This is a genomic window from Winogradskyella sp. MH6 (assembly GCF_022810765.1).
GTDB lineage: Bacteria > Bacteroidota > Bacteroidia > Flavobacteriales > Flavobacteriaceae > Winogradskyella.
The window spans coordinates 1,326,444-1,384,114 of record NZ_CP094494.1 but is presented as its reverse complement, the minus strand read 5'-3'; the positions used below and the strand labels follow the sequence as shown (position 1 = coordinate 1,384,114).

Sequence of the window (57,671 nt, the reverse complement as noted above, 5' to 3'; positions counted from 1 at the left end):
TGGTGCTTATGGCAATGCCACTTTAATGAACAATGAGATTAACACTAAGTACCATGAAGGTTTAGTTTCTTTCACACCAGATGGTAAAACAATGTATTTTTCTAGAGAGAGCTACTTTGAAAAAGATTTTCAAAAAGATTCTTTAAGTAAAGTGCGTTATAGCCAACTATACTTATTTAAAGCTACTAAATTAGGAGACGATTGGGATTCTGTTGAAAGCTTAGGTGTAAATAGCGAAAATTATTCTGTTAAAAACCCTTCTGTGAGTGCAGATGGTTCAACATTATACTTTTCTTCTAACATGGCTGGAGGTTATGGTAATTTTGACCTATACAAAGCTGCGATCAATGAAGATGGTACTTTAGGTGAGCCTGAAAACTTAGGACAAAAAGTTAATACCGAAGGTCAAGAAATGTTCCCTTACATAAGTAGTAATAACACGCTTTATTTCTCTTCTAATGGCCACTTAGGTTTGGGTGGTATGGATGTGTTTTACACCAAAGTTATTGACGGTAAGATGGCACCTGTAAGAAATGTTGGTATTCCTATTAACAGTAATGGTGATGATTTTGCTTTTACAATTAATGAAGAAACCGAAGAAGGATTTGTGTCTTCTAACAGAGAAGGTGGACAAGGAAGTGATGATGTTTATGCATTTAAAAAACTTCAGCCACTTTGTGATGTTTTAATTACGGCAACGGTATTAGATGATAAAACGAGAGAGCCATTAAATGGTGCTTCTGTTTCATTATACGATGCAGAAGGAAATAAAGTAGTTACAAAAACCACTAATGAAGAAGGTGTTGCAGAATTTATAGTTGAGTGTGAGCAAGACACTGAGCTAGAAGTTGTGATGGAAGATTTTGAAAGCAAAAAAGTACCTGTAAAAGGTACTAGCGAAGAAGAATTAGCTGTTCAGATTTCTTTAGATCCTATCGAGAAAATTATAACTCCAGAAGAAATCGTTCTAAATCCAATTTACTTTGATTTTGACAAATCTAATATCACTGCACAAGCTGCTTTTGAATTAGATAAATTAGTTCAAATCATGAACAAGTATCCAGATTTAGTAATCAACGCTACATCTCATACCGATAATAGAGGATCTGATTCTTATAACCAAAGACTTTCTCAGCGTAGAGCTAAGAGCACACAACAGTACGTAATCTCTAAAGGTATTGATGCATCTCGTATTTCTGCTGAAGGTAAAGGTGAATCTGAGCCTAAGGTTGATTGTGGTTCTAACTGTACTGATGAAGAACATTCTCAAAACAGACGTTCTGAGTTTAAAATTGTAAGTGGTGGACCAGAAGTGCAACAGTAAACAATTCAACCTTATAAAAGTAAAAAACGCTCTGAGAAATCAGAGCGTTTTTATTTTATCGTAACGGAAAACCTTTAGCAGCCCACCATGGATGAATTTCTATAATCAAACGCCCAGCTTTTACCATAGGATCGGCATTAGCTAAACTATCAGCCATTTTTAATGTTGGTACGTTGTAAATAGTAATTCCTCTTATATCTCCATCGTCTCCAAAAGGACCAGAAATATCGGCATAACCTAACTTGTACATTTTGCCTAGGTGTGCTAAATGTGCTTTTTGTAACTCAGCAGCCTCTTCTTTGTTCTGGCTTCGTGTTGGCCCTTTTTTTAAAAATGCAATATAATATTGTTGCATTAATATAGTGTCTTGGGTTTTTTCATCTACATAATCAAAAATTTGAAAACCTTTTTTTATAAGTTCTGCTTTTAGTTTAGCTATAGACTCTGGCTTCACTTCATTGCTATTTGCATCAGAAGATTTACATGATACTACAAGGCATAGCATTAAAAATAGTAATAATATTTTTTTCATTATTTCCAGTTTTTATAAGGTTGTTTACTCAATTGAGAATTATAATATTTAATATCTCCTGTAACTTCTATTCCTAACCATTCAGGTTTATTAAAATCTTCGTTTGTAGATCGTAATTCTACCTCAGCAATGACTAAACCATCATTTTCTCCAAAAAATTCATCAATCTCAAAAGTGTGGTTTCCAAAGTTTACTTCGTAGCGTATTTTATCAATTATACCATCTTCACACAACGCTAAGAGTTGTTCTGCTTCTTGCTTCGTAATTTCAGTTTCCCATTCAAAACGCACCAATCCATCTTCCGAAGATTTTCCTTTTATGGTTAAGTACCCTTTATCGTTTTTTAATCTTACTCTTACTGTGCGCTCTTCATGGCTATTCAAAAAGCCCTGTTTTATGCTATAACTTTTCGATGCTTCTTTTTTAAAATCATTAGAATTCACTAAAAATTTACGCTCTATTTCTACGGTCATTAAACGGTATTTAATGTCTAAATTTACACTATGCTAAACGATTTACCAATAAGAAAGATAATTCACGTAGATATGGATGCATTTTATGCTTCTGTTGAGCAAATGGATGATCCTGAACTTAAAGGTAAACCTATTGCTGTTGGTGGTGGCGGAAAACGTGGAGTTATTAGTGCTGCAAGTTACGAAGCACGACAATTTGGAGTAAAAAGCGCCATGTCTGGTCGTTTGGCAGAAAAACTCTGTCCTGAACTTATATTTGTAAGACCTCGATTTGATAGATACAAGGAAATTTCTAACCGAATACGTAAAATATTTTTTGACTACACTGATTTGGTCGAACCTTTATCTTTAGATGAAGCCTATTTAGATGTTACTGAAAACAAAATAGGGCTTCCTAGCGCTACTTTAATTGCTAAGAAGATAAGACAACGTATTTATGACGAAGTGGGCTTAACAGCTTCCGCAGGCATCTCTATCAATAAATTTATTGCTAAAGTGGCGAGTGATTATAATAAACCTAACGGACAAAAAACTGTAAATCCCGAAGATGTACTTCAATTTTTAGAAGATTTAGACATCAGAAAATTTTATGGTGTTGGTAAGGTTACTGCCGAAAAAATGTATCAAAAAGGCATATTTACCGGTAAAGATTTAAAATCTAAAAGCCTCGAATACCTAGATAAAAACTTTGGTAAATCTGGTCGTTACTACTACTATGTGGTTAGAGGAATTCATCATAGTGAAGTTAAACCAAACCGCATAAGAAAGTCCTTAGCAGCAGAGCGTACCTTTAGCGAAAACCTATCTTCGGAAATTTTTATGCTCGAAAAGTTAGATCACATTGCAGAAGAAGTTTCAAAACGTTTAGAAAAAAGCAAAGTAGCGGGAAAAACGATAACATTAAAAATTAAATACAGCGACTTTACTTTGCAAACTCGTAGTAAAACACTTCCTTATTTTATCAGCGATAAATCTATTATTCTAGAAACCGCAAAAGAGTTATTATATCAAGAAAAATTAAACAACTCTGTTCGGCTTTTGGGAATATCACTATCTAATCTAAATACTGACAAGGACAAACAATCAAAACCAATTGATGAGGATAAAAAATCTGTTAGTGTACAACTAAAGTTTGATTTTTAAACTATTATCAAATCATAATTCTTAAATTGCTTATGTGGTTTTGTAATAAAAGTTACATCAACAAAAATAAACTAACGTATCTTCCGTTTAACTATGTTGTTATATTTTAAAAAAATGAAGATAATACTCACTACACTATCATTGTTGTTTAGCATTGCAATAGTAAATGCACAAGAATGGCACACAGACTTTTCTGAAGCACAAGAAATTGCTACTAGCAGCAACAAGCCAATTATTTTAGTTTTTCAAGGTTCTGATTGGTGTGCTCCTTGTATAAAACTAGATAAAGAAATTTGGAGTACAGAAGAATTTAAATCCTATGCTAAAGAACATTATGTGATGCTAAAGGCAGATTTTCCAAGAAAAAAAAGCAACAAACTCTCAGAAGAACAAACAGAAGCCAACAAAAAACTTGCTGAAAAATATAATAAGCAAGGTTACTTTCCTTTTGTAGTTGTTTTAAACTCAAAAGGAGAAGTTCTTGGTGAGACGAGCTATAAAAAAGCGACACCAAAAAAGTATATCGAAGAAATAAATGCTTTTTTAAAATAAATTTAAGCAAATGAAATACCTTCTCACATTAGTCCTATTTATAACTACTGTTCATATAAGTTCGGCCCAACAAACTTTCAAGGAAACTCTCAAGTTAATGGGTAGCCGTTTTGACATTACTGTTGTTGCAAAAGATTCTATAGAAGGAAAAAAATTTATTAAACTAGCTGTTGATGAAATTGAAAGAATTGAGAATCTTATTTCATCTTGGGATGAAAATTCGCAAACATCCAAAATTAATAGAAACTCAGGTATAAAAGCAGTAGAAGTCGACCTAGAATTATTTCAGCTTATAGAGCGAGCAATTGCTATTTCTCATCTTACAGATGGTGCTTTTGATATCAGTTATGCCTCAATGGATAAAATCTGGAAATTTGATGGCAGCATGAAAGAGATGCCAAGTGAAGATGAAATTAAAGCCTCTGTAGAAAAGGTAGGCTTTAAAAATATTATACTAGACAAATCTAAAAACACAGTCTTTTTAAAGCTTAAGGGTATGAAGATTGGTTTTGGAGCTATTGGTAAAGGTTATGCGGCAGATAAAGCTAAAGAGTTGCTTATGTCTAAAGGAGTTACTGCTGGGATTATCAATGCATCTGGAGATATGAATACCTGGGGAAAACAACCTAATGGAAGTGAATGGAAAGTTGCTATTACAAACCCTTTAAACAAGAATAAGGCGTTTGCGCTATTACCTATTAATAATAGTGCTGTGGTAACTTCAGGAAACTATGAGAAGTTTGTGAATTTTAACGGAATAAGGTATTCACACATTATTGATCCTCGAACAGGTTATCCGTCGAGTGGTATAATAAGCGTTACCGTTTTTGCACCAAAAGCTGAACTGGCAGACGCTTTGGCAACTTCTGTTTTTGTTATGGGAAAAGATACAGGTCTTGACCGCATTAATCAACTCCCAAATATTGAATGCATTATTATAGACGATAAGGGAAATATTATAAAGTCAAAAAACATCGAAATAGAAAATCATCATGATTAAACAAATAATAATACTCGCTATATTTTCATGCTCATTGAGCAGCTGTGTGGTTGTAAAAGAATATGAAAAAGTAAATATTAATGACCCAGACATGGTATTAGCAGACAAAAAATGTGATAGAAATGTAAGCACAATGCATTCTTACAGGGAAGCTGCTACTGGAGCAAACGGAGGAAAAACAGGTGGTGGCTGTGGTTGTAATTAAAAATCAATAAGATTGAAAAAGTTCGTAATTATATTAGCCCTTTTTGGTTTTTTAAAACTAAGCGCGCAAACGAGTCAAGACTCAACAAGTGTTTATAAAAAAAGAGTCTTGGAAACAACAGAGATCGATTTTTTATCGAGTTATTATACCCAAGATGGTGATAATGCTGCTGTAAGTGGCGGAACTGGTACTGAGGAGTTAACAGACGTTACAGCTACATTTGTTGTTTCTATTCCTCTAAATGAGGATGATATATTAACTATTGATGCTGGTGTTTCTGCTTATACTTCTGCTTCTTCAAGTAATATTAATCCTTTTGATGATGGCACTGCTAGTCCATTTCAAGCATCTTCTGGTGCTTCTAGTGGTGATGTGTGGTCTAATCTTACTGCAAGTTATAGCCACAGTTCTGATGACAGGAATGATATATGGTCTGCTAAATTATCGGTATCTACTGAATATGATTACTTTTCTTTGGGTTTTGGAGGTAGTTATACTAAACTTTTTAATGAAAAGAATACTGAATTTAGTATTAGTGCCAATGTATATTTAGATACTTGGAATGCTATATATCCCATAGAATTAAGGCCCTTTGGTGAAAATGGCAGTGGGATAAATAATTCATTATTCACACAGAATACCATTACAGGAAACCAAAATTACAGCCCTTTATTTACAGAATTTAAGGATGAAAGTAGAAATTCTTATTCTGTTGGTTTTGGACTTTCTCAAATACTACATAAAAACGTACAGGGATCATTATCTGTAGATTTAGTAAAGCAAGATGGCCTATTGTCTACTCCTTTTCAGCGTGTGTATTTTTCTGACATTGCCGATTCTTTTATTGAAGATTTTCAGCTTGCGGACGCGATTGAACAACTACCAGACTCAAGATTTAAAGTGGCAATTGGAGGTCGATTGAATTGGTATCTAAGCGAATCCTTTACTGTAAGAACTTTTTATCGTTATTATTTTGATGATTGGGGCATTAATTCGCACACAGCTAGTATTGAAATACCTTTTAAAATATCTGATAAATTTACATTATATCCATCTTATAGATTTTATAATCAAACTGCGGCAGACTATTTTTATCCTTATGAAACGGCTTTGTCTAGCTACGAATTTTATACGTCAGATTATGATTTGTCTAAATATTCATCCAACCAGTTTGGCTTTGGTATTTCCTATACAGACATATTTACAAAAGCTCATATATGGAAATTTGGATTAAAAAGCGTTGATTTAAAGTATTACAAATACGATAGAAATACCACATTTAGCTCTAGTATCATTACAGCAGGACTTAAGTTTATAATGGATTAAGAGATTAAACTTTTATATAGTTGATGTCCCTAAATTATTAATACATTTTAAGGATCTGTTAGCATACAACTAAAGTTTGGTATTTACACAAAAAGGCTCAATAAAATTATTGAGCCTTTTATATTTAATACTAATATCTTACTTAAAAACTACAGCTTTCAATCTCGGTGACACGTAACGTATTTACCATACCTCTATCTTTAATTGGCATTGCTGCTAAACTAATTAACATATCTCCGACTTCTAGATATCCTTTTTTACATGCAATAGCGTTAACGTCTTCTATGGTTTCGTCAGTACTTACAAATCTATCATAGTAGAAAGCTTTTACACCCCAAAGTAAACTCAATTGAGATAAAATACGCTTGTTAGATGTAAATACTAAAATATGTGCTTGTGGTCTCCATGCTGAAATTTGAAATGCTGTATACCCACTATTTGTAAGTGTCGAAATGGCTTTTGCATTAATCTCATTCGCCATGTTGGCAGCATGATAACAAATAGACTTTGTGATATAACGCTTAGTACGAATATGAGGAGGTGATTGGGGCACTTCAATTAAAGGAGAATCCTCTACACTTCTAATAATATTTGCCATCTGACGAATAACCTGTACAGGATACTGACCAACAGACGTCTCTCCTGAAAGCATTACAGCATCAGCACCATCCATTACAGAGTTGGCAACATCATTTACCTCAGCACGTGTTGGTGTTAAACTAGTAATCATAGTTTCCATCATTTGCGTTGCAATAATTACCGGAATTCTGGCACGCTTGGCTCTTAATACTAGTTGCTTTTGTATTAAAGGTACTTCCTCCGCTGGGATTTCTACTCCCAAATCACCACGAGCTACCATTAAGCCATCACAATAGGCAACAATCTTGTCGATATTTTCAACAGCTTCTGGCTTTTCAATCTTGGCTATAATAGGAATTTTATAATTTCCGTGTTCTTTAATAAGCTCTTCTAATTCCATTAAATCTTCGGCATGACGCACAAAGGACAATGCAATCCAATCTACTTCCTGACCAATAGCAAAAATGGCATCTTCGATATCTTTTTCGGTTAAAGCTGGTTGAGAAATATTGGTATTAGGAAGATTCACTCCTTTTTTAGATTTTAAAGGACCTCCTTGGATAACCTTAGCTTTTACTTCTTTTTTCCCATCAGTAGAAACAACTTCAAAAATCAATTTTCCGTCATCTAATAAAATACGTTCACCTGGTTTTGCGTCTTGAGGAAACTTTTCATAAGTCATGTAGACACGCTCTTTAGTACCTTCAAATCGTTTTCCTGTGGCAAAAATTATTTCGTCTCCTTCATCTACAATAACTTCACCCTTCATAGTACCTACTCTAAGCTTAGGACCTTGTAAATCTGCTAATATTGCAGCATTGAACCCAAACTCTTCATTGAGTTCGCGAATCATGTTTATGCGCTCTTTTACGTCATCGTAATTAGCATGAGAGAAGTTAATTCTAAACACATTAGCTCCCTCTTCTAGCATTGCTTTTAAGGTTTCCTTATTACTCGTTGCTGGGCCTAATGTGGCTACTATTTTGGTTTTTTTATTTGGCATCAATTCAAAAAATTAAATGATCTTTAGATTTTAGTTCAGACGGATTAACCGAATAGCTAGTTATAATCTGTGGTATATTTTGAAGCTTATTTAATATAAGTTTTTCGTTGACATTCTGTATTTCATCAGAAATCTTTATAAAATAATCTACTTTTTTATACTCTGGAACAAGATTGAATGTTTTAATTACTTTTTCGTTAGTTTGAAATAAACCTGTACTGTACAAACTATCTTCTTCTTTTTTACAAACATTAGACACTAAGTTCCAAGTAACGTATTGGGAAGCATTATCCCACTCAAAAATACTGTAAGAAGATTTTAAATATTCCATATCTAAATCTTCCGTTTTTCGTTGTAGTCTAAGGTCTAAACTTTGGTTAAGCAGATAGGCTAAACGATAGTCTTCTAACCCACAATGTATAGCAATGAGTTTGTAGGTATCGTCATAAAAATCATCAACCATAAGTTTATGCAACGCCATACCGTTATAACTTTAATTGGTAAATATAGCACAATAATGGGTTGGTAATGTCAACTTTTGGTTAATCTTAACCCTTAAAAACTACGAAAACGTTGTAGATTTTAGCTTTAAGATTCAATCTCGATAAACTCTATATTATATAAGCTTTGTAATTTGCTTTTGGAAGGCAAAAAAAGCACGCTTTGATGCCTTTTCTTCTGCCTTTTTCTTAGAAGTTGCTCTGGCTTTAGAAACGACTTTATCGTTAATACTTAGTCTTACCGAGAAATGTTTTAACTCATCATTACCTGTATCTTCATACACTTCATAATCAAAAGTGTTTTTCTCTTTTTGGCACCACTCTATCAATAAACTTTTATAGCTAATAACTTTGCCTTCTAAGGTTTCAATATCTACATGCGGATTTATAATCCGCTTATATAAAAACTTTTCGCATGCTTTGTAGCCTCTATCTAAATAAATAGCACCAACTAAAGCTTCAAAAAGATTACCGTGAATATTATTTCCAAAATTAGATTTTGGTATTCTACTCTGCACTAAACCTATGAGATTTAGCTCCTTACCCAATTCATTAAGATGCTCTCTACTCACTACTTTTGAGCGCATTTTGGTAAGATAACCTTCATCTCCGTGAGGAACTTGTTCATAGAGATAAGCCGCAATAACTGAACTTATCATAGCATCTCCAACAAATTCTAGTCGTTCGTAGTTAATAGGATTTCCTTTTTTATCCTTAATGTTCATCGAACGATGCGTAAAAGCCTTAATGTATAAATTTTGCGATCTTGGCTTGAATCCAAGAATCTCTTTGAGTTTTAAAAAAAAATTCCCGTCATCGAATGAACGGGAATTTTTTAATATGTTACGAATGAAACTCATTCGGGATTTAGTCTAATTTTTTAAATAATACACAAGCGTTGTGACCGCCAAATCCAAATGTATTACTCATTGCTATTTTAATATCTCGTTTCTGAGCTTTATTGAGCGTTAAATTTAATTCTGGATCTATATTTTCGTCTGCTGTTTCATGGTTAATTGTTGGTGGTATAATACCGTACTCTAATGCTAAAATAGACGCAATAGCCTCAATAGCACCTGCAGCACCCAACAAGTGACCAGTCATAGACTTAGTAGAATTAATATTAATCTTCTTTGCATGGTCTCCAAACACTTCTGATATAGCTTTTAATTCGGCAACGTCTCCTAATGGAGTTGATGTTCCGTGTGTATTAATATGATCTACATCTTCGGGTTTTAAACCAGCATTTTCTAAACAGTTTTTCATTACCGCAACAACTCCAATACCATCAGGATGTGGTGCTGTCATATGATATGCATCTGAAGACAAACCTCCACCTACAACTTCTGCGTAGATTTTAGCTCCTCTTGCTTTAGCGTGCTCATACTCTTCTAAAACAATAGAACCTGCTCCTTCACCTAATACAAAACCATCTCGATTTGCATCGAAAGGTCTTGAGGCAGTTTCAGGACTATCGTTTCTGGTACTCATAGCATGCATAGCGTTAAATCCTCCCATACCAGCAATAGTTACCGCTGCTTCACTTCCACCAGTAATTACAACATCACAATGGCCTAAACGTATAGTGTTTAGAGCATCAATCATTGAATTGGCAGAAGATGCACAAGCTGATACTGTTGTGTAGTTAGGACCCATGAAACCATATTTAATAGATATGTTTCCTGGTGCTATATCTGCTATCATTTTTGGAATGAAACGAGGACTAAAACGAGGTGTACCGTCACCAGCAGCATAGTTAAGCACTTCTTCTTGAAATGTTTCTAAACCACCAATACCAGCTCCCCAAATTACTCCTACTCTGTATTTGTTAATTGCGTCTAGATCTAATTTCGAATCTGCGATTGCCTCATCCGAAGCTACCATTGCATATTGCGAAAATTTATCCATTTGACGCGCTAACTTTCTGTCAATAAAGTCAGTAACTTCAAAGTTTTTTATTTCACAAGCGAATTGCGTCTTGAACTTCTCAGCATCAAAATGCGTGATTGGGGCAGCACCGCTTTTTCCATTAACAAGACCATTCCAATATTCATCTTTGGTATTGCCAATAGGTGTAAGTGCACCTAGACCAGTAACTACTACTCGCTTTAATTCCATAAAAATAAAGTCTTATTTTGCTTCTTCTATATAAGAGATAGCTTGACCAACTGTTGCAATGTTTTCAGCTTGATCGTCTGGGATTTGAATATCAAATTCTTTTTCAAATTCCATGATTAATTCTACAGTATCTAATGAATCTGCACCTAAGTCGTTAGTGAAGCTTGCTTCAGTTACAACTTCGTTTTCATCAACACCTAATTTGTCTACGATAATCGCTTTTACTCTTGATGCAATGTCTGACATAATCTTTTAATTTTAAGTTTTAATTAGACCGCAAAAATAAAAAACTTTATTTTAAAAATCACCTTTACCGATAAAATGTGCATATCAATGCTAAAAATTCGGTATAAGAATTTAAGTTTTGCGCCTAATTGTTAATTATTATTCTTTTTTTTGTTTCTGAATAATAACCCAATATAACTGTAAATGAAGCGTATTGTAATTTTTGCGTCCGGTAGTGGATCTAATGCTGAAAATTTAATTAAGTTTTTTCAAAACAGCGATAATGCGTCTGTTATTCAAGTACTGACTAACAATCCTCATGCCAAAGTTATAGATCGTTGTAAAAGACTAAATGTTAGCGCTTTGTCATTTAACAGAATAGCATTCAGTAAGTCTGAAGATGTTTTAAATATTTTAAGATCTTCAAAACCAGATTTAATTGTGCTTGCAGGTTTTCTCTGGAAATTTCCTGAATTTATTCTCAAGGAGTTTGAAAACAAAGTCATAAATATTCATCCTGCTTTGCTGCCAAAATATGGTGGAAAAGGCATGTATGGTATGCACGTACACAATGCAGTTGTAGAAAATAAAGAAACTGAAACTGGCATAACGATTCATTATGTAAATGAAAATTATGACGAAGGAGCAATTATTTTTCAAGCAAAATGTGAAGTAAAAGCGTTAGATACAGCTGATGATGTTGCTGCTAAAATCCATGAATTGGAAATGGAGCATTTTCCGAGAGTTGTTGAAAAGTTATTAAATGGCTAAAAAGAAAAAGAAATACTACACCGTTTGGAAAGGCCACAAAACCGGAGTCTTTGAGTCTTGGGATGACTGTAAAGCTCAAATCAAAGATTTCAAAGGTGCTCAGTATAAATCGTTTTCAACTTTTGAAGCTGCAAAAAAAGCATACAAAGATGGCTCAAAAGATTACATTGGTAAATCAAAAAGTTTTAAAAGCGAACTATCTGACGAACAACTCAAAAAAATAGGACAACCCAATTATAATTCAATTTCAGTAGATGCTGCATCTTCTGGTAATCCAGGCAAAATGGAATATCGCGGTGTAGATACCAAAACAAAAAAACAACTCTTTATACAAGGTCCTTTTGAAGAAGGCACCAACAATATTGGCGAATTTTTAGCTATCGTTCACGGATTAGCATTTTTAAAACAGCATAATAGCGACCGAATCATTTATACCGACTCTAAAACCGCAATGAGTTGGGTACGAAAAAAAATGTGCAATTCTAAATTAGAACGCAACGCTAAAAACAAACCTGTTTTTGATTTGGTAGACAGAGCTGTAAAATGGCTGAAAGAAAACAACTACACTACTACCATCGTTAAATGGGAGACCAAAGCTTGGGGAGAAATTCCTGCAGATTTTGGAAGAAAATAATTAAATGCAGATGTTACTCTGTATGTTTCATCAGCAATATATTTTATGTACTTTTGCACCTTAATTCAAACTTACTTTAATGGGTAAATTAGTAATTGTTGGTACTGTAGCCTTTGATGCCATTGAAACACCTTTTGGTAAAACTGACAAAATTCTTGGTGGTGCTGGCACTTTTATTGGCTTAGCTGCTTCTAATTTTAATGTAGATTCTGCTGTAGTTTCAGTGGTTGGTGGAGATTTTCCGCAAGAATATTTAGACCTTATGTCTAATAAAAATATTGACGTGTCTGGTATAGAAATCGTAAAAGATGGCAAAACCTTCTTTTGGAGTGGTAAATACCATAACGACATGAATTCTAGAGACACCTTAGCAACAGAACTTAATGTTTTAGCAGATTTTGAGCCTGTTGTCCCAGACAATTACAAAGATGCTGAAGTCGTAATGTTAGGAAACTTGCACCCATTAACGCAAATGAGTGTGTTAAATCAAATGACAACCAAACCAAAAATGGTAATTTTAGATACCATGAATTTTTGGATGGATTGTGCATTAGAAGATTTACACAACACCATAAAACATATAGACGTCATTACCATTAATGATGAAGAGGCAAGACAATTAACTGGCGAATATTCATTGGTTATTGCCGCAAGGAAGATTCATGAAATGGGACCAAAGTATGTAGTTATTAAGAAAGGGGAGCACGGAGCATTATTATTTCATAATGACAGTGTGTTCTTTGCACCAGCATTACCATTAGAAGAGGTCTTTGACCCAACTGGTGCTGGTGATACATTTGCTGGAGGTTTTGCTGGTTATTTAGCAAAAACAGGCGATTACTCTTTTGAAAATTTAAAAACAGCCGTAATATACGGTTCTACATTAGCATCGTTTTGTGTTGAGAAATTTGGCACAGAGCGCATGGAGAATTTGAAAACGGAAGAAGTGCATAAACGCTTAGACCAATTTAAGAGTCTAACACAATTTGATATAGAATTAACTTAAAAAACCAACGCGCTCAATTTTTAGCGCGTTTTTTTATTACATAACATGAGTGATGCTTTAAAACACGAGTGCGGTATTGCACTTATAAGGCTATTAAAACCATTAGAATATTACAAAGAAAAATATGGTAGTGCGTTTTATGGTGTAAACAAAATGTATTTAATGATGGAAAAACAGCACAATCGCGGACAAGATGGTGCTGGCTTTGCAAGTATTAAATTAGACACAAAACCTGGCGAACGCTATATAAGTAGAGTGCGATCTATAGCTCAGCAACCTATTCAAGATATTTTCTCCCAAATTAATGAGCGCATCAACAAGGAAATGACACAACATCCTGAATATAAGGATAGTGTTGAACTACAAAAAAAGAACATTCCTTATGTGGGAGAGGTATTATTAGGACATGTGCGCTATGGTACTTTTGGAAAAAACAGTGTAGAAAGTGTTCATCCATTTTTAAGACAAAACAATTGGATGCACAGAAACCTTATTGTAGCTGGTAACTTTAACATGACCAATGTTAATGAACTCTTTAACAATCTAGTAGATATTGGTCAGCATCCAAAAGAAAAAGCAGACACCATCACGGTAATGGAAAAAATAGGTCATTTCTTAGATGACGCAGTAAGCAAAATCTACAAAGACCTAAAAAAAGAAGGCTATTCTAAAATAGAATGTTCACCTCTAATTGCAGAGCGCCTTAAACTTAGCAAAATTTTAAAGCGTGCGGCTAAAAATTGGGATGGTGGTTATGCCATGGCAGGCTTGTTAGGTCATGGAGATTCTTTTGTATTAAGAGATCCTGCCGGTATAAGACCTGCATATTATTACAAAGATGATGAAGTGGTCGTTGTTGCTTCAGAAAGACCTGTAATACAAACTGTTTTTAATGTTGCTTTTGACGATGTAAAAGAGTTAGATCCAGGACATGCTATTATCACAAAAAAATCTGGTGAAATTCGAATCAAAAAAATTCTAGAGCCTTTAGAGCGCAAAGCCTGTTCTTTTGAACGTATTTACTTTTCTAGAGGAAGTGATGCTGAAATTTACGAAGAGCGAAAAGAATTGGGAAGATTACTAATGCCAAAAGTTCTTGAAGCTATTGATAACGACACCAAAAACACCGTGTTCTCTTTTATACCTAATACAGCAGAAACGTCATTTTTTGGTATGATTGATACTGTAGAAGAGCATCTAAATCATAAAAAAACGCAAGCCATACTTAATGGTCAAAGAGAGCTATCTGCAGAAAAGGTAGAGGAGATTTTATCAGAAAGACCTCGTATTGAAAAAATTGCGATCAAAGACGTTAAGTTAAGAACGTTTATTACCGAAGATAGCAGTAGAGATGATTTGGTTGCTCACGTTTATGACGTCACTTACGGAGTTATAAAACCAACGGACAACCTTGTTATTATAGATGATAGCATTGTAAGAGGTACGACTTTAAAGAAGAGTATTATTAAGATGATGGATAGATTAAAACCTAAAAAAATCATTGTAGTATCCTCTGCTCCTCAAATACGTTATCCAGATTGTTATGGTATTGATATGGCCAACCTTGAAAGTTTGGTTGCATTTAGAGCTGCTTTAGAATTATTAAAAGACAACAATCAATATCACATTGTTGAAGAGGTTTATCAAAAATGTTTAAAGCAAGTTGACCTTAAAGACAAAAACGTAGTTAACTATGTTAAAGACATCTACAACAATTTTACGGATGAACAAATCTCTGATAAGATTTCTGAGCTATTAAGTGACGAATCTGTTAACGCAGAGGTTAAAATCATTTTCCAACCTGTTGAAAACCTACATAAAGCCTGTCCTAAAAACCTAGGCGATTGGTATTTTACTGGTGATTATCCAACAGATGGAGGCAACAGAGTGGTTAACAAAGCCTTTATAAATTTCTATGAAGGTAATAAAGAACGTGCTTACTAATTGCCACGTTTATAAGCTTTTAATCCGAAAAAATATGTATTTTGTCGATGAAAAATGCTTTTCGTCTAATATATACATCTATTTTAACAAATTAAAATTACATTGGTATCACCATAACATAAGTAGGTTAAGTTCATGGTAGATTTGGGGCAAAAAAAGGTGAACAGTGTTCACCTTTTTTTATGGAATTAATTTAAAGTGATACTTTAACTTGTTTTACTTAAATCAATCTTCACTTTAAAACTTAATTATAAGCAACAACCCTAGTATCCACGCTTAGACTAATATATAGGTCGTTTATCCGAAAAATTTAAATATTAAATTATTGTAAACTTATATTTGACTCACCATAACATAAGTAGGTTAAGTTTATGGTAGATTTGGGGCAAAAAAGGTGAACTCTCTGTTCACCTTTTTTCATTTTTAATTCTCATACAAATTTCAGAATTCATATCATAAAAAAAGCCAGACTTAACAGTCTGGCTTTTCTACTATTTAATAAAAATATTATTTAGCTTCAGCATAACGACGTTCAACTTCATTCCAGTTAATTACTTTGAAAAACGCATCAATGTAATCTGGTCTTCTGTTTTGGTAGTTTAAATAGTAAGCATGTTCCCACACATCTAATCCTAAGATTGGTGTACCACCACAAGTAACGCCAGGCATTAATGGGTTATCTTGGTTTGGTGTAGAGCAAACCTCAACTTTACCACCTTTGTGCACACACAACCAAGCCCATCCTGAACCAAATTGTGTTGCTGCAGCTTTAGAAAAAGCTTCAACAAAAGCATCTTTAGATCCAAATTCTGCTTCAATAGCGTCTTTTAATTCTCCTGATAAATATCCTCTGTCTTCAGGGTTCATTACTTCCCAAAATAAAGAGTGGTTATAAAAACCACCACCATTATTTCTAACACCAGCATTATTCATGTCTAGGTTAGTTAAAATATCTTCAATAGATTTTCCTTCTAAATCTGTGCCTTCAATAGCTGCATTTAACTTTGTTGTATAACCATTGTGATGTTTTGTATGGTGGATTTCCATTGTACGTGCATCAATATGTGGTTCTAAAGCATCGTATGCATATTTTAATTTTGGTAATTCAAAAGCCATAATGTTTATGTTTTTTAGTGTTATTATTTCGTTTTTAACAAATTTACGATTTTGAAAACAAGAAGTTCTAAATTAATTATTAAGATTCCCTATTTTGGTATAAAATTTATCTTTTGCAAGATTCAGCCTTTAAAATATATAACGCATCCGCAGGTAGCGGAAAGACGTTTACCTTAGCAAAGACTTACATAAAAATCCTTGTTAACTCAAAAAACAACGAACAGTTTAAGTCCATATTAGCCATAACATTTACCAACAAAGCTGTTGGTGAGATGAAAGAGCGTATTATAGAAATGCTCAAGGTATTTTCCCAGAAAGAAAGTTTGTCTGAGCCGCATCCTATGTTTAGTGCCATCTGTGAGGAATTATCGATCGCACCCGAATTTCTTATAAAACGATCTGAAAAAATCTTAAAACACATAATGCACAACTATGGTGCTTTTGATATTTCTACAATTGATGGTTTTACACACAGAGTTATACGAACGTTTGCTCACGATTTAAAACTTCCTATAAATTTTGAAGTTGAACTAGACCAAGAGCGACTTCTCAATGAGGCTGTAGATAATTTAATTTCAAAAGCAGGAGAGAATGAGACTTTAACCCAAACACTTGTTGATTTTGCTATAGAAAAAGCTGATGATGACAAAAGCTGGGATATTAGTTACGATTTTAACAAAATAGCAAAGCTTTTAGTTAACGAAAATGATATTAATGCCATTGAAACACTTAAAAACAAAACTATTGAAGACTTTAAGGGCTTAAAATCTACTTTAATAAAAGCCATCAATAAAATCGAAAACGATATTATAGCTACAGCAAATGCAGTATTGATCTTATTGGATGAAAGCGGATTAATGCATGAAGATTTTAGCGGAAAATATCTTCCGAAATATTTTATCAATTTATCCGAAAATAACTTAAATGTTTCTTTCGGCACAGCTTGGCAAAACAATTTAATTGAAGGTGGCACACTTTACCCAAAACGTGTTACGGACACCATTGCAAGTACCATAGATAGTATTCAACCTAATCTATCAGAAGCATTTTTAAAAACTAAAAATCTAATTTTTGAGCTCAAACTTAAACAAGGCTTTTACAAAAATATTACACCGCTTTCCGTTCTAAATGCTATTCAACAAGAATTGAATATTCTGAAAGAAGAACAAAACAAAATGCTCATTTCAGAATTTAATAAAATCATAAGCAACGAAATAAAAGGCCAACCAACTCCCTTTATTTACGAACGTTTAGGCGAAAAGTTTAAACATTATTTTATCGACGAGTTTCAGGATACGTCAAAAATGCAATGGGAAAATTTAGTCCCTCTTTTAGACAATGCCCTTTCTGCACCAAATGGCTCTACAATGCTTGTAGGAGATGCCAAACAAGCTATTTATAGATGGCGTGGAGGTGAGCCAGAGCAGTTTGTTAATCTTTACAACAAATCAACAAATCCGTTTTATGTTGAAGCGGAAGTGTTGAGCTTAGACACAAACTACAGAAGTGCCAAAGAAATTATAAATTTCAATAATGGGTTCTTTCAATTTTTAAGTCAAAATTATTTTAACGATAGTAGATACGCAGAACTTTATAGAAAGTCTTCACAAGCAACTTTTAAAGATACCGAAGGCTATGTAAATATTGAATTTTTAGATATTTCTAAAGACGATGACGCCAACGAACTATACACAAATAGCGTTTTTAAAACCATTGAAGAATGTCTTAAAAACGGTTTTACTTTAGACGACATTTGTGTTATTGTAAGAAAGCGAAAAGACGGTGTTGAAATTGCTGAATTTCTGAGTGAAAAGGGAATTAAAATTACCTCATCTGAAACCTTACTCTTAAAAAACTCAGATAAAATTCTGTTTCTTGATTCGTTTTTAAAATTACTACTTCAAGCAGATAATGATAATTTAAAAATTGAGGTTTTAACATTTATAGCAAATCAGCAGAATATAGAAGACAAACATTCATTTTATAGTGCTCATCTAAACATTAGTTTTGATGAAATGCTCAAAAATTTTGAAGATTTAAACATCTACATCAATAAAAACAAACTCTTACAATTACCTCTATACGAATTAGTTGAAGAATTAATTAGAGTGTTTAACCTTCATAACACTTCAGATGCTTTTCTTCAATTTTACCTAGATGTTGTTTTAGAATTTACACAAAAGCAAAACTCAGATTTGTCGTCGTTTATCAATTATTTTGAAAAGAAAAAAGACAGTCTCAGCGTTATTTCACCAAAAAATAATAATGCTATTCAAATCATGACTATTCACAAGTCAAAAGGCTTAGAATTTCCTGTGGTTATTTTTCCTTACGCTGATCTAAATATTTGTAGTGAGATAGAGCCAAAAGTCTGGTTTCCGACAGATAAAAACAACTACCAGAATTTTGAAACTCTACTTCTTAACTACAATAGTGATGTTGAACACTTTGGTGAGATTGGCAAAGAGCTTTATGATATTCATCAATCTCAACTAGAGTTAGATAATATCAATCTTCTATATGTAACGTTAACTAGAGCTGCAGAACAATTATATATCATTACCAAAAAGGATATTAACGCTAAAGGTGTTGTAAGCGAAAAAACATATGCTGGTATGTTTATTTCATATTTACAAGACAAAGGATTATGGTCAGATAATACACTTACTTACAGCTTTGGTACTTCAAAAACCACAAAACAAAAAGCAGAATTAGAAACCCACACGAATACTATTAATTTAATCTCTGTCCCCAAAGAAAATCACAACCTAAGAATTATTACAAAGGCAGGCCAACTTTGGGACACCAAACAAGGCGAGGCTATAGAAAAAGGTAATTTAGTTCATCTTTTATTGTCTAAAATTACAACCAAAGAAGATATTGACTTTGCTATTGACGATTTAATAGCCACAGGAGATACTACAAAATTAAAAGCAGAAGACCTTAGAACAATTGTAATGGATGTAATTCAGCATCCTAAAATGAGTTTATACTTCAATAATGAGCATAAAGTTTATAACGAAAGAGATATTGTTACTCCATCTGGAGAGCTTCTTAGACCAGACCGCATAAATATCAATCTAAATAATGAAGCTATTATTATTGATTATAAAACAGGTGATCAGAAACCATCTCATGCAGCGCAGCTAAACACCTATGCCTCGATACTTTCTACCATGAACTACAAAGTACAATACAAATATCTTGTTTATATAAATGAAAGCGTAGAAGTTATTGAAGTCTAATTTCAAGATAGTATCTTTGCTAAACAACTAAACACAAAATTATGTACGGAAATATAAAAGCACATTTACAACAAGAAATAGAAGACATAAAAGACGCTGGTCTTTTCAAAGAAGAACGCATTATTACTTCTCCTCAAGGTGCTGAAATCACTTTAAATACTGGGCAGAAAGTTCTTAACTTTTGTGCAAACAACTATCTTGGCTTATCCTCGCATCCTGAAGTTATAAAAGCAGCAAAAGACACTTTAGATACGCATGGATTTGGGATGTCTTCAGTACGTTTTATTTGTGGCACTCAAGATATTCACAAAGAATTAGAGCAGAAAATTGCAGATTTTTATGGTACAGAAGACACTATCTTATATGCTGCTGCTTTTGATGCCAATGGTGGTGTGTTTGAACCTCTTCTTTCTGCTGAAGATGCTATAATTTCAGATTCTTTAAATCACGCTTCCATCATAGACGGTGTAAGACTTTGTAAAGCTGCCAGATATCGTTATCAAAATAATGATATGGCAGATTTAGAAACACAGCTTATTGCTGCAAACGAAAATGGTGCACGCTTTAAAATCATTGTTACCGATGGTGTGTTTTCTATGGATGGTTTGGTTGCTCCTTTAGATAAAATTTGTGACTTAGCCGATAAGTATGATGCTATGGTAATGATAGACGAATGCCATGCTGCAGGCTTTATTGGAGAAACAGGAATAGGCACGCTTGAAGAAAAAGGAGTCTTAGGCAGAATTGACATCATTACTGGTACACTAGGTAAAGCATTAGGTGGAGCAATGGGAGGCTACACAACAGCAAAAAAAGAGATTATAGAAATATTACGTCAGCGTTCTCGTCCTTATTTGTTTTCAAATTCTTTGGCACCTGCAATCGTAGGAGCATCGATTAAAGTTTTTGACATGCTTAAAAACGACACAACATTGAGAGATAAAGTTGAATGGAATACCAAGTATTTTAAAAAAGGTATGAAAGAAGCAGGTTTTGACATAATAGATGGAGATTCAGCTATTGTACCTGTAATGCTTTACGATGCCAAACTATCTCAAACAATGGCAAATATGCTATTGGAAGAAGGAGTTTATGTCATTGGGTTTTTCTACCCTGTGGTTCCTAAAGAAAAAGCAAGAATACGCGTACAACTTTCTGCAGCACACACAAAAGAACAACTAGACAAAGCTATAAGCGCTTTTATAAAGGTAGGGAAACGACTAGAAATTATTTAAAATCGTTACAAACGCTTTATTTTAGGGCGATGTAACAATATTTTTATATATTTGTCTTTGTTAATAACATTTAACAACTTAAATTTGCCAACAATTAACACTTAAAATTAAATTAATTAGAATATGAAAAATCTTAGCAGATTACTTTTTGCCGTAGTGCTTCTTGTAAGTTTTAGTACTGCACATGCCCAAGACAAAAACAATCCGTGGGCTGTAACAATTGGTGCTAACGCAGTTGATTTATACCCTGTAGGTGAAGATATGCCTCAAGGTGACTACTTTGATGAATATTTCAATGTGACTGATCACTGGAATGTTTTCCCTTCTTTGTCTACGATTTCGGTATCTAGATACTTAAGTGATGGGTTTACTTTCACCGCTACTGGATCATTAAACAGAATAGAAAAAATAGGCACATATGGTGACCCTATGACTGGTGTGGAAACTACTGCAACAGTTGATGATTTAACTTATTACGGTATAGATGGTAGAGTATCTTACAGTTTTATGGATTTAATCAACTCTAAATCAATCGACCCATATCTTGGTGTTGGTGGTGGTTACACTTGGGTTGATGACATAGGAGCTGGTACTTTAAACGGTTCTTTAGGTTTCAGATATTGGTTTACTGAAAAACTTGGTATCGATGTTAACTCTACTTACAAGCATTCATTTGAGGATTACTTACCAAAGCATTTCCAACATTCAGTTGGTTTAGTTCTTAAGTTTGGTGGTACTGACACAGATGGTGACGGTATCTACGACCAAGACGACGCTTGTCCTGAAGAAGCTGGTTTAGAAATCTTTAATGGTTGTCCAGATTCTGACAACGATGGCATCCAAGATTCTAAAGACGATTGTCCTAATACTGCTGGTTTAGCTGAATTTAACGGTTGTCCAGATTCTGATGGTGATGGTGTAATGGACAAAGATGATAAATGTCCTTCTGTTGCTGGTTTAAAATCTTTAGCTGGTTGTCCAGATGCTGATGGTGACGGTGTTGCTGATGGTGATGATAACTGTCCTAACGAAGCTGGCCCTGCTGCTAACAACGGTTGTCCTTGGCCTGATACTGATGGTGATGGTATCTTAGACAAAGACGACAAGTGTCCTAACGAAGCTGGTGTTGCTGCTAACAATGGTTGTCCAGAAGTTAAGCCAACTGAAGAAGTTATGGAAACTTTAAACAGTTACTCAAGATCTATTTTATTTGACTCTGGTAAAGCGACTTTCCAAAAGCAAACTGATCAAGTATTACAAGCAATGGTTGCTATCTTTAAGCAATACCCTCAAGCTAACTTCTCGATTGAAGGTCACACTGATAGTGATGGTTCTAGAAAAATGAACCAATCTTTATCTGAAAGAAGAGCTAATGCTGTAAGAGATTACTTAATCGCTAATGGAATTAGTGCTGATAGATTAACAGCTAAAGGTTTTGGTGAAGACAACCCAATTGCTAACAACAACACAAGAGCTGGTAAGAAAGAAAACAGACGTGTAGAAGTTAAGTTGAAAAACTAATTATCATACACTAAAATATATTTAAAAAACGCTCCGAAATTCGGAGCGTTTTTTATTTTTATATAATGAGCAGCTTTATTAAATCTGTACTATTAGACCTTCAAGATAAAGGCAATACTATAGAAAAATTGTTTTTTATCCTTCCCAGTAAAAGGGCTGGAGTATTTTTAAAACATCATCTTTCAAAAATAATTAACAAGCCGGTATTTGCTCCTCATATTCTCAGTATTGAAGAGTTTGTGGAAGAAATGTCAGGTCTAAAAACTGTGTCTAATACAGACACTTTATTTCAGCTATACAATGCTTATGTTGACGTTACACCAAAAGAAAACCAAGAACCTTTTGAAGCATTTTCTAGTTGGGCACAAATACTCATACAAGACTTTAATGAGATAGATCGATATCTTGGTAAGCAGAACTCTATTTTTGATTATCTACAAGCTATTAAAGAAATTGACCATTGGTCTTTAGAAGCAGAACAAACCGATTTAGTTAAATCTTATTTGAGGTTTTGGAAACAGTTAAAAACCTATTATAACGTTTTTACAGAGAAACTACTTAATAATAAACAAGGTTATCAAGGTTTAATATACAGAGAAGCTGTTGAAAACCTAGAGTCTTACATTGAAAACAACGCTCATAAGACCCATGTGTTTTTAGGTTTCAATGCATTAAATACTTGCGAATCTCTTATAATACAAGGTTTACTTCAAAGCGAATTAGCTCATGTATATTGGGATATAGACGATGCTTTTTTACAAGATAACATTCACGATGCTGGCCTTTTTATTAGACAACACAAAGCAAAATGGAACTACTTTAAAACAAAGTCTTTTAATTGGATAACATCTAATTATAGCGAAAAGAAAAATATTGAAATTATTGGCGTACCAAAATTAGTTGGGCAAGCAAAATATATTGGACAAATTTTAGAACGTATAGGTTCAGAAAATAGCGACTTAAAAAATACTGCTGTTGTTCTAGGTGAAGAGAATTTATTAATTCCTGTTTTAAATTCTATCCCCAAACAGATTGATCAAATTAACGTTACCATGGGATTACCGCTTAAATTTGTACCCTTGGCTTCGTTGTTTGATTTGTTATTTTCTATTCACAAAAAACCTACAACTAAATACTATTTCAGAGAAGTCATAGACCTTATTTCTCACCCTTCAATCCACAGTCTATTTGAAACCGAAAAAAGCAATTATTTAAGTGATATTTCAAGTTATATTCAAAAAAATAACTTGGTATACATCTCAACAAATCAACTTAAAAAAATTGCTGATAAATCTGTACATAATATAATCGACTTATTGTATAGCTCTTGGGAAAACAACCCAAAAACAGCCTTGAGTAATTGTTTAGGCCTCATCCACCTAATTAAACGCAACAATAGTGAAAATCTAAACAGTCTAGATCTAGAATATCTTTATCGATTTCATTCTTTGTTCAACCAATTAACTGAACTGAACGATAATTATCATTACTTAAACTCTATTGAAAGTCTATACCGTATTTACAATGATTTGCTACAAACCGAAACCTTAGACTTTAAAGGAGAACCGCTTGAAGGTCTTCAGGTTATGGGAATGTTAGAATCTCGTGTTTTAGATTTTGAAACTATTATAATAAGCTCTGTAAACGAAGGTATTCTACCATCTGGTAAAACAAATAATTCCTTTATTCCTTTTGATGTTAAACTACAAAATGGGCTCCCAACTTATAAAGAAAAAGACGCTGTTTATACCTATCACTTTTATAGGTTAATACAACGTGCCAAAAATGTTTACATACTGTACAACACAGAAATTGATGCGCTAAAAGGTGGTGAAAAAAGTAGATTTATAACCCAAATGGAGGTAGAAGGCATTCATAAAATTAATCATACCGTTGTTTCACCTAATGTACCTGTGGTTGAGAAAAAATTGAAACAAATTTCAAAAACTGAGGCTATTGTTTCTAAACTAAAAGTGCTTTCAAGTAAAGGCTTTTCTCCTTCTTCCTTAACCAATTATGTTAGAAACCCAATAGATTTTTATTACGAAAAAATATTAGGCATTAAAACGTTTGAAGATGTAGAAGAAAACATCGCTGCTAACACATTGGGCTCTGTAATACATAATACGTTAGAAGATTTCTATAAACCTTTAGAAGGCAAATTTCTCTCTATTGAGGATCTTAAAAACTTTAAACTAAGCATAAAAAAAACGGTTACTCACCACTTTAAAGATTTATATAAAGATGGTGATTTTACCTCTGGAAAAAACCTCATCATTTTTGAAATTGCCCAGCGTTATATTTCAAACTTTATTAATTCTGAAATTGAACACCTTAAAGCTGGCAACCAAATAAAAATATTAGCCATAGAAGCTGATGAAAAAATTGAATTAAATATTGAGAATATTCCTTATCCAATACACTTAACCGGAAAAGTTGATAGAATAGATCAATTTAATGGAGTTACTCGTGTTATAGATTATAAGTCTGGCAAGGTAGAACAAAATAAAGTAGAAATTATTGATTGGGAAGACGTCACTACAGATTATGATAAGTACAGTAAATCCTTTCAGGTTCTGTGCTACGCTTATATGATGAATCAAAAAAAGAGAATAGAATTACCTATTGAAGCTGGTATTATTTCATTTAAAAACTTAAATGAAGGCTTCCTTAAATTCGGCAAAAAAGAGTCAACACGTAGCAAAAACAAAGATCAACTTATCACAGAAGATACTTTAAAAAAATTCGAAATTGAACTTAAAAAACTCATTATAGAAATATGTAATCCTAACATAGACTTTATTGAAAAAGAGCTGGACTAATGCAAGTAGAGGAAAATAAAATATTAAAGAGAGAAGGAAAAAAGCCTATTCTGTTAGACACTTTTTATTCCAAAGAATTTTCTAATCAGCCTATAACTATTTTTTGTCATGGTTATAAAGGTTTTAAAGATTGGGGAGCATGGAATCTTATGGCAAAATCTATTGCAGAGACTGGCATTTGTTTTGTAAAATTCAACTTTTCGCATAATGGAGGTACTATGGAAAACCCTATAGATTTTCCAGATTTAGAAGCTTTTGGAAACAACAATTATTCAAAAGAATTAGACGACCTTAATGATGTTATTGATTGGGTGATTTCAGAATTTAAGAATAACTCATTTGTAGATGTTGATAATATCTCTCTAATAGGTCATAGTCGTGGCGGTGGCATTACAATTATAAAAGCTTCAGAAGACAAAAGAATTAAAAAACTAATAACCTTAGCAAGTGTCTGCGACTTTGCAAAGCGAACAGCTACAATTGGAAATTTAGAAGAATGGAAAGAAAATGGTGTAAAATATGTAATCAATGGTAGAACTAAACAACAAATGCCACATTACTACCAATTTTACGAAGACTTTAAAGCTAATGAAGAACGATTACATATAGAAACTGCCGAAAAACAATTACAAGTGCCACATTTAATTATTCATGGCAACAATGACACTTCTGTAAAAATTGAAGAAGCTTATGCTTTACACCAATGGAATCCTAATAGTCACCTAAAAATCATTGAGGCAGCAGACCATGTGTTTAATGTAAGACATCCTTGGACTAAAAAGTTATTAAGTATTGAATTACAAGCTGTAGTTACCTCTATTAAAAGGTTCATCAAAAATTAATTACTAAGCCACAATGTTTAGCTTATTACTTTCTTCCGAACAGTTTTTAATTTTCTGTAAAAGTAAACCTCTTTTTACAGGTTTGGTCATGTAGTCATTCATTCCTAAATCTAATACACGTTGCCTGGTTTCTTGCATAGCATCAGCAGTTACTGCAATTATAGGTATGTTTCCCGTTACATTACCTAATTCGCCTCCTCTAATGAGTTCTGTTGCTTCATAACCATCCATTTCTGGCATTTGCAGATCCATTAATACTAAATCATAGACCTCTTGCTTTAAAGCCTCTATTGCTTCTTTTCCATTATCTACCACAGAAAATGTAACATTATCAAAACTACTCAACAATTTGCGCATTACCATCTGGTTAAGTTTGTTGTCCTCTACAACCAAAATATGCATTGGATTTTGCAGTTCTTTGTTTTGGCCAACAGGAATCTCTACACTTTTATCAACAACATTCTTTAATGGTATTTCTATAAACACTTCTGTTCCTTTGTTAAGTTCACTTTGAATCTCTATGGAGCCTTTAAATAAACCTACCAGATGCTTTGCAATATTTAATCCTAACCCAATTCCACCAAACTGTCGTTTATGGTTTTTTCGCATTTGATTAAAACTATCAAAGACCGTTGCCATACTTTCTTTATCCATTCCAATACCTGTATCAGATATTTGAAATATAAATTTGCTAAAATTATTTGGCTGTGTTACACATTTAAGCTTAAACACAACTGTGCCCGAATTTGTAAATTTTATAGCATTGCTTAAAACATTATTAATAATTTGTAGCAATCGGTCTGCATCACCCTCAACCTTAGTGGTGATCTCTGAATCCATCTCAAAACGATAACTCAGTCCTTTTTTAAGAGCCTCAGCTTTCCAATTTTCACTGATTTGATTTAATAATAATGATGGGTTAAAAACTTCTTCTTTTAAAACAAGTTCTTTCTTTTCCATCTTTTCAAAATCTAAAATGTCATTTACATTACTCAATAAACTAATAGATGCATTACGGACAACTTGATATTTTTTGCGGTCTTCTTTAGAATTACTATTATTTGCTAATTCTGTTTCTACAATACCCATTATGGCATTAATTGGCGTTCTTAGTTCATGGCTTATGTTAGACATAAAATATGTTTTGAGCTCACTGATTTCTTCAGATTTTTTTAATGCCAATTCTTGCGATTTTTCTTTTTGCTCTCTTAATTTTCTTAAAAAATTAGTCATGGAAAGTGATAGAAATATAACCTCGAAGCCTGTACCAAATTTAGAACTGTTTAATGTGTAAAAATTTGTAGAGAGCATGCCTAGGTTATTCATCACAAACCCTAGTAATCCAATAACCAAGAAGAAAATTCCAATTGAAAAATAAGGGTCTAAAGGAATTTTCTTAAATCTAATTGCAAACATTGAAGCCAATATCAATACAAGACTTAATAGTCCATTTAGATTACTGATAGGATAAGCTAACTCTAATGTTTGTTTGTTAATAAAAATCATTGCAAAAACCACAAATAAGACTGTATAAATACCCTTATATACTTTCTTTAGTTTGGGTAAATGAGTTTCAATGTTTAAGAAATATTCACAATATTTAAGAAGAAAGAAGTTTGAAAAAAGAGCAGATATTAAAACCATTCTACTATTAATATATCCTGCATTTGGAAAAATATATTGATATACAAAACCATCTAAAGCCGCTTGCATTAATGCAATAGAAAACACATATAATCCATAATAAAGGAAAGCTTTATTCTTTAAGCTCTTATAAAAGAAAAGATAAATTAATCCGGCAAGCAGCAAAACACCGTAAAAAAGCCCCAAGAACAATTGCTGCTTATAATTAGATAAAATAAATTCAGATTGGCTATACAGGTTTAGAGGTAGATTAATAGTCTCGCCATCACTTTTAAGTTCTATATAAAATTGTGTTGTGTTATTAGGTTTAAGTTCAATTTTAAAAACAGTTTGCCTATGATCTACAGCTCTCTCGTCAAATGGTATTTGATCTCCACTTCTCTGAATTTTTATTCCATTTGCAATGCTGTATAGATTAACAACATCGGTAATTGGTCTAGCAGTGCTTAAATAATAGGTTTTTGGAGTATCTGAGCTGTTTTTTAGTTTAAATCTAAGCCAATAACTATCTGATGTAAAACCCAAATCGTGGTTTTCAGAATTTAAGTCTTTAAAGTCAATATTTTCAGCTTTTATGATATCTTCTAAGGAGAAATCTTTATTGTCTATTAGAGCGTATTCTGCATACTCAAAAAATTTCCGCGATGGATTTTCAGGATCAAAAGCTGGTTTTTGGGCATAAGAAAATAATGCCAATATGTAGGTTATTAGTAAGAATGGTTTCATGTTTAGGGGCTTTAAACATTTAACAACTTACGAAAAAAATAACAAGCCGGTTTTTTAGGCTCTTTACAGAATAAAAAAACCAGCCATGACGAATCATGACTGGTCTGCTATTAACCAACAATTAACGGTATATTAAGGGGTTATTTTTAAGATAAAACCATCTAGTTTTTTTCAAAAGTGAGCGTATCTGTTCCTCCATTACCGCCACTAATGTCAACAAGTTCTATTCGTGTAGACGTTGAAGTTACTATATCCCAATCGTCATTTAAGTCTTCAAAATTACTGTTGGAAGGTGTAGGAAAGGAGATATTGAAATCTATATCATCATCGCTACTACTGTCGTCATCACTACTATCGTCATCGGTTATAGACCAGGTACCTGTTTGGGTGTTTGTGCCATTTGTTGCTACAAGCGATCCGTCAGAATTGAAAGAGAAATCATAACCACTAAAATCTGACGTTTCATTTTGTCCCGAATCTATAAAGCTTGTTATTCTCCAAGTACCAGATTGAACATCATTTTCTATTTCTGCTATTTGCTGGCTGTTATTATTTGGTGTTCCATCGTCATCATCACTTGAACACATAGATGACATTAACGTAATGCTTAGCATTAAAATAAACCCTAGATTAAATACTTTTTTCATAAATTGTTGTTTTTAATGAATTAATTATTTTATAATTTTTGAAGTGTTAAAGTGTCTGTGCCGCCATTACCTCCACTAACATCTTGGAGGATAACCTCGGTTTCTGATGAGGAAATAACATCCCAGTCATCATCGTTAAACTCTTGAAAAGGCATATCTGTTCCAAAATCAAGCATCATTTCGTTTCCGCTGTTAAAAACAGTCCATGTTCCGCTATTTGTATTAGATCCGTTTGAAGCAGAAACGGTTCCGTCTGTATTGAAATCTAACTCATAACCCGAATAATTTGAGGTTTGATCATCATTATCTTCGGTGTATGATGCCACAATCCATAAACCATCAGAAAGTGTATTCACTAAGTTATCATTACTGCTATCTGAAGAACAATTATTTTTAAACTCTAATTCATCTTCATCTCCTATTCTAAGTTTAAACTCTAGTTCATCTCCATAATTTTCAATTTCATGTAGATTCCATGAATCGTTGATGTCGTCAAAACCCGGAATATTTATATCAAAAATTATAGTATTACCCGATCCACTTGCGCTCCAAGTGCCACTTTCGGTCTGTGTACCATTATCCCAAGACACTTGTAGGGTGTTGTCATTATTAAAGGTAAAGAAAAAGCCTGCATAATTATCTTCAAGGTCGTTATCGTTTCTTTCTAAATCATCTATATACCAATTGTCACATTGAGTTAGAATATCGGTAACTAAATCTGTTGAACAGTTATCACAATCATCATCATCGTAATCGTTGTCGTCGTCTTCATCACAGGTGTCATCGGCATCTTCAATAGCCGTCGCTAATTCTTGTATATTATTGATTGTTTGTGTTGTACCATCTGCCAGAATTACCGTAATAGGGAAATTAATAGTCACAGCAGCGTATTCGTCTAAATCATCAATAAAATCATACATATCATTATCGTTATTGATGATAATAGAATTAATAAGATCATTGTTTTCATCATATACAGATGCAGTAATTGGATACTGAAAATCTATACACTCTATGTCATCGTCATCAAAATTATCTTCAAAGCAGTCATCAGCAAAATCTTGCAATTCATCATCAGAATTAATCTCTATAGTGGTAAAATCAGCAAAAACAATAGTTATAGGATAAGAGATAACTATGTTATCATCGTCGTCGTCAAATTCATCAAAGATATCTTCAATCTCATCTAAATCATCATCATTATCTATCTGAAGTGTTATACCATTTACAGTTACCGTTACCGGAAATTGTATGCTGATGCAGCTAGCATTATCTATAATATTATCATTAGAACCATCATTAAATACTGTTCGGCTCATTAAATTGGCAATTGTTGAATTTGCTGTTATTGTTTCTTCGGTAGGAGGGTCTATCGATAAATCGTCTTCTGTTCTACAAGATGTCGTAATCAACATAACACCAAGTACTATTAGTAAGATGGGTTTAAATGTTTTCATAATAGATATTTTAATTAAATGAGTTCGCTTTTTTAATTTGTCTTTATAAAGGCCCTTTATTCTTAAAACAACTTAAATTATAATTGTCCCAAGAAATTTTTATTTTTTTTATTAATCCTTAATTCTAATTGTTTTAAGGTAAATATTGTAGACTTTAAATTATTAAATCTTTGATTTGCTTGCCTGTATTTGTAAACGTTAATACTGCTATAGTCTTCTTCTAGTGCCACCTCCAAAGCATTTATTTTTAACTTACATTCCAGCAATTCCTCGCTTTTCATTAACACTATTGACCTTATAAGTAATGTGGTTTTATTAATACGAGAAACTTGCATAATGTTATTGTCCTAAAAAACTAAGCTCTATAATATTGAAACAACTTAAATTATAATTATCCCATAAGGATTAAAAAAAATTATATAGATTTAGGTAAAATTTTAGTTAGTGCCAGAGCCTATTTATAAAGATATCTGTGACAAGATTCGCTTTTCAAAACTATATGAGAAGTATGCGCAATCATTGAGTAATATTTTGCTTTATAAGTATGGAGAGCTTTTAAATCCGTCCGATAAAGTACAAGAAGCGTATATCAAGCTATGGAAAAACTGCGCTAAAATAAAACCAGAAGCTGTAAAATCTTTTTTGTACACCACAGCAAATAATATGATGCTTAACGAGGTTAAGCATCAAAAAGTAGTTTTAAAATATCAGCAGGTAAAACCAAAGGATTATACAAACGAGTCACCAGAATTTATTTTACGCAAAAAGGAGTTTCTAAAACGGTTTGAGCGTGTTTTGTCTCAATTAAAAGAAGAGGAAAGGGCCGCTTTTCTTTTAAATAAGGTAGACGGCAAAACACACAAAGAAGTGGCTGAGATATTAGGCATTACCAAAAAAGTAGCAGAACACAGAATCTATGCCGCTTTAAATAAACTTAAGAATGAGCTTGAAGAACTAAATCGAAAATAATTTTGGGACAATTATAATTTAAGTTGTTTTAATTATATAACAGTATGTTATGGACAAAGAACAATTAATAAAAAAATGGTTAAACAATAACCTTTCTAATACAGAGTTAGAAGCTTTCAATACATTGAAAGACGCTGACCTTTATAAGGAAATTATTGAGGAAGCACAAAGATTTAGCGGCAATACAAATGCAAAAGTTGAAGCTTTTGATGTTGTGGACAAAAAATTAGTTTCCCATAAAAGCAACACCATTAATTGGGTTAGAGTTGTTACTAGCTTAGCAGCTATTCTTGTCGTTGGTTTTGCTTTATTTACCGTGTTAAACAAAGACCAGATAAACACATTCAACACCAATTTAGCTCAAAATGAAATCATAAGCCTACCTGATAATTCCACAGTAAATCTTAATGAATTATCGGAGCTGAAATATAATAGCTCTAAATGGGATGATAATAGATCTATTGATTTAAAAGGTGAAGCCTTTTTTGATGTAGAAAAAGGAAAACGGTTTGATGTCAATACCGAATTTGGAAAAATTAGTGTTTTAGGTACTGAGTTTAATGTTCTATCTAGAGACAGTATTTTTAAAGTTGCTTGTTACGAAGGTTTGGTACAAGTAACATATAACGATAATAAAGTTAAGCTACCTGCTGGTACTGAGTTTATACTATTATCAGGACAAGGTACAACATCTAATATTGCAATTTCAGAGCCATACTGGCTTAAAAACATGAGTGTTTTTGAAAATGCTTCTTTTAAAGATGTCGTAGAAGAGCTTGAAAAGCAGTACAACGTAAAAGTAGATTATCCTCTCAACCTGAACGTAAAATTTACTGGTGCTTTTGAACATAACAACCTTGAAAATGCCTTAAAATCTATCTCAAATCCTCTTCATTTGACCTACACGATTCAAAATACTAACGAGGTCATCATAAGGAATGGAAAGAACTAGATTGTACATTTTTCTTTTTATTTGTTTCTTTTCGCTGTTCAAATCACAAGGGCAAAACTCTGAGCAGAAAGTTCCCATTTCAGTGGTTCTAGAAGATATCTCAAAATCGCATAACATAACATTTAATTACGAGAGTAGTCTTTTAGAGGATATTACAGTAATTCCTGTTACAAAAGATTTGAGCTTGTCTGCTAAGATTAAGAATCTCCAAGACCAAACCAACCTAGTTTTTGATAAGGTTAGTACTTTGGTCTATACCATTTCAAAAGCCATCAAGCTTTGTGGTTATATTAAAGATTCCGAATCTCAAAAACCTATGGCTGATGTCACTATTACCAGCAAGTCTACTTATGCCATCACTGATAAAAACGGGTATTTTGAAATTGAGCTGAAATCACAAAATGAACTATTGACCATAAGACATCTAGGTTTTAAAACCGTTGAACGCCAGGTAAAATATTTCAACTTAAAAGATTGTGCAACTATAACAATGCGTATTCAAGAAGAGATTATAGCACCTGTAGTGGTTGAAACATATCTTGTTAAAGGTATTGATAAACGACAGGATTGGACAACATCTATAGATTATGAGCGATTTAGTCTGTTGCCAGGTCTTATAGAATCTGATGTTTTACAGACCGTTCAAGCACTACCAAGTATTTTGAGTGTTGATGAAACGGTTTCAAACATTAATATTAGAGGAGGTTCTAATGATCAAAATTTAATGCTTTGGGACGGTATAAAAATGTACCAGACAGGTCATTTTTTTGGTCTTATTTCTAGCTTTAACCCTTTAATGACCCAAACAGCACGTGTTATTAATAACGGCTCTGATGCTTCATTAACCGATGGTGTGTCTGGGACAATTCATATGCTGACAGACAAACAGGTCGATTCAAAATTCAATGGTATTTTTGGGATTAACTTTTTAAATGCTGAGTTGTTCTCTAATATTCCCATAGGAAGAAAGTCGTCACTCCAAGTTGCATCAAGAAAATCCTTAGATAACTTTTTTAGAACTCCGACCTATGAGGCTTATTTTGACAGAGTAACACAAGATACTGAGGCTGAGATCAATACTTCAAATGTAACCAACTCCAAACAAGACTTTAATTTTTATGATGCGTCCTTAAGGTGGTTATATCAACCCACAGATAAAGACTTTATTAGATTAAATTTTATTCTAATAAATAACGATTTAGGGTTTAATGAAACCGCAACCATTAATGGAGCATCTAGAACAAGGCGCAGTAACATATCTCAGAGCAGCCTTGGTGTTGGTTTTAATTATAAAAGAAAGTGGAGTACTAATTTTTCCTCAACAATTAATGCATATAATAACGAATATAAGCTCGATGCTCTTAATGCAGATGTGTTAAGCAACCAGCTTCAATTACAAGAAAATATTGTTTCAGAAACGAGCGCACAACTAAATAATTTATATGTAAAAAATCTATGGAGTTTTAATCTTGGTTATCAATTCACAGAAACCGAAGTCATCAACTTAAACGATATTGATTTGCCTCGTTTTGTGAGACGAGATGAAGAAATATTACTAGAGCACGGAGCTTTTGGCCAGGCTTGGTACAAAAACCGAAATGAAGATTTTGCTTTTAGGGTCGGAGTTAGAACAAATTACTTAACCAAGTTCAATAAATTGATTGTTGAGCCAAGACTAAGTGTTAGAAAATCTATTGGAGAACATATAGAAATTGAGGCTCAAGGCGAATACAAACATCAGAGTACCTCACAGATTGTTAATTTTCAAAATGATTTTTTAGGCATTGAAAAGCGAAGATGGCAATTAACAGATAATGATAGTATTCCTATTTTACAAAGCAAACAAGCATCTTTAGGAATATTATTTAAAAAAAGTGGTTGGCTGGTTGATGTTAAAGGATACTATAAAACTGTTGAAGGGATAACTACCCAAAGCCAAAGTTTTACCACAAAATACGAATTTGCAAAAGAAAAGGGGAGCTACGACGCTTACGGTTTGGAGTTTTTGTGCCGAAAAACATTCGGTAACTTTAATAGTTGGTTAAGTTATTCTTATTTAAATAACACATACACATTTGAAGCTCTTGAAGACATAGAGTTTCCTAGTAATTTTGACATTACCCATTCCTTTACTCTTGGAACCACCTTTAGTAATAAATCTTTAAACATTTCTGCTGGTGTAAATTACAGAACAGGAAACCCAACCTCTATACCTCTATCTGGTAACGAAATTGTAGACAATGATGTTAATTTTGATATAGCAAATAATGAACGCTTATTGGATTATTTAAGAATAGACGCTTCCGCTATCTACAAATTCAAAATTAACAACAGTTTTAGATCGGAGATAGGTGCTTCTATTTGGAACATTTCAAATAGAGAAAACTTTATAAATGATTATTACAGGATAAATGAAACCAATACTGTAAACAAATTTTCACGATTCTCTTTAGGTCTAACGACTAATGCTGTTATTCGCGTGTATTTTTAGAGTGGTGTTTAAATAAAAAAACTCGTCGTTAATGACGAGTTTTGTGGAGCATATCGGAGTCGAACCGATGACCTCTACGCTGCCAGCGTAGCGCTCTAGCCAGCTGAGCTAATGCCCCAAATATTATTTAAGTCCACTCAACACCAAAACTGGTATCGTTGAACTATGAAAGTCCTTTTTCAAGATAATATTATCTTCCCAAAGTTTTGAGAAAAAACCGCGTTTGCGCCTTACCACACACAATACATCAGGACTGTGGTTTTTGTAATGTTCTAAAACCGCCTGAAATGTTGTTGGGCTTTCTGCCTTTGTTGTATTAGTTATCATTGCTTTTAGCTCATCATTAACCTCAAAATCTTCAGGGTTATGATACGGCGTTTTTACTAATAGCAAATTAAGAACTGCCTTAAATTGGTCTTTGATATCATGTATAGGCTTCAATACTCCTTCACGCTTAATGACAGCCGATTTTACGGCCAATAGCATCTTTACAATAGGTTTGTATACATATCCTTCAGGTACAATTAATGCAGGTATTTGTGTGCGCTTTATAATTTTACCTGATGTTTTCCCCAAATAAACCTCATCTTTAATAGAGTTGGTTCTAGGCTCTAATATAATTAAATCCACATCTAAGGCACTACAAACCTTCTCTAAAGTATCTATTAATTTTCCTTTGAAAGTTTTAGCGACAACCTCTACTCCTCTCGTGTTAATTGAAGCAATATGAGCTTCTAAAAAGGCCTGAGATTCGCGCTCTAAAATATGATCTACTTTTATCATAGTTCCTGCTTTGGTGTAAACATTATATATTTGAACTACATATAATTTTGCGCCAAAAGCTTTAGCAAAATCAACAGCATATTGCAAATGCGATTTTGCATTTTTGGAAGACCCAACAGGAACAAGTATTGTTTTCATCATAGTAAAATTTAAACAAAAGTAATCATAATTAATGATTCGAAAAGCAGTAAAAGAAGATATTGACACCATCCTAAACATCACCAAAGCATGTGCAGCCTACATGATAGAACACGGTATTTTTCAATGGAATGAACACTATCCTAACCGATTGGCTTTTGAAAATGACGTTGAAAGAAATGAACTTTTTGTTTTAGAAGTTGACAATGAAATTATGGGTTGCATTGTGATTTCAACTTTTATGGATAAAGAATACCAACCTATAAAATGGTTGACAAAAAACAAAAACAATGTTTACATACACAGATTGGCTGTGCATCCAAAACTTCAAGGTAAAGGTTACGCACAGCTGCTTATGAGTTTCGCCGAAAATTATGCTATAGAAAACAACTATAGCTCTATACGATTAGATACGTTTTCACAGAACAAAAGAAACCAAAAGTTTTACGAACTTCGCGGTTACGAACGATTGGGAGATATTTACTTTCCTAAACAAAGTGAATTTCCTTTTCATTGTTATGAGTTAATACTTTGAGCGCAACAAAAATTACTTTAAAACAAATCAACAAACTAGCCATACCAGCATTAATTTCTGGTGTTTCTGAGCCTATTTTGTCCTTAACCGATGCTGCGATCATTGGTAATATGGACTCAAACGCAACTGAATCCTTGGCTGCCGTAGGTATTGTTACCACATTTTTATCTATGCTCATTTGGGTTTTAGGACAAACACGTAGTGCAATTTCTTCTATCGTATCTCAATATTTAGGGGCAGATCAATTAAGTGAAGTAAAAAACCTACCTGCACAAGCCATATTTATTATTACATCGCTTAGCTTATTAATCATTGCTGTAACATATCCTTTAGCTGCTCAGATTTTTAAACTCTATAATGCGTCAGATTTAATATTAACTTACAGTGTAGATTATTACCAAATTCGAGTATTTGGGTTTCCTTTTACACTCTTTACAATTGCTGTGTTTGGGACGTTTAGAGGTCTACAAAACACATACCATCCAATGCTTATTGCCATAAGTGGAGCTGTTGCTAATATTATTTTAGACATCGTTTTAGTTTATGGTATTGAAGGTTTTGTGCCAGCCATGCATATAAAAGGAGCTGCTTACGCTAGTGTTATTGCACAAGTAATAATGGCACTTTTATCTGCTTATTACATCTTGAAAAAGACAGACATTCCTTTGTTGGTTAAATTTCCTTTCAATAAAGAAATTAACCGCTTTATATTAATGATTGTCAACTTGTTCATTAGAACCATTGCACTCAACGTGGCTTTGTATTTTGGGACAAGCTTTGCTACAAAATATGGCACTACATATATTGCCGCTTACACCATAGCCATTAATCTTTGGTTTTTGGGCGCTTTTCTTATTGATGGTTATGCTAGTGCTGGTAATATTTTATCAGGAAAACTATTTGGAGCTAAAGACTATAAAACACTCTTAGAACTTAGTAATAAGCTTATAAAATATGGTGTTGTGGTCGGTGTAATTATTGGATTAATTGGTGCCGTTTTCTATTATCCTATTGGCTCTATTTTTTCAGATGATAAAGCTGTTTTAGAAGCGTTTAATAACGTGTTTTGGATGATTCTTGCCATGCAGCCCTTATGTGCACTTGCCTTTATTTTTGATGGAGTTTTTAAAGGCTTAGGAAAAATGCAATACCTAAGAAACGTGCTCTTGTTTTCAACACTTTTGGTGTTTATTCCTGTTGTTTTAGTAACTGATGCTTTAGATTACAAACTGCATGGTATTTTCATTGCATTTACCTTATGGATTATCGCCAGAGGACTTCCGTTAATCATAAAATTCAGAAAAACATTTAAAACACTAGTCCAAAACACTTAAATTTGGACAATAATTGTCGATTAGCATAAACGTCATTATTTATGAACTTATTAATTTCTTTTTTACAGGAAATCAACATTGAAGAAAAGCTAGAAAATGCACCAGACGACAACTATGGTATTGGTGTATTTATTGGCTCAATGCTGCCTTTTGTGATATTAGTGATTATTGCCTATGCAATTTACAGATATAACAAGAATAGATTAAAAGACGAATAAATGGATATACTTCAATTTTTAGGCGGAAACGGCTTGTTTTTAATATTAGCTATTGTACTAATTATAGCCTATTTCTACAACCGTAAACGCAGATAATTATCTGGTTTTTAGCCAGCCTGTAATACTTAGTCTTTGAGTATTAACAGGTTTTACTTCATGCTCTAAAATTTGGCTTTCAAAAATCACCACTTTGCCAGGAAAAGGATAGACAACTTCTTCTCCTTTTTCTAAATATAATACGAGTTCACCTCCATTTTCTGGTTTCCAGTCTTCCTCATTAAGGTAACAAACAAACGAGAGTTTGCGTCTGTCATCATTTTGAAACGTATCTAAGTGTCGTTTGTAAAATGTCCCCTCAGGATAAATAGCGTAATGAAATTCCTTTTGGTTAATACCCAAAAAACAAGTTCTATTTAAATAATCCTTGAGGTCATTAATTTTATTGAAAAACAACTGTTCAGAAGCATTTATGTTGTTTTCATCAATCCAAAGAATAATATCACCACGAACAGCTTTTTTTATAACCTCATTGGTGCGATTGCCTATTGCAGATTTTTTGAAAGCATCTTCCTCATATTTTTGCAATAAAGATTGACGCAAAGCCAAAACCTCTTCACTGGTGAAAAAGTTATCTATAATACTATACTGTTTAGATGTAAGATCTGTTATAATATTCTCGTACAGAAGGTTTTCTGAAAACGGAATAGATTCAAATAGACTTTCCAATTTAGTCTAAAAAAAGAAGTGTTTTTTCATTTTAAATCTCTAAAAAAGTGCGCAAATGTAATCTAAAATCCCTTTCGTTTTACATTTATAATATCTTTGCAGTATTATTTTATTAGAATGAGTAAAATCCGAATTACAAAACAATTCTCTTTTGAAACTGGTCATGCACTTTATGGCTACGATGGTAAATGCAAAAATGTACATGGGCACAGCTATAGGTTAGATGTTACGGTTATTGGCACACCAATTTCAGATAACAGCAATGTTAAGTTTGGAATGGTCATCGATTTTGGTGATCTAAAAAAAATTGTAAAGGAAGAAATCGTTGATGTTTTTGATCACGCAACTGTCTTTAACAAAAACACACCTCATGTAGAATTGGCAAAAGAGTTACAAGACAGAGGTCATAATATATTACTTGTTGATTATCAACCTACAAGCGAAATGATGGTGATCGACTTTGCCGAAAAAATAAAAGAGCGTTTACCAGATAATATTAAATTACACTCCTTAAAACTTCAAGAGACAGCAACCAGTTTTGCAGAATGGTACGCTTCTGATAATGAATAAATTTGAAATGTCACCTTGAGCGCAGTCGAAAGGTCTCATAATTATGACTGAAAACAAATTTCAAATAGAAATCCCGAAAGGCAAAAAAATATACTTTGCTTCAGACAATCATCTTGGCGCTCCTACGAGTGACAAGTCTAGACCTCGTGAAAAAAAGTTTGTGGCTTGGTTAGATGAAGTAAAAAAAGATGCTGCTGCTATTTTTCTAATGGGAGATTTATTTGATTTTTGGTTTGAATACAAAACCGTTATCCCAAAAGGTTTTACCAGAACTTTGGGTAAATTGGCAGAAATCACAGATTCAGGAATTCCAATTTATTTTTTTGTTGGCAATCATGATTTGTGGATGAATGGGTATTTTGAAGACGAATTGAATATTCCTGTTTTTCATAAACCACAAGAATTCACTTTCAATAATACCTCTTTTTTTATTGGTCACGGAGATGGTTTGGGTCCAGAAGATAAAGGCTATAAACGCATGAAGAAAGTTTTTACCAATCCTTTCTTTCAATGGTTGTTTAGATGGTTACATCCAGATATTGGCGTAAGAATTGCACAATACTTTTCTGTAAAAAATAAGCTGATTTCTGGTGATGATGATGCTAAGTTTCTAGGGGAAGACAAAGAATGGTTAGTAGCTTATTGTAAGCGTAAACTCGAAGAAAAGCATCGCGACTATTTTATTTTCGGTCACAGACATTTGCCTTTAGATATTGAGCTCAATGACAGCTCAAAATACATTAATCTAGGAGATTGGATTCAGTATTACACTTATGGTGTTTTTGATGGAGAAACTTTTGAGTTGAAGGAATACTAGTTTTTAACCTCATCGTAATGTTCTTCAACATCTTGTTGCAAATCGAGTTCGCGAAGTGGTTTATTTTTTAAACTCATTATAGCTACAACAAGTAACGTAACCGAACCTCCAAGAACAACAGCTAAGGGCGCACCAAATATTCTTGCTGCAACACCGCTTTCCACCGCACCAAGTTCATTAGAAGAACCCACAAACATAGAATTTACAGCACCTACGCGTCCTCGCATATGATCTGGAGTTTTAAGTTGAAGTATGGTTTGCCGAACTACCATAGAAATACCATCAAACACACCAGAACAGAACAATGCAATAACGCTAAGCCACAATAGTTTTGAAGCCCCAAAAATGATCATAAACACACCAAATCCAAAAACGGCTGTCAACAATTTTTTACCAGTATTCTTCGTGATTGGGATATAGGTCGTTGCTACCATGGTAATAATACTTCCAGATGATAGTGCTGCATTCAAAATCCCGAAGCCTTTAGGCCCTGCATCTAAAACATCTTTTGCAAACACAGCAAAAATGGCAACCGCTCCACCAAATAACACAGCAACCATATCTAATGTTAGTGCCCCTAGAATAACCTTGTCGTTAAACACAAACTTGATTCCAGATATTAAACTTTCTTTCATGGATTCGTTGATCGCTTTATTTAAAATAGGCTTTTTACCAATTTGAAAAACCAACACTAGAGCCAACATCACCAAGCCAAAAATAATTCCTAAGGTATAGTGCACTCCAATCCATGCGATAAGAAAACCACCACATAATGCACCAAAAACAGCAGCACCTTTCCACGTACTACTACTCCAAGTTGCGGCATTAGGATAAGCTGACTTTGGAACAATTAGAGCAATTAATGAAAAAATAGTAGGTCCAAAAAAGGCTCTTAAAACACCACCAAAAAAGACTAAACTGTAAATACCTATTAAAATGCTGTTGGCACTCCAATTGGCTTCAACTTGCTCTGAGGTTAACCAAAACAAGCCAAAACTTATTAAAGAAAACAACGTAATGCAGAGGATGAAAAGGTTTCGTTTTTCTTTTCTATCTACAATATGACCTGCAGAGGGCGCTAAGAAAAATGCTGGAATGAATTCACACAAACCAATAAGAGCTAAACTTAATTTTGAATTGGTAATGTCATACACTTGCCATTCAATAACCAAAAACTGCATGGACCAGCCAAAAACCAAAGCGAATCTTACTAAAAGAAAGATGTTGAATTCTTTAAAGCGGAGTGCTGCGTATGGATCTGTTTTTGCCAAAATCTTATGCTTTAATATCCTTTAATTTCAACTGTAAACTAACATTACCATTCCAATGATTTTCATCTATGGTGTAGGCAGCATCAAATGGTTTTTTGTCTTTTATCAATTCTAATTTATCGCCAAGTCCAAAACCAATGCACACAATAGAGTTGCTGTTGGGTTGAATTCCTGTAAAACGTAAATGTTTATCTCCTTCACCAACACATTTTCCCCAACCTGTATCTTGAATGCCTTGAGTCATAAAGACTGGTGTCATATTTCCAGGTCCAAATGGAGCAAACTGACGAGTAATCCGCATTAGTTTATCATCAATCTGGTTGAGGTTAATCTCTAAATCGATTTTCAATTCTGGAGTTAGAAGTTTAGGGTCTATGGTTTCTTTTACAACCGCTTCAAATTTAGCTTTGAACGCCTCATAGTTTTCTGGTAGCAAGGTTAAACCAGCAGCATATTTATGACCTCCGAATTGCTCTATAAATTCTCTACAAGCTTCTAATGCGTTATACACATCAAAACCTTTCACGGAACGTGCTGAAGCAGCTAACTTATCGCCACTTTTTGTAAATACCAATGTTGGTCTGTAATAGGTCTCAGTAAGTCTAGAAGCAACAATACCTATGACACCTTTATGCCAATTTTCATCATAAACAACAGTTGTAAATCGGTCTTTTTCTTTGTTTTTTTCAATTTGAAGTAAGGCTTCTTCGGTGATAAGTCTGTCGGTTTCCTTTCGGTCTGTATTAAACTGATCGATATCTACAGCATAACTAGCTGCTAGATTGAAATCGGTTTCGGTTAATAAGGTTACAGCATGGTTACCATGTTTCATTCTGCCTGCTGCATTAATACGTGGCGCTACAATAAAAACCACATCGATAATGGATAATTCTTCTTTTTTTACCTCAGCAATAATGGCCTTTATTCCTGGTCTTGGATTGGTATTTATAACCTGTAAACCGAAATAAGCAAGTGCTCTATTTTCGCCAACAATAGGTACAATATCTGCACCAATTGCTGTGGCTACCAAATCGAGATATTCGGTTAAATCTTCGACAGTTTGTCCTTGTTTAAAGGCTATGGCAGTGATTAACTTAAAGCCGACTCCACAACCACAAAGTTCTTTAAAAGGATATTCGCAATCGTCTCGTTTAGGATCTAAAACCGCAACTGCATCTGGTATTTCGTCTCCTGGTCTGTGGTGATCGCAAATGATAAAGTCAATGCCTTTTTCTTTAGCATAAGCTACTTTTTCAATGGCTTTAATACCACAATCTAAAGCAATAATTAGGCTAAAACCATTATCATCTGCAAAATCAATACCTTGGTAAGACACACCATAACCTTCTTCATAACGATCTGGAATATATGTGGCTACATTTGCAGTTCTGGTTTTTAAATAGGAAGACATTAAAGCCACCGAAGTAGTACCATCAACATCATAATCTCCGTAAACCAAAATGTTTTCACCTTCTGCTATAGCTTGCTCTATGCGTGTGACGGCCTTATCCATATCCTTCATGAGGTATGGGTCGTGTAAATCCTCAAAACTTGGTCTGAAAAACGTTTTAGCCTCTTCAAAGGTTTCGATACCACGTTGCAGCAATAATGTTGCCACGACTTCATCAACCTGAAGTGCATTTTTTAAAGCTTGAACTTTTGAAGGTTCTGGTTTTGGTTTTAAGGTCCAACGCATACAAGATTACATATTGTGCTTAGTTCCTACGTGGTAAAATATTTCGGTTTCTACTTCTGCAAATTGTCTAAACATCTCCATCACTCCACAATATTTTTCGACTGATAGGTTTACAGCACGTTCACATTTTTTCCTATTTAAATCTGAACCATAAAAATGGTAATCTACCTTAACAGAGTGATAAAACTTTGGGTGTTCTTCAGTTAATTCACCTGAAACTTCAATTTTGAAATCATCTATCTTTTCATTCATTTTATTCAAGATAGAAATCACATCTAAGCCAGAGCAACCAGCTAAAGATGACAACATCATAGCTTTAGGCGAAAGTCCAAAACGTTCATTTTGACCTTCAATATTAGTATCCATTATTACAGTTTTTCCACTAGGATTGTCTGACTCAAATGTTAGTCCTCCTTGCCAATGTGTTACTATTTTATGTTCCATTTTCTTTTAGTTTAATTTATAGAACTGCTATCTTGTACATTCAAAAATACCACTAAAAAAATAACTATGGCACTAGTAACTCCGTTATCTCCAGAGCACGATTTAGAAACCAAGGAATTAGCAGAATTCTTTAATGAAACTTTAGGGTTTTGCCCTAATTCAGTCTTAACCATGCAACGCAGACCTGCCATAAGTAAAGCGTTTATAAATTTGAATAAAGCTGTAATGGCAAATGAAGGTCGCGTAACTTCTGCTTTAAAGCGAATGATTGCTTGGGTAAGTAGTAACGCTACAGGTTGCAGATACTGCCAGGCACATGCCATTAGAGCAGCTGAACGTTATGGTGCCGAACAAGAACAACTCGATAATATTTGGGAATACAAAACGCATCCTGCATTTAATGAGGCTGAGCGTGCTGCTTTAGATTTTAGTTTGGCGGCTAGCCAAGTGCCTAATACTGTGAATGCAGAAATAAAAGAACGCTTATACCAACATTGGGACGAAGGAGAAATTGTGGAAATGCTTGGAGTTATTTCACTTTTTGGTTACCTCAACCGTTGGAACGACTCTATGGGAACCGATATTGAAACTGGAGCTGTAGAAAGTGCGGATCAATATTTAGGGAAACACGGCTGGGAAAAGGGGAAGCATGATGGAAGTATTTACTAGACCTATAGATTACTAGATTTTTAGACATATTAGATTCAATCCTCATCAGAAATGGTGAGGTTTTTTGTTTTACTCACTTTACTCATTCATTTGGGCATTTCACTCATTCCTTATTTCTAACCAATGAAGTTGATTATACATTTGAAATCAACCAACACACACAACTATGAATAAAATTACATTCAAAATATTCGTATTGCTCATATTATTCCCAGTGTTCTGTTTCGCTCAAGAAGGAACGGTAACAGGAACACTCACCACTTCATCAGACGGATTACCACTTCCTGGAGCAAATATATTTGTTAAAGGAACAACCAATGGAGTACAAACCGATTTTGATGGAAATTACAGTATAAAATGTAACGTAGGTGATGTTATAGTTATTAGCTATGTTGGTATGGATCCAAAGGAAATTACAGTGACAGCTGATATGTTCGGAGCCATACAAAAAACAGCGGTTAAGCGAGTAAAAGTAAAACCTATTGAAACTGACGCTTATAGTGAAGCTTTAAAAAACAAAAAAAAAGAACGTTTTAAAATACCTTCCATAGCAAATTCAAAACATAGCTACAACAAAAAAGGTAACTATAACGCTTTGCATAGAATTAAAGACATTCAACTGGACCCAGAACATGTTAACCTAACCTATTTTAATCCAGATATTTATTTTCAGGTTGGAGTAAAATCTAACTTAAGCTTTCAGTTTGTTAAGGAAAGTAACTTACCAAAGTTACAATCTTCCTACAGCCAAGGAGCCACCGAAAATGGATCTATTGCTTTTTTAGGGCCAGAAACAGGAAGCATCTTTTCTTATGGACCAAACCTAAATACTTTAGAGTTTGATGGAAGTAATTATATATACGACAACAACGGCAGACTGGTTACGCAAGGCAATGGAAATGGAGTTAGCTCTAAGCAGTACAACAATAGCGTGTTAAATACTGCCATTAGTAGATTTACCAATGTGTATTTTGATGTTGATACAGATGAATGGACTACAGGACTTGACTTTAGTCATAAAAACACTGAAGATATTTTTGGTAGAGCACAAAAAATAAATAACAATCTTGTACTAAACTTTAAAACCCTTAATCGTAACAGTGAAGAACTAAGTTGGAAATCATTTATTAAATACAGCCACTGGAAAAACAACCAACCTAACATTAATGGATTTAGAAATAACCTCCTTTTAAATTCATGGGTAACACCTGTGTCTTTTAATAATGGTCAAGGCAGCGTTTTACCAGACAATACACAACGCAGTTTTAGCCCAACCAACTACAACAATCCTGAATGGCTGTTTAACCATAAAAACTATGATGCTAACACCTTATTTGTAGCCAACCTAGAAAATGACATAAATATTGGTGATGACTTTTCAATAGGAAGTCAACTAAGCTATAAAACAGCGGAAAACGAACAAAAATTTGGCTTGTTTACCAATACTGTAGGTTTTGAAAACGGTTATCTAAGCAACAAAACCATAAAAAACAATAGCTTCAATGCTATGCTAGACTTGCACTATGATAAATACTTAGGAGATTTTTCCATAGATGTACGTTCCATTACTAGATTTAAAAATGAGCAATTAGATTATACATTCAAAGAATCTGAGGGTTTTGATGCCCTTACATTTTCAAATCCAAATAACACCACTGAAATCTCTAATCGCATTAATAGAAATGTGCTGCGACCACATCAGTCTGTTGCTCTAGAATACAAGAGACACTCTAAAATTATATTTAGTAATACTTCATATATATCTTCCATTCAGAAAAACAAATTGCTATTACCTTCATCTATTATAAAAGTTGATTTAGCAGATATTTTAGACATCTATGATTTTTACGATTTTTCGCTTAGCGCAACAAGTGCTTTTGATGTTAATGAAATGCCTCTTTTTTACAACAATCAAAGTCACAACAGTCTGCAGTTATTACCTTCAGAAAGTCTTGGCTACACTAGTAACATTGACTTATTTATAAACGAAGACTTAGATTTAGAAGAGCGACACGATTATTCTTTTAATCTCGATTTAGACTTTTATTTATGGGATGCTTATTGGGATTTTACTGCAAGCTATTTTGGCTCAAAAACCAAAGGAAGTATGTTCCCTGTTTTGGAAGGCAATCAATTTCAACTTCAAAATATTGCAGATATTACCAATAAAGGTCTAGAGCTGCAATTAGATGTTTCTGAAAGGTTTGGCTCTGTGCGTTGGAATAGCAGACTAAGCTTTATGACAAACCAAAATAAGGTTACCAAACTATACAATAATGAAGAGCGTGTACCAATTGCAGGTTTTCAAAATGTGTCTAAAAATTTAATCGTTGGCCAACCTGCTGGTGTTATTGTAGGAACTGCTTTTGCAAGAGACACTCAAAACAATATCATTATAGATGGCAATGGCTACCCAATTGTAGATACAGAACAACAAATTATTGGTAATCCTGTACCAGATTTTACACTTGGCTTTTCTAATCGTTTTACCTGGAAGAAATTAAAATTCCATTTCACGTTAGACTACCAAAAGGGTGGAGATACATGGAATGGTACTCAAAATGTACTTAACTATTTTGGCAGATCACGACAATCTGCAGATCAAAGAAACATTACAAATTATGTTTTTAATGGTGTAAACACACAAGGCAATACCAATACAATTCCTGTAGATTTTTATAATCCTGAAGATGGTATTGAAAATAACCGCTTTGTACGCTACGGCTTCAGTGGTGTTGCAGAAGAAGCTATTGAAGATGCTGGCTATCTTAACTTAAGAACCATTGAGCTCTCTTATGATTTTGCTAAAAGTAATTATGATTTTTTCAGGCAAGTTGAAATAGGACTTTACGCTCATAACCTCATCACATTTACAAAATACAGAGGAGCATCTCCTTATTCATCACTTTTTGATACCAATTCTGGACATAATCTTAACTTTTTCAATACTCCTTTAATGAGTGAAGTTGGGTTAAAAGTCAACTTAAAAATATAAATACTATGAAAAAACTTATACAAAACACCAAACTTTTGGTAATTGCCGGACTTTGCTTCTTCACGTTGCTGTCCTATAAAGCTTTTGAAGCATTTAATAATCCATTAGAGAAGATATACACACAAACGGACAGACCATTCTATTTTCCTGGAGAAACCATTTGGTTTAAATCTTACATCGTCGATACAGACAATACTATTACGACCATCAGTGATGTAATGCATGCGGAATTAATTTCGCCTAAAGGCGCTGTTGTAACATCCTTAAATCTTAATGTGAAACAAGGATATGCTTACGGAAATTTTGATATAAGCTCGGATTGGGTTGGTGGCATTTACACTTTAAAATGCTACACCAATTGGATGCGTAATTATGGTGAAGATTCATTTTTTACCAAAAAAATCACTATTCAAAAAGTGGTAAAACCTAAGCTGTTACTTAATTTAAAATTCGAAAAAGAAGGGTACGGAAAATCCTCTGAGGTTATCGCAAATCTTGAAGTTAAGGATTTAAAAAATCAACCTTTATCCCATACTGAAGTTACATATAAAGTGAGTGTAAAAGGCACAGACATTATAAATGATGTTGTGGTTACAGACAAAGACGGTAAAGCCAAACCCAGCTTTACATTACCAGAAAACTTAGAGTCCATTGATGTGGTTTTAAACGCTTTGGTATATCACAAAGGCACTACAGAATCTATCTCAAGAGCTGTTCCTGTGGTTTTAAACACTATTGATCTTCAGTTTTTACCAGAAAGTGGCAAAATTGTAGCAGGCACTTTAAATAAAGTTGCTTTTAAAGCCCTTAATGAATTTGGAAAACCTGTAGATCTCCAAGGCGATATTGTTAATGCACAAGGAGAAACCATTTCAACTTTTGAAAGTTTTCATGATGGCATGGGAAGCTTCAATTTTAACCCAATTAAGGACGAGGTATACTATGCTAAAATCACAGAACCTTTCAGTTCTGAGGAATTAATTCAGCTACCAAAAGTGCATGAAAATGGTGTTCGGTTTTCTGTTACAACTGATAGTCTATCCACCAATTTAGATGTTTTTTCAACTTATAGCACACCTTTATTTCTTGAAGTTTCTAATGCAAACACATTGCTCTTAAAAAAGGAAATCGGTCTCAAAAAAAATATAAGTTTAAACACTTCAGAATATCCTATGGGCATTACCAAATTCAGTTTAAAAAATGAATATGGTAGTACATTCGCAGAGCGTTTAGTATTTCTAAATCCTCACAAAAAACTTCATGTAGACCTCAGCCTAGATAAGAACCAATATAATACCAGAGAAAAAGTAAAACTTACTATAAAAACATATGATGAAAAGCAGAATCCTATTCCTGCAAACTTATCATTAGCCGTTGCAGATAATAAATTACTGTCCTTTGCTGACGACAAGCAAGACCATATTTTATCTTATTTATTGGTGTCTTCTGAACTGAAAGGAAAAATTCATAAGCCAGATTTTTACTTGAATCCAAAAGAGCCAAAATCAAAAAAAGCAATAGATTATGTAATGCTAACTCATGGTTGGCGAGACTATATCAATGCTCCTACCGTTACTAAGGAGAATGCACAATACCTACCAGAACAGAGTGCTATACAAACTGGTGTTGTGCTCAACAAAAAAGAGAAACCAACCCAAGCACATTTACTGCTTTTTGATAGAGATGGTAATAAAGTTTTGGTTTTTGACACCGAAGAAGATGGTTCTTTCGCTTTTAAATTCAACAATAATTATCACTTGACTTTATTGGCCTATAAAGACAATGGAGAACGTGTTACTATTAAAGAAACACACTTAAAAAAAGGAAGCTATTACAGCCAAACATCAACTAAAAACATAGAAAATAAAGAAAAGGTTAAATCATTTGATAAAAATGAAAAACCGCTACAAAAGGCTATTAAACAAAAAGCACAAATATCTGTTGGCTTACAAGAAAGTGAAAACGGTTTAGATGAAGTTGTGGTTGTGGGTTATGGTACCACAAGTAAAGAAACCGTTACAGGTTCTGTGACTGTGATTTCGCGAGAAGAAATTGCATCCAACGGTAATTCTGTAATGAATGCTTTGGCTGGCGAAGTGGCTGGTGTTAACATAATAAATGGTAGCGGACAACCAGGTAGTACTGCAACGGTTAGAATCAGAGGCATTGGCAGTATGTCTGGTAATAACGAACCTCTTGTTGTGGTAGATGGTGTGCCTTATGATAAGTCTGCTTTGAGCGACATCAACCCTCAGCAAGTAAACAGTGTAACGGTTCTAAAAGATGCTGCTGCAACTAGCATTTATGGTAGCAGAGGCTCTAATGGTGTTATTCTTATAAATACAAAACACGGAAAATATCCAAACAGTAGTGGAGCAGTAAAACGATTAAATAACAGAGATTATAAAAACTATGCTGTAAAGCAATTTTATCACTATAATCGAAACCACATGGACACTCCAAGAAGTTTCTACATGCCAATCTATGAAGGAAAAAATCTACCAGAAGAGCGTACCGATTTTAGACAAACCATATACTGGAATCCTGTGGTACAAACCAATGCTGATGGTATTGCCGAAATTGAATTTTATAATTCTGATGCTGTAACATCGTTTAAAATTTCTGCTGAAGGCATTGGTTATAATGGCCTTGTAGGCAAAGCTGATAAATTATACGCTACCAAGAAATTATTGAACATAGACATTAAAACACCTAATTACATGGTGCTGAATGATACCATTTCATTAGCAATTACCATTACAAATGAAACTGAGAAAGCCATGGAAACTAATTTAAAGTTTCTATTGCCTGAACATTTAAAGTTGGTATCGTCTATTGACGAAAAACTAATCGTCGACGCTAATGACGCTGTGACCAAAACCATAAAAGTTATACCTCTTGAAAAGGGTAAGGACTTAGACATTTCCATTCTGGCTGAATCTGAAGATTATAAGGATATCATCAAGAAAAAGGTAACAATTTTAAGCCCTTATTTTCCAACTTCTTTATCATTGTCTGGTTCAGAAACTCAAACGTTTGACTTTGAAATTAACCACGCTGTTAAAAATAGCGTTACTACAGAATTTAATATTTATACAGACATTGTAGGTGATGTTATGGATGGTATTGAGTCTTTAATCCGTCAGCCTTACGGGTGTTTTGAGCAAACATCATCTTCAACATATCCTAATATTATGGTCTTAAAATACCTGAAAGAAGCTGGCAAAAGCAATCCTGAAATTGAAGCTAAAGCTCTAGATTTTATAAAGCAAGGCTACAAAAGGCTTATTGGTTTTGAAACTTCTGAAGGTGGTTTTGAATGGTTTGGTCATACTCCACCACACGAAACCTTAACCGCTTATGGAATTTTGGAATTTACCGAAATGAAAGAAGTATACGATGGTGTAAGCGACAAAATGATTTCCAGAACTGTAGATTGGTTAATAAGCCGAAAAGACGGTAAAGGTGGTTTCAAAAAAAGTAAAAAAGGCTATGATAGTTTTGCTAGTTCACCAACAGATGTTGCCAATGCTTACATTGTCTATGCATTAAGCGAATCTGGTGTCAATGCAGATTATATGCTAGAGTATAACACAGCCTATGCAGATGCTATAAAAAGTAATGATACTTATAAAATGGCATTACTAGCCATGGCAAGTCATAACCTCAATAAAGAAGAGAACTTTAAAACACTTTTAGCCAAAATAAAAGCAAATATTGAGGAGTATGGTTTTGATAAAATACCTGTAGAAAATACAATTACCAGATCTTACGGTAACTCAAAACAGATAGAAACCGTAGCACTTACAGTATTAGCTTTAATGGACGAGAAAAACGAAAATACAGTGCTCGTAACAGAAGGTGTAGATTATCTCATTAAACAACGTAAACACAACCGTTTTGGCTCTACACAAGCAACTGCAATGGCCCTTAAAGCTCTGATTAATTACACGAAAAGTCAAAAGCAAAAAATACTTGAGGAAAACGATGACATCACTCTAGTAGTAAATGGTAAATCGATAACTAAAAAATTAGAACTTTCAGGCGATGGAAAAATCACCATTAACGGTTTTGAAAACTATCTAAAACAAGGAAAACAGACTATTGCAGTTAAGTTTAATAACCCAAAGACAACATTTCCTTATACTTTGAATGTAAATTGGGATAGCACTTTACCAGATAGTTCAAAGGCTTGTCCTTTACAACTAGAAACAACAATTACTGGACAAAACCACTCGGTTGGCGATAATGTAAGTTTTAATATATCTGTGGCAAACACCAACGAAGAACCCTTAGGCATGGTCACCACAATTGTTGGTATACCTTCTGGAACAACAGCTCAACCATGGCAATTAAAAAAGATTTTAGAAGAAAATAAGGTGGCTTTTTATGAGATTTTTGATAATTATTTAGTGTTTTACTGGCGAGAATTTAAAGCTTCAGAAACCAAAAATATTAGGCTCGACTTAAAAGCTGATATTGCTGGCCACTATCAAGCACCTGCAAGTACTGCTTATCTTTACTATGGAGATGAAAACAAAACCTGGATCTCAGGAAATACAGTTGAGATTAAAGATTAATATGGCTTAATTTCTCAAATATTTTAAGTTGAAAAAACTCATCAGAAATGGTGAGGTTTTTTTGTATATTTATGATAGACAACTATTTAATCTTTTAGATGAGCTAGCATTTTTGAAAAAGACTAGAAACGCATTAAATATCTGCTTAGCTTTATAACTCATAAATTAATACTCATATTTGAAAGTGTTCGGAATATTGAAAAAATAAAAAACATAAAATATTTATGAAACTTATTTCATCTTTTTTAACCTTACTTTTCCTATTTCTTTCAGTTTACACTATAAACGCACAAGAAACTAATAGTGTCGCCTCAAAACTTACAGACTCATTATCTGCTAATGGTTATTATCAATCTGGAAATGACTATTATAAAGGAAATGGAGTCAATCAATCCAATGAAAAAGCTTTTTTGTTCTTTAAGAAAGCTGCCGAAATGGGAAACTCAAGAGGACAATATGCTATAGGCTATATGTATGCAGAAGGCATTTATGTTCAACAAAACTACACCAAAGCACTTGAATGGTTCAAAAAATCAGAAGCTCAAAACAACATCAAAGCATTAAACTATCTAGCCCATATGTACCTTAACGGAATAGGAGTCGATCAAAATGATAACATAGCTTTTACTTACTTAAAAAAACTTTCTGATCTTGGTAATGTTCAAGCCATGTATAATGTTGGTTTAATGTATAAACTTGGAAAAGGCGTTGATGAAAATCTTGATAAAGCCATCTCAATTTTAATAACTGTAGCTAAAGGTGATTTAAGCTCTTTTAACAAAAAAGATGAGTTGTATTCTCATATATTTCGTTCAAGTATTTTTAAAGAAAACACTAGAAAATATGTTTTTGATTTTATTGATTACATGAAACTGAACAAACCCAATGAAATAGATTCAAATTTTACTCTGTTTGAATCTGAATTTTATTACAACCTAGGCCTTATAGAAAACAATAAAGAAAATTATGTAGAGGCAACAAAGCTTTATAAAAAGGCAATCGACACATACCCTGAAAATGAAAATGCAAATTTCAATATGGCAACTTTGATGGTAAGCCTAGACCAAATTATTGTTGAAGAAATGAACAATTTAGGAACAACAGAATCTGATGATTTAGAATACGAAAAGCTAAAGCTTAAGAGAAAAAAATTATTAGAATCCGCTATACCATACTATGAAAAAGTTATGAGTATAAATGGAAATTTAAAAAAAGATGCTATAAACTCCCTCATTAATATATATAGTGCTTTAAAGGATAGCGATAAAGTAAATGAAATGAAAAAGTTATTGGATTAGATTTTACACTAATATCCTCCAATCTAAATCACAATTTCTATTTCTTCCCACCAACCACAACAACAATCTCACCTTTTGGCGGCTTATTGGTGTAATGTTCTAAAACTTCCTTAGCTGTTCCTCTCACAGTTTCTTCATAAAGTTTGGTAAGCTCTCTGGATACGGAAACTGGTCTGTCTTCGCCAAAATACTCACAAAAATGTCCTAAAGTCTTAACTAACTTATGTGGACTTTCGTAAAAAATCATGGTTCGGGTTTCTTCTGCTAAAAGTAACAGTCTAGTTTGGCGACCTTTTTTAACAGGTAAAAAGCCTTCAAACACAAACTTATCATTTGGTAAACCACTATTTACCAATGCTGGCACAAAGGCTGTAGCGCCTGGCAAACATTCAACTTCAATATTGTTTTCTACACAGGCTCTAACTAATAAAAACCCTGGGTCGGAAATCGCAGGTGTACCAGCGTCACTAATCACAGCAATTGTCATTCCCGATTTTAGTTTCTCGATTAAGTGATCCACCGTTTTATGCTCATTGTGCATATGGTGGCTTTGCATATGTGTGGAAATCTCAAAATGCTTTAAAAGCTTTCCTGAAGTTCTGGTATCTTCAGCAAGTATTAAATCTGCTTCTTTTAAAACTTCAATCGCTCTAAAAGTGATATCCTTAAGGTTTCCTATAGGTGTTGGTACTAGGTAAAGTTTCATGTATCATAAATCTTAATCTCAAATTTACAATCTTTTGTATATCTTAACGCAACCATTTGTAAGAATCTACATCTAGATATAAAACCAACTTGTGAAAAAACGGCTTTGTCTTTTATTAATACTTTTATATAGTTCCTCCTTCTTATTTAGTCAAACCACAGATTTATCAATAAACATAGAGGTCCAAGACCTAAGTGGTACAGCCATTTCTCAGGTAGATGTTTATGAGGATTTTCAATATTTAATTACGCTTTCAAATTCTGGTAATGCCATTAACAACGCCTCTATTTCAGTAGATTTTGATGATGATATTACCATACTCTCAACAAGTTCCCAGAATAATATTAATGGTGCCTCTGATGTTTCAGGCATTTCTATTACCGCAAATGTATTAACAGCTACAGTAGCAAATATGCCAAATAACTCTAGCGTAGAGTTCCTGGTATTGGTCTCTGCTCCTACCAACTTGGGTGGTATTGCTGTTAATGGTACTATAAGTCCTCCTGCTGGAACAACCGACACTAATACCAGTAATAACCAATCTATTATTTCTATAGATGTGTTAGATATTGTTATTGATTTTGAAGTGACACACACTCAAGTTTCACCAACTCCCGGAACACCTGTTGGTGCTTGGGGTGACGAAGCAACTTATCAATTCACTATAACTAATAATAGTGCTATAGACTTTCCTGTTGAAGTTATTAGAGGTCGATTAATTTTAACGTCACTCCTTGGAAATGGTCAACCATTTGCAGAATTTATTTCTATAGAATGTATAGACTCAACCAACGGCACACTTTGTCCAGATTTAAGCACTATTGCTGGTTCTTCTAGTAGCATTACCACTTCTAACGTCTCTACCGCACCTTCAATCTTTACGTTTAATGATGGTTTTGAAATTACATCTGGCGGCAGTATTACTTTTGAGATGGCTTATCGCTACACCAACTTTACATGTTCATCTGACCCAATGCCCATTATGGTCGACAGCTTTATTGAAATTGCCTTAAATCATGCTAATGTATCATCAAATCTATCCAACTTTGTAGAAACTGTTCTTCCAAATGCAGACCAGTGTCCTACAACAGATGCATGCATTGAAACCCAAATTATTGATCCTACAGATACTACAGATATAGATTATAATGAAGAAGTTACTTTTGAAACAACAGTTTGTAATAATGGCCCTTCTGAAGCTCCTTTGTTTTTCTTCATTCAAAACTTATCGGCTAATGTCGATTGGGATATAATTTCGGTAAATTGTATAACAACTACCGGACCTGTTACTTGTGGAGATTTTACAATTTCTGATAATGGCCAATTATGGGTAAGCAGTGAATTTGTACTACAGCCCAATACTACCATAACCATTGAGACGGTAGTGGTTTTCCTAGAGCCTCCATGCAACCCATTTCCAACTCAAATTGACGCTACAATTAAAAGTCAGATAGTACTCCTGCCAACTCAAACTATAGATACAAACACTGACAACAATTATTACTATAACTACATAACACTTCCTACTGAGGAACCTTGTGATACTGAAGATATTTCTGACATACAAGTTACAAAAACTCAAATTTTTCCAGAATTACCTATTGGAAGTTCACAAACAAATACTGCAGAATGGGGAGAAATAACCTATGAAATTACTGTGACCAATGATGGCAATACTGATGAGCCTATACAAGTGCAAGACCACATGCCTGTTCCATTGGCTGGTGATGTCCCTATTACTGGAACTCTAGTTAGTGTGGAATGTTCAGGAACGACTGGTACAGCCTCTTGTTTCACAATTGCAAATGCTAATATCGGTGTTACTTTTGATGGAGCAACCGAAGACGGAAGCTTCGACACCTTTTGGGAGATTTTACCTGAAGATAATTGGATACTTCCGGCAAATAGTTCGGTATCATTTACCGTTACCGTAGATTGGCAGCCAGAATGTTCTACACAACCTATGATTGGCACAAACTATGTGAGAGTAAATTATGTAAATAATGTTCCTGAGACTAATCTTGGTAACAATACTGCATTTGTAGAAACATACTTTGCTCCTTGTATAGATTTAGTAGTGCAGACTTATCCTGAATTTGCCCAAGTAGATACTGGAGAGCCTTTTGATTGGATTGTAGACATAAGTAACAGTACCACAAGTTCTAGTGCTATAGATATACAATTTGAAAACATTTTAGATAACGCGTTTACAATTTCCGGTAGTCCAGCTTGTAGTATAACTTCTGGCAGTGCAACCTGTATTTCTACATTTAATATCAGCGGAAATACAATAACCGGAGTAATTCCTTCAATGGAAGCTGGCTCAACAATCAGAGTGACGATTCCTGTAACAGCACCTAATTATGGAGGCGGATTTAACAACATTGCAGAAGCTTTTCCAAATGCTGCCGACAATGAAGAATTAACTCCAGAAACTAATATTTCAGTTAATAGTGTTCAGGTGGTATCTCCTGTACTTGATAAACTATTTTTTCCAGATACAATTTTTGAAGGCGACGAAAGTGAATTGATTTTTTCAGTCTATAATATTGCATCCAACCCAACTCAAAACGGTATAGCCTTTACCGATAATTTACCAACTGGAGTTACTTTAACCTCATCTCCTGTTTGGATTGATGCTAATGGATGTACAGCCACATTTAGTGGTGTTGCTGGAGACACTTTTGTAGGGATTACTGACTTAACTTTTCCGAGTGGAGTTGAAAGTTGTACGTTTTCGGTAATGGTAACCTCAGATGTTGCTGGCACATATCTTAATGATTTTCAAAATATGAGCGACACAAATAATTTAGATGCTTCGCAAGTAAGTGCAACGTTAAATGTTATTGTTGATCCTTCAAATGTAGATATCGAAATCTTAAAATCTGTAGAGCCATCCGAAGCTATCGTTGGCCAAGAAGTAACGTTTACTATTACAGCTACAAATATTGGTACAACACAGGCAACAGGTGTTCAGGTTCTAGATGCGCTTCCTGTTGGATACGAATACATTTCTGCCACAACAAGCTCTGGTATTTTTGATGATAGCTCTTTGTCTTGGTCTATTCCTGTTTTAGAACCTAATCAATCTGAAACTTTACAAATCAATGTGTTAGTGGTGGCTTCAACCGATTTGTTGAATGTTGCTTTTCTTAACACTTTAAATGAAGTTGATAGAGACGACTCTAACAATGAAGATGATGCCATTGTAGAAATATCTAATTGCTTATCTATTCCTGAAGGAATTTCTCCTAATGGGGACTTAGAAAACGACTTTTTGGTCATTCCTTGTATTGAGCGTTTTCCTGATAATACAATTAAAATCTACAATCGCTATGGCACATTAATCTATGAAACCAATAATTATGATAACTCATGGGATGGTAGGGCAAACAGAGGCATACCTAAATCGTCTGGCTTACTGCCTGTTGGTACCTATTTCTATATTTTAGAGATTAATGGAATTGCAAAACCTCTACAAGGGTATGTGTATTTGAATTACTAGCTAAATTTACCTTCAACAATTTCAATAAAGCGCTCTTCGTAGTCTTCCTTGCCTTCCCAATTATTATAATCTGGTTTTACCATATCATAAATAAGGGTTCTAGCCTCCGCAAGAGAATCTGAAGTGTTTATCTGGGAAATAACACGGTCGTAATCTTCATTTTTACCTTCAAAAAGATGCTTTATAAAGGCTAATTTATCATTCAATCCTATTTGAAGTCCGTTGCCTTTTAATTTATCATTCAATGATTTTTTAGCTTGCTCTGCTTCACGTTTTTGAGCTTCTTCAATAGGTTCAAATTCTGGGATATCAGCAAAATCTGAGCTTATGGTTTCAAATTCAATGGTGGTTGGCTTTTCATTTGTGACGGCTTCTTCTACCATA

At 33.7% G+C, this 57,671-nt stretch carries 47 protein-coding genes and 1 tRNA gene (2 of these 48 cut by a window edge); 28 read left to right on the top strand and 20 right to left on the bottom strand.

The features are described 5' to 3' along the window. Positions 1-1,324, top strand: the 3' portion of a protein-coding gene (locus MST30_RS15770; RefSeq protein WP_243473511.1) for an OmpA family protein. The gene continues 593 nt to the left of window position 1, outside the view; only the last 1,324 of its 1,917 coding nucleotides appear in the window; its start codon lies off the left edge, out of view; it ends in the stop codon at positions 1,322-1,324. Between the two features lie 55 nt (positions 1,325-1,379). On the opposite strand, the gene MST30_RS06185 is transcribed toward MST30_RS15770, so the two are convergent. Together MST30_RS06185 and MST30_RS06180 are read right to left on the bottom strand one after the other, a co-directional pair. After that, positions 1,380-1,856 carry a YciI family protein gene (locus MST30_RS06185; protein WP_243473510.1) on the bottom strand — a complete coding sequence of 159 codons (477 nt, stop codon included), beginning with the start codon at positions 1,854-1,856 and terminating at the stop codon, positions 1,380-1,382. Next, on the bottom strand, positions 1,856-2,329 hold the full coding sequence (locus MST30_RS06180) for a CYTH domain-containing protein (protein ID WP_243473509.1): 474 nt from the start codon (positions 2,327-2,329) through the stop codon (positions 1,856-1,858). The genes MST30_RS06185 and MST30_RS06180 overlap by 1 nt, the downstream gene beginning before the upstream one ends. Positions 2,330-2,359: 30 nt before the next feature. Here MST30_RS06180 and dinB point away from each other — a divergent pair, with 30 nt between their 5' ends. The 5 genes from dinB to MST30_RS06155 all read left to right on the top strand — a co-directional run bounded on the left by dinB (position 2,360) and on the right by MST30_RS06155 (position 6,555). Beyond that, positions 2,360-3,472, top strand: a complete 1,113-nt coding sequence (gene dinB, locus MST30_RS06175) for a DNA polymerase IV (protein ID WP_243473508.1) — start codon at positions 2,360-2,362, stop codon at positions 3,470-3,472. Between the two features lie 114 nt (positions 3,473-3,586). Further along, positions 3,587-4,024: a thioredoxin family protein gene (locus MST30_RS06170; protein ID WP_243473507.1), complete on the top strand. Its 438-nt coding sequence runs from the start codon at positions 3,587-3,589 to the stop codon at positions 4,022-4,024. Positions 4,025-4,034: 10 nt separating this feature from the next. After that, positions 4,035-5,024, top strand: a complete 990-nt coding sequence (locus MST30_RS06165; RefSeq protein WP_243473506.1) for an FAD:protein FMN transferase — start codon at positions 4,035-4,037, stop codon at positions 5,022-5,024. Further along, positions 5,017-5,229, top strand: coding sequence for a DUF4266 domain-containing protein (locus MST30_RS06160; protein ID WP_243473505.1), 213 nt, complete (start codon positions 5,017-5,019; stop codon positions 5,227-5,229). Before MST30_RS06165 ends, MST30_RS06160 begins: the two co-directional genes overlap by 8 nt. 6 nt (positions 5,230-5,235) lie before the next feature. After that, positions 5,236-6,555, top strand: a complete 1,320-nt coding sequence (locus MST30_RS06155) for a DUF3570 domain-containing protein (RefSeq protein ID WP_441372798.1) — start codon at positions 5,236-5,238, stop codon at positions 6,553-6,555. A gap of 142 nt (positions 6,556-6,697) precedes the next feature. Here the strand turns inward: MST30_RS06155 and pyk are convergent, their stop codons facing one another. From pyk to MST30_RS06130, 5 genes are all read right to left on the bottom strand, one after another. Beyond that, positions 6,698-8,137 (bottom strand): pyruvate kinase, encoded by a 1,440-nt coding sequence (pyk, locus tag MST30_RS06150; RefSeq protein WP_243473504.1) that lies wholly within the window; start codon positions 8,135-8,137, stop codon positions 6,698-6,700. 4 nt (positions 8,138-8,141) lie between these two features. After that, a complete protein-coding gene (locus tag MST30_RS06145) occupies positions 8,142-8,618 on the bottom strand; it encodes an IPExxxVDY family protein (RefSeq protein WP_243473503.1) in 477 nt (158 codons plus the stop codon). Between the two features lie 135 nt (positions 8,619-8,753). Further along, complete coding sequence (rnc, locus tag MST30_RS06140) at positions 8,754-9,497, bottom strand: ribonuclease III (protein WP_243473502.1); 744 nt, start codon at positions 9,495-9,497, stop codon at positions 8,754-8,756. 7 nt (positions 9,498-9,504) lie between these two features. Further along, complete coding sequence (fabF, locus tag MST30_RS06135; RefSeq protein ID WP_243473501.1) at positions 9,505-10,755, bottom strand: beta-ketoacyl-ACP synthase II; 1,251 nt, start codon at positions 10,753-10,755, stop codon at positions 9,505-9,507. Positions 10,756-10,767: 12 nt separating this feature from the next. Then, complete coding sequence (locus MST30_RS06130; RefSeq protein ID WP_008269813.1) at positions 10,768-11,001, bottom strand: acyl carrier protein; 234 nt, start codon at positions 10,999-11,001, stop codon at positions 10,768-10,770. A 183-nt stretch (positions 11,002-11,184) separates the two neighbouring features. Here MST30_RS06130 and purN point away from each other — a divergent pair, with 183 nt between their 5' ends. From purN to MST30_RS06110, 4 genes are all read left to right on the top strand, one after another. Further along, positions 11,185-11,751 carry a phosphoribosylglycinamide formyltransferase gene (purN, locus tag MST30_RS06125; protein WP_243473500.1) on the top strand — a complete coding sequence of 189 codons (567 nt, stop codon included), beginning with the start codon at positions 11,185-11,187 and terminating at the stop codon, positions 11,749-11,751. Then, complete coding sequence (locus MST30_RS06120; protein WP_243473499.1) at positions 11,744-12,385, top strand: ribonuclease H1 domain-containing protein; 642 nt, start codon at positions 11,744-11,746, stop codon at positions 12,383-12,385. Before purN ends, MST30_RS06120 begins: the two co-directional genes overlap by 8 nt. A 79-nt stretch (positions 12,386-12,464) precedes the next feature. Continuing rightward, a complete protein-coding gene (locus tag MST30_RS06115; RefSeq protein WP_243473498.1) occupies positions 12,465-13,391 on the top strand; it encodes a PfkB family carbohydrate kinase in 927 nt (308 codons plus the stop codon). Positions 13,392-13,436: 45 nt separating this feature from the next. Continuing rightward, the gene (locus tag MST30_RS06110) at positions 13,437-15,335 is read left to right on the top strand and encodes an amidophosphoribosyltransferase (RefSeq protein ID WP_243473497.1); all 1,899 of its coding nucleotides are present in this window, start codon (positions 13,437-13,439) and stop codon (positions 15,333-15,335) included. 507 nt (positions 15,336-15,842) lie between these two features. On the opposite strand, the gene MST30_RS06105 is transcribed toward MST30_RS06110, so the two are convergent. Next, positions 15,843-16,451: a superoxide dismutase gene (locus MST30_RS06105; protein WP_243473496.1), complete on the bottom strand. Its 609-nt coding sequence runs from the start codon at positions 16,449-16,451 to the stop codon at positions 15,843-15,845. A 113-nt stretch (positions 16,452-16,564) separates the two neighbouring features. On the opposite strand from MST30_RS06105, the gene MST30_RS06100 reads away from it, so the two are divergent. The 5 genes from MST30_RS06100 (at position 16,565) to MST30_RS06080 (ending at position 26,116) form a co-directional block, all read left to right on the top strand. Beyond that, positions 16,565-19,696 (top strand): UvrD-helicase domain-containing protein, encoded by a 3,132-nt coding sequence (locus MST30_RS06100; protein WP_243473495.1) that lies wholly within the window; start codon positions 16,565-16,567, stop codon positions 19,694-19,696. 41 nt (positions 19,697-19,737) lie between these two features. Beyond that, positions 19,738-20,931, top strand: coding sequence for a glycine C-acetyltransferase (kbl, locus tag MST30_RS06095; RefSeq protein WP_243473494.1), 1,194 nt, complete (start codon positions 19,738-19,740; stop codon positions 20,929-20,931). 123 nt (positions 20,932-21,054) lie between these two features. Continuing rightward, positions 21,055-22,452 carry an OmpA family protein gene (locus tag MST30_RS06090; RefSeq protein WP_243473493.1) on the top strand — a complete coding sequence of 466 codons (1,398 nt, stop codon included), beginning with the start codon at positions 21,055-21,057 and terminating at the stop codon, positions 22,450-22,452. 65 nt (positions 22,453-22,517) lie between these two features. Continuing rightward, positions 22,518-25,274: a PD-(D/E)XK nuclease family protein gene (locus MST30_RS06085; protein ID WP_243473492.1), complete on the top strand. Its 2,757-nt coding sequence runs from the start codon at positions 22,518-22,520 to the stop codon at positions 25,272-25,274. Beyond that, a complete protein-coding gene (locus MST30_RS06080; protein WP_243473491.1) occupies positions 25,274-26,116 on the top strand; it encodes an alpha/beta hydrolase family protein in 843 nt (280 codons plus the stop codon). Before MST30_RS06085 ends, MST30_RS06080 begins: the two co-directional genes overlap by 1 nt. A gap of 3 nt (positions 26,117-26,119) precedes the next feature. Here the strand turns inward: MST30_RS06080 and MST30_RS06075 are convergent, their stop codons facing one another. The 4 genes from MST30_RS06075 to MST30_RS06060 all read right to left on the bottom strand — a co-directional run bounded on the left by MST30_RS06075 (position 26,120) and on the right by MST30_RS06060 (position 30,871). After that, positions 26,120-28,486, bottom strand: coding sequence for a hybrid sensor histidine kinase/response regulator (locus MST30_RS06075; RefSeq protein ID WP_243473490.1), 2,367 nt, complete (start codon positions 28,484-28,486; stop codon positions 26,120-26,122). A gap of 161 nt (positions 28,487-28,647) precedes the next feature. Further along, a complete protein-coding gene (locus tag MST30_RS06070) occupies positions 28,648-29,133 on the bottom strand; it encodes a hypothetical protein (RefSeq protein WP_243473489.1) in 486 nt (161 codons plus the stop codon). Between the two features lie 29 nt (positions 29,134-29,162). Beyond that, positions 29,163-30,590, bottom strand: a complete 1,428-nt coding sequence (locus tag MST30_RS06065) for a hypothetical protein (protein WP_243473488.1) — start codon at positions 30,588-30,590, stop codon at positions 29,163-29,165. Positions 30,591-30,667: 77 nt separating this feature from the next. Beyond that, positions 30,668-30,871 carry a hypothetical protein gene (locus tag MST30_RS06060; protein ID WP_243473487.1) on the bottom strand — a complete coding sequence of 68 codons (204 nt, stop codon included), beginning with the start codon at positions 30,869-30,871 and terminating at the stop codon, positions 30,668-30,670. Between the two features lie 163 nt (positions 30,872-31,034). Between MST30_RS06060 and MST30_RS06055 the strand changes: the two genes are divergently transcribed. The 3 genes from MST30_RS06055 (at position 31,035) to MST30_RS06045 (ending at position 35,002) form a co-directional block, all read left to right on the top strand. Beyond that, the gene (locus MST30_RS06055; RefSeq protein ID WP_243473486.1) at positions 31,035-31,559 is read left to right on the top strand and encodes an RNA polymerase sigma factor; all 525 of its coding nucleotides are present in this window, start codon (positions 31,035-31,037) and stop codon (positions 31,557-31,559) included. A 49-nt stretch (positions 31,560-31,608) separates the two neighbouring features. Continuing rightward, the gene (locus tag MST30_RS06050; protein ID WP_243473485.1) at positions 31,609-32,511 is read left to right on the top strand and encodes a FecR family protein; all 903 of its coding nucleotides are present in this window, start codon (positions 31,609-31,611) and stop codon (positions 32,509-32,511) included. Between the two features lie 82 nt (positions 32,512-32,593). Beyond that, the gene (locus MST30_RS06045) at positions 32,594-35,002 is read left to right on the top strand and encodes a TonB-dependent receptor (protein WP_243473484.1); all 2,409 of its coding nucleotides are present in this window, start codon (positions 32,594-32,596) and stop codon (positions 35,000-35,002) included. A 44-nt stretch (positions 35,003-35,046) separates the two neighbouring features. Here the strand turns inward: MST30_RS06045 and MST30_RS06040 are convergent. Continuing rightward, positions 35,047-35,120, bottom strand: a tRNA-Ala gene (locus MST30_RS06040). Positions 35,121-35,125: 5 nt separating this feature from the next. After that, positions 35,126-35,926, bottom strand: coding sequence for a universal stress protein (locus MST30_RS06035; RefSeq protein WP_243473483.1), 801 nt, complete (start codon positions 35,924-35,926; stop codon positions 35,126-35,128). Between the two features lie 31 nt (positions 35,927-35,957). Between MST30_RS06035 and MST30_RS06030 the strand changes: the two genes are divergently transcribed. Genes MST30_RS06030 through MST30_RS06020 form a run of 3 tightly spaced genes read left to right on the top strand, consistent with a single transcriptional unit; the run spans position 35,958 to position 38,010 of the window. Then, positions 35,958-36,458 carry a GNAT family N-acetyltransferase gene (locus MST30_RS06030; RefSeq protein WP_243473482.1) on the top strand — a complete coding sequence of 167 codons (501 nt, stop codon included), beginning with the start codon at positions 35,958-35,960 and terminating at the stop codon, positions 36,456-36,458. Next, positions 36,455-37,792: an MATE family efflux transporter gene (locus tag MST30_RS06025; protein ID WP_243473481.1), complete on the top strand. Its 1,338-nt coding sequence runs from the start codon at positions 36,455-36,457 to the stop codon at positions 37,790-37,792. Before MST30_RS06030 ends, MST30_RS06025 begins: the two co-directional genes overlap by 4 nt. A 41-nt stretch (positions 37,793-37,833) precedes the next feature. Further along, positions 37,834-38,010, top strand: coding sequence for a hypothetical protein (locus tag MST30_RS06020; protein ID WP_243473480.1), 177 nt, complete (start codon positions 37,834-37,836; stop codon positions 38,008-38,010). A gap of 96 nt (positions 38,011-38,106) precedes the next feature. On the opposite strand, the gene MST30_RS06015 is transcribed toward MST30_RS06020, so the two are convergent. Beyond that, complete coding sequence (locus MST30_RS06015) at positions 38,107-38,736, bottom strand: 2OG-Fe(II) oxygenase (protein WP_243473479.1); 630 nt, start codon at positions 38,734-38,736, stop codon at positions 38,107-38,109. Positions 38,737-38,853: 117 nt separating this feature from the next. Here MST30_RS06015 and MST30_RS06010 point away from each other — a divergent pair, with 117 nt between their 5' ends. Both MST30_RS06010 and MST30_RS06005 read left to right on the top strand, forming a co-directional pair. Further along, positions 38,854-39,306 (top strand): 6-pyruvoyl trahydropterin synthase family protein, encoded by a 453-nt coding sequence (locus MST30_RS06010; protein WP_243473478.1) that lies wholly within the window; start codon positions 38,854-38,856, stop codon positions 39,304-39,306. A 64-nt stretch (positions 39,307-39,370) separates the two neighbouring features. After that, positions 39,371-40,123, top strand: coding sequence for a UDP-2,3-diacylglucosamine diphosphatase (locus tag MST30_RS06005; RefSeq protein WP_243473861.1), 753 nt, complete (start codon positions 39,371-39,373; stop codon positions 40,121-40,123). Here MST30_RS06005 and MST30_RS06000 read toward each other — a convergent pair. The 3 genes from MST30_RS06000 to MST30_RS05990 are packed head-to-tail and all read right to left on the bottom strand — an operon-like array spanning position 40,120 to position 43,534. After that, positions 40,120-41,394 carry an MFS transporter gene (locus MST30_RS06000; protein WP_243473477.1) on the bottom strand — a complete coding sequence of 425 codons (1,275 nt, stop codon included), beginning with the start codon at positions 41,392-41,394 and terminating at the stop codon, positions 40,120-40,122. The two genes, MST30_RS06005 and MST30_RS06000, sit on opposite strands and share 4 nt — an antisense overlap. Positions 41,395-41,398: 4 nt before the next feature. Beyond that, positions 41,399-43,090: a single-stranded-DNA-specific exonuclease RecJ gene (recJ, locus tag MST30_RS05995; protein WP_243473476.1), complete on the bottom strand. Its 1,692-nt coding sequence runs from the start codon at positions 43,088-43,090 to the stop codon at positions 41,399-41,401. Positions 43,091-43,096: 6 nt separating this feature from the next. Then, a complete protein-coding gene (locus MST30_RS05990) occupies positions 43,097-43,534 on the bottom strand; it encodes an OsmC family protein (RefSeq protein WP_243473475.1) in 438 nt (145 codons plus the stop codon). A gap of 66 nt (positions 43,535-43,600) precedes the next feature. Here MST30_RS05990 and MST30_RS05985 point away from each other — a divergent pair, with 66 nt between their 5' ends. From MST30_RS05985 to MST30_RS05970, 4 genes are all read left to right on the top strand, one after another. Further along, positions 43,601-44,203, top strand: a complete 603-nt coding sequence (locus MST30_RS05985) for a carboxymuconolactone decarboxylase family protein (protein WP_243473474.1) — start codon at positions 43,601-43,603, stop codon at positions 44,201-44,203. 166 nt (positions 44,204-44,369) lie between these two features. After that, complete coding sequence (locus tag MST30_RS05980; RefSeq protein ID WP_243473473.1) at positions 44,370-47,198, top strand: carboxypeptidase-like regulatory domain-containing protein; 2,829 nt, start codon at positions 44,370-44,372, stop codon at positions 47,196-47,198. Positions 47,199-47,203: 5 nt separating this feature from the next. Further along, the gene (locus tag MST30_RS05975; RefSeq protein ID WP_243473472.1) at positions 47,204-51,778 is read left to right on the top strand and encodes a TonB-dependent receptor plug domain-containing protein; all 4,575 of its coding nucleotides are present in this window, start codon (positions 47,204-47,206) and stop codon (positions 51,776-51,778) included. A 224-nt stretch (positions 51,779-52,002) separates the two neighbouring features. Next, positions 52,003-53,076 carry an SEL1-like repeat protein gene (locus MST30_RS05970; protein ID WP_243473471.1) on the top strand — a complete coding sequence of 358 codons (1,074 nt, stop codon included), beginning with the start codon at positions 52,003-52,005 and terminating at the stop codon, positions 53,074-53,076. A gap of 37 nt (positions 53,077-53,113) precedes the next feature. Here MST30_RS05970 and rsmI read toward each other — a convergent pair whose 3' ends face one another. After that, positions 53,114-53,782, bottom strand: a complete 669-nt coding sequence (rsmI, locus tag MST30_RS05965) for a 16S rRNA (cytidine(1402)-2'-O)-methyltransferase (RefSeq protein WP_243473470.1) — start codon at positions 53,780-53,782, stop codon at positions 53,114-53,116. Positions 53,783-53,873: 91 nt separating this feature from the next. On the opposite strand from rsmI, the gene MST30_RS05960 reads away from it, so the two are divergent. After that, positions 53,874-57,287: a DUF7933 domain-containing protein gene (locus MST30_RS05960; RefSeq protein WP_243473469.1), complete on the top strand. Its 3,414-nt coding sequence runs from the start codon at positions 53,874-53,876 to the stop codon at positions 57,285-57,287. Here MST30_RS05960 and MST30_RS05955 read toward each other — a convergent pair. Further along, positions 57,284-57,671, bottom strand: partial view of a DUF8457 domain-containing protein gene (locus MST30_RS05955; protein WP_243473468.1) — the 3' portion only. Its footprint extends 359 nt past the window's final position; 388 of the gene's 747 nt are visible here — the last part of the coding sequence; the start codon falls outside the window, past its right edge; the stop codon is at positions 57,284-57,286. The two genes, MST30_RS05960 and MST30_RS05955, sit on opposite strands and share 4 nt — an antisense overlap.

Bases quoted from the DNA above. Each gene is read 5' to 3' on its own strand.
- MST30_RS06185 (WP_243473510.1), bottom strand. From the start codon at position 1,856: ATGAAAAAAATATTATTACTATTTTTAATGCTATGCCTTGTAGTATCA.
- MST30_RS06180 (WP_243473509.1), bottom strand. From the start codon at position 2,329: ATGACCGTAGAAATAGAGCGTAAATTTTTAGTGAATTCTAATGATTTT.
- dinB (WP_243473508.1), top strand. From the start codon at position 2,360: ATGCTAAACGATTTACCAATAAGAAAGATAATTCACGTAGATATGGAT.
- MST30_RS06170 (WP_243473507.1), top strand. From the start codon at position 3,587: ATGAAGATAATACTCACTACACTATCATTGTTGTTTAGCATTGCAATA.
- MST30_RS06165 (WP_243473506.1), top strand. From the start codon at position 4,035: ATGAAATACCTTCTCACATTAGTCCTATTTATAACTACTGTTCATATA.
- MST30_RS06160 (WP_243473505.1), top strand. From the start codon at position 5,017: ATGATTAAACAAATAATAATACTCGCTATATTTTCATGCTCATTGAGC.
- pyk (WP_243473504.1), bottom strand. From the start codon at position 8,137: ATGCCAAATAAAAAAACCAAAATAGTAGCCACATTAGGCCCAGCAACG.
- MST30_RS06145 (WP_243473503.1), bottom strand. From the start codon at position 8,618: ATGGCGTTGCATAAACTTATGGTTGATGATTTTTATGACGATACCTAC.
- rnc (WP_243473502.1), bottom strand. From the start codon at position 9,497: ATGAGTTTCATTCGTAACATATTAAAAAATTCCCGTTCATTCGATGAC.
- fabF (WP_243473501.1), bottom strand. From the start codon at position 10,755: ATGGAATTAAAGCGAGTAGTAGTTACTGGTCTAGGTGCACTTACACCT.
- MST30_RS06130 (WP_008269813.1), bottom strand. From the start codon at position 11,001: ATGTCAGACATTGCATCAAGAGTAAAAGCGATTATCGTAGACAAATTA.
- purN (WP_243473500.1), top strand. From the start codon at position 11,185: ATGAAGCGTATTGTAATTTTTGCGTCCGGTAGTGGATCTAATGCTGAA.
- MST30_RS06120 (WP_243473499.1), top strand. From the start codon at position 11,744: ATGGCTAAAAAGAAAAAGAAATACTACACCGTTTGGAAAGGCCACAAA.
- MST30_RS06115 (WP_243473498.1), top strand. From the start codon at position 12,465: ATGGGTAAATTAGTAATTGTTGGTACTGTAGCCTTTGATGCCATTGAA.
- MST30_RS06110 (WP_243473497.1), top strand. From the start codon at position 13,437: ATGAGTGATGCTTTAAAACACGAGTGCGGTATTGCACTTATAAGGCTA.
- MST30_RS06105 (WP_243473496.1), bottom strand. From the start codon at position 16,451: ATGGCTTTTGAATTACCAAAATTAAAATATGCATACGATGCTTTAGAA.
- kbl (WP_243473494.1), top strand. From the start codon at position 19,738: ATGTACGGAAATATAAAAGCACATTTACAACAAGAAATAGAAGACATA.
- MST30_RS06090 (WP_243473493.1), top strand. From the start codon at position 21,055: ATGAAAAATCTTAGCAGATTACTTTTTGCCGTAGTGCTTCTTGTAAGT.
- MST30_RS06085 (WP_243473492.1), top strand. From the start codon at position 22,518: ATGAGCAGCTTTATTAAATCTGTACTATTAGACCTTCAAGATAAAGGC.
- MST30_RS06080 (WP_243473491.1), top strand. From the start codon at position 25,274: ATGCAAGTAGAGGAAAATAAAATATTAAAGAGAGAAGGAAAAAAGCCT.
- MST30_RS06075 (WP_243473490.1), bottom strand. From the start codon at position 28,486: ATGAAACCATTCTTACTAATAACCTACATATTGGCATTATTTTCTTAT.
- MST30_RS06070 (WP_243473489.1), bottom strand. From the start codon at position 29,133: ATGAAAAAAGTATTTAATCTAGGGTTTATTTTAATGCTAAGCATTACG.
- MST30_RS06065 (WP_243473488.1), bottom strand. From the start codon at position 30,590: ATGAAAACATTTAAACCCATCTTACTAATAGTACTTGGTGTTATGTTG.
- MST30_RS06060 (WP_243473487.1), bottom strand. From the start codon at position 30,871: ATGAAAAGCGAGGAATTGCTGGAATGTAAGTTAAAAATAAATGCTTTG.
- MST30_RS06050 (WP_243473485.1), top strand. From the start codon at position 31,609: ATGGACAAAGAACAATTAATAAAAAAATGGTTAAACAATAACCTTTCT.
- MST30_RS06035 (WP_243473483.1), bottom strand. From the start codon at position 35,926: ATGATGAAAACAATACTTGTTCCTGTTGGGTCTTCCAAAAATGCAAAA.
- MST30_RS06030 (WP_243473482.1), top strand. From the start codon at position 35,958: ATGATTCGAAAAGCAGTAAAAGAAGATATTGACACCATCCTAAACATC.
- MST30_RS06020 (WP_243473480.1), top strand. From the start codon at position 37,834: ATGAACTTATTAATTTCTTTTTTACAGGAAATCAACATTGAAGAAAAG.
- MST30_RS06010 (WP_243473478.1), top strand. From the start codon at position 38,854: ATGAGTAAAATCCGAATTACAAAACAATTCTCTTTTGAAACTGGTCAT.
- recJ (WP_243473476.1), bottom strand. From the start codon at position 43,090: ATGCGTTGGACCTTAAAACCAAAACCAGAACCTTCAAAAGTTCAAGCT.
- MST30_RS05990 (WP_243473475.1), bottom strand. From the start codon at position 43,534: ATGGAACATAAAATAGTAACACATTGGCAAGGAGGACTAACATTTGAG.
- MST30_RS05985 (WP_243473474.1), top strand. From the start codon at position 43,601: ATGGCACTAGTAACTCCGTTATCTCCAGAGCACGATTTAGAAACCAAG.
- MST30_RS05980 (WP_243473473.1), top strand. From the start codon at position 44,370: ATGAATAAAATTACATTCAAAATATTCGTATTGCTCATATTATTCCCA.
- MST30_RS05975 (WP_243473472.1), top strand. From the start codon at position 47,204: ATGAAAAAACTTATACAAAACACCAAACTTTTGGTAATTGCCGGACTT.
- MST30_RS05970 (WP_243473471.1), top strand. From the start codon at position 52,003: ATGAAACTTATTTCATCTTTTTTAACCTTACTTTTCCTATTTCTTTCA.
- rsmI (WP_243473470.1), bottom strand. From the start codon at position 53,782: ATGAAACTTTACCTAGTACCAACACCTATAGGAAACCTTAAGGATATC.